We start from the raw sequence: 45,838 nt of genomic DNA, 5'->3' as shown, positions 1-45,838 counted from the left end.
CCGCGGACCGCTCGCCGCCGCGCTCGGGCCGCGGGTGGCGGGGCGGATGGTGCGCCTGGCGCCGGGCGTGGACGCCGCCGCGTTCCGCCCCGGGCCCGGCCGGGACCAGGGCGGCGGCCCCCGATCATCCTCTGCGCCGCCCGTCTCGTTCCGCGCAAGGGGCAGGACGCGCTCATCCGGGCGCTGCCGGGGGCCGTGCTGCGCCTGGTCGGTGACGGGCCGTACGCGCCCGGCCTGCGGGAACTGGCCGCCGCTCACGGCGTCGCCGACGCCGTCCTGATGGAAGGCGGGGTGGCGCACGCCGACATGCCCGGCGTCTACGCCGACGCGGACGTGTTCGCGATGCCGTGCCGGACGCGGCGGCTGGGGCTGGAGGTGGAGGGGCTCGGCATCGTCTTCCTGGAGGCCGCCGCGGCCGGGTTGCCGGTCGTGGTGGGCGACTCGGGCGGGGCGCCCGACACCGTGCGGGACGGCGAGACCGGGTTCGTGGTGGACGGCCGCCGTCCCGAGGACGTCGCGCGGCGGCTGATCCAGTTGCTGCGCGACCCGGATGCCGCCCGCGAGATGGGCGCCAAGGGGCGCGCGTGGGTGCGGGACGCGTGGAGTTGGGAGCACGCCTACGACCGGTTGTCGGTGCTGCTCGGTCGCGCGGGCTGAACGCCGGTCGACATCAAACGGCGCGCGGACCGAGCAGCCGTCGACATCAAACGGCGCGCGGACCGAGCGGCCATCGGCGTCACACGGCCGCGCCGACCGAGCAGCCGTCCGCGTCACACGGCCGCGCCCACCGAGCAGCCGTCCGCGTCACACGGCCGCGCCCACCGAGCAGCCGTCCGCGTCACACGGCCGCGCCCACCGAGCAGCCATCGGCGTCACAGGCTGCACAGCCGGTGTATGAGGAACGACGGGCTCCGGTCTTGACAGGCGAGACGGCGGTGTGTCTCGGAAGATGAGACAGGCGGACGGTCGTGCCAGGTGGGGCGATGGACGGCTGTGGCGGGGCGGGCGGACCGGGCGCGGGAAGGGCGGTGCGAGGGGCCCGGGTTTTCGCGGCGGGGTGGCTGGGGTGTGCGGGGTGAACTGGCACTTTGTGCTTGACAGACCCCCGGGAACCTAGATCTTCTGCGGTGCGGTCGCCGTGTTGCCGCGCGGCGCGAGAGGGAAGGGGGACGCGGCCCGGGACGGGCCCGTACGGGTCAGTGGCCGGGCGTGGCGTGCAACTGAGGAAACTCACCAGTCGCACAGCGGGGCACCCCATGGACTGTCAAGATTCTCGCTGCGTCGATGCTCGGCGACAGCTGTACGGGGAGGGACTCGACAAGATGGCTCTCAGCAGTGTCAGACAGCACGGCGGCGGTCGGCCGCGTACGGACGGGACCGGCGGCGCGAGCGTGCGGGGGGCCGTGGGGCTGTCCGAAGTGCACCGTCTGCCGGTCGCCGCGCTCCTTCCCTCCGACTCCCCCCGCCATCAGACGGAAAGCCCCGAGTACGCACGGCTGCTGGCGGACACCGGCGCGGAACTGCCGCCGATCATCGTCCACCGGGCCACGATGCGGATCGTCGACGGAACGCACCGTGTGCACGCCGCGCGGCTGCGCGGACAGGCGGAGATCGACGCCCGGTTCTTCGAAGGGGCCGCCGAGGACGCGTTCGTCCTCGCCGTCGAGAGCAACGTGCGGCACGGTCTGCCGCTGTCCCTGCCGGAGCGCACGGCGGCGGCGGTACGGATCCTGCGCTCGCACCCGCAGTGGTCGGACCGGGCGATCGCGTCGGCCACCGGTCTCTCCGCCAAGACCGTGGCGGCGCAGCGGCAGAAGACCGGGCGGGGTCCGGCGGGGATGAGCGCGCGGATCGGCCGGGACGGCCGGGCCCGGCCGCTGAGCAGCGCCGAAGGGCGGCGGCTCGCGGGCCGGTTGATCGTGGAGTTCCCCGAGGCGTCGCTGCGGGTGATCGCGCGGATGGCGGGCATCTCGCCGGGCACGGTCCGGGACGTGCGGGCCCGGCTCAGCCGCGGTGAGGACATCGTGCCGCCGCGGCAGCGGGCGGGCGAGCTGGTCGCGGTCGCGCGGTCGGCGGTCTCCCCGGCCTCCTCCGGGGGGCGGCGGACCGCCGCGGCCCGGGCGTCCGTTCCGGAATCGAGCCTGGAGCCGGAGGCGGACCCGGCGGCCGGTACGGGCGCCTCCGGTGCGGCGGTGGCCCCGGCGGCCTCCGTCCGGGCCGCAGGCGGGGACGGGTTCGACGCGTCGGCCGCCTTCCGCAGCCTGTGCCGCGATCCGTCGATACGGCTCACGGAGGCCGGGCGGACGCTGCTGCGCATGATGGACCCGCACGTCACGGACCGGGGACGGTGGGAGCGGGCAGCCCGGTCGGTGCCCGCGCACCGCGCGCGGGCGGTCGCGGCGCTGGCCCGCGAATGCGCCCGGCAGTGGGAACGCTTCGCCGCCCACGTGGAGAGCACCGCACCGGCCCCGGCCACCGCCACGAACACGGGACACTCCTGGGAACGGTGCGCGACGGGGGCCCGGCGCGCGCCCTGCCGTCCGCCGTGGACCGAGCCCGTCCCGTCCTCCTCGTCCTGCGCCTGCCTCACCGTCGGCGGCGCCGGACCGGCCGCCGCGCGCGGGCGGGGAGCGGCGTCGTGATGACCGCCGGCACGCACACCCGGACCACCGCGGAACCTCATGCGCCGATGGCCTCCCACCCGCCGATGGCCGCGGACCCGCGCACCCCCCAGGACCCGGTCCGGGCCCTGCTCTACCACGCCACCCGTCTCCGGGAGATCGCCCGCGCGCTGGACGGCGACGAACACGGTCCGGCCGCCGCGGCCCCGGGTACCGGTCCCGCCGTCCCGGAGGACGGCGGGGCGGCCGTGCGCCGGCTCGTCCCATGGGTCCGGCGGCGGTCGGTACGGGCCCGGATCAGCCTGTCGCCCCTCATGGCGGACGGCCGCCCGCCGGCGGTCGAGGCGCTGCACGCCGCGCTGCTGGACGGCCCCGGGCCCCTGCGGCTGGTCGTGCCCCGCGCGCTGCTCGCGGACGAGGAGGGGCGCGGGCTCCTCAAGCGCTGCACCGCGGCCGGGGCGGACGTGCGGGCCGCGTCGCTCGGGCTCCCCGAGGCCGTGGTGATCGACGGGACGGTGGCCGTGCTCTGCGCGCCCGGTGCGCGCGGCGCGCCGGCCGTCGTCCGGGACCGGATCCTCGTCCACAGCCTGGAAACGCTGATCGACGCCGTGTGGGCGCAGTCCCCGGACGCCGGATGGCTGGCGGAACTGGGCACCGACGCGCTGCGCGAGGCCGAGGAGGGCGGCGGCACGCTCCCCCGGGTGCTCGAACTCCTCGGCACCGGCTGGACGGACGAGGCCGCCGCCCGGGAACTGGGGTGCTCGGTGCGCACCTACCGGCGGCACGTGGCCGACCTCATGCGCATGCTGCGGGCTCGGTCGCGCTTCCAGGCGGGGTTGCGCGCGGCGCAGGGGCGGTTGGCGGTGCCGTGAGGCGGCGGGCGTAGCGGGTGGGGGCGCCGGGCGATCCGGGCGGCTGAGAGGGCGAGGGGCAGTCCGGGCGGACGGGTATGCCGGGCGGTCCCGGCAGGTGGGCGTGCCCACCCGTCCGCCCCCGCGTGCACGGCGGCCCTCCCCCGCGCGCCCGCCGGACACGTTCACACCACGTCGAAGTCGAGGCCCACCGTCTTCGTGACGGGGGTCGCCTGGCAGGTCAGGACGTAGTCGGCGGCGCGTTCCTCCTCGGTCAGGGTCCAGTTGCGGGTCATCTCGGCCCGGCCGTCCACGACGCGGGCCCGGCAGGTGGCGCACACGCCGTTGCGGCAGGAGAAGGGCAGCTCGGGGTGGTGGGACAGGGCGGCGTCCAGGAGCGTCTGGCCCGGTTCCGCGCGCAGGGTGGTGGACCGGCCGCCGTACCGGACCGTCACCTCGGCGCCCTCGCCGGACGAACCGGGGTGCGGGGCCGTCTCCGCGGTCCGTGCGCCGTCCCCCGGGTCGTCCTCGGCGCGGAACAGTTCGGTGTGCACGGCCGCGGCGGGCACGCCCCGTTCCGTCAGCAGGTCCCGGGCGCCGCGCACCATGGCGAGGGGGCCGCACAGGAACCACTCGTCGATCAGGTCGGCGGCCAGCGGTCCGGCGAGGAGGGTGCGCAGCGTCTCGGGGTCGGGCCGCTTCCCCGCCAGGCCGATCCGGTGCGTCTCGCGGGAGAAGAGGCGCAGGAGCTGGAGCCGCCGGCCGTACCGGTCCTTCAGGTCGGCGAGTTCCTCGGTGAACATCGCGGAGGCGGCGCAGCGGTTGCCGTACAGCACGGTGAACGCGGCGGCGGGCTCGGTGTCCAGCGCGGCGGCCACCAGGGACAGGACGGGCGTGATGCCGGAGCCCGCCGCGAGCGCGGCGTAGCGGCGACGGCGGAGCGGGTCCAGCCGGGTGGTGAAGCGGCCTTCTGGCGGGAGGACGTCGAGGGCGTCGCCGGCCGCGAGTTCGCGGGCCGCGTACGGGGAGAACCGCCCGCCCTCGACGGTGCGGACGCCGATCCGCAGCGTGCCGTCCGCGCGCAGCGCGCCGGGCGGGGAGCACACCGAGTAGGGGCGGCGGACCTCCGTGCCGTCGGGTCGGGCGCGCACGGTGACGTACTGGCCGGGTGAGAAGGCGAAGGTCTCCCGCAGCCGTTCGGGCACGTGGAAGGTGACGGTGACCGCGCTGCCGTCCTGGGCGGCCGGGGTGACGGCGGTGACCGGCAGCGGGTGGAAGCCGCGCCGGGCGGGCGCCTCGGCGGTGGCCGTGGGGGCGGTCATCCGTGCTCCTTGAAGTGGTCGAAGGGTTCGCCGCAGGCCCGGCAGCGCCACAGCGCCTTGCAGGCGGTGGAGCCGAAGCGGGTCAGCTCGGTGGTGTCGGCGGCGCCGCAGCGCGGACATCCGGGCCGGTCCACGGCCAGCGGAAGCAGGCGGGCGCCTTCGGGCGGGGCCGTCCCGGTGGGCCGGTGGGCGCCGCCCGGGGGCGCGATGCCCGCCGCGCGGAGCTTGGCGCGGGCGGCGTCGCCGATCCAGCCCGTGGTCCACGCCGGGGACCACACGGTGTCGATCCGCACGCCCGGATACCCGGCGTCCCGTACGGCGGTGCGGATGTCGGCGCGGATGGCGTCCATGGCGGGGCAGCCGACGTAGGTGGGGGTGATGGTGACGTGCGCCGCGCCGTCCGGTGCGACCCGGGCCGCGCGCAGGATGCCGAGCTCCTCAATGGACAGGACGCGGATCTCCGGGTCCCGGACGGCGGCGAGGACCTCGCGCAGGCGGACGTCACCGGTAACCCCGCCCTGGCTTCCGGCGCCGGGGGTGTCGCTCGCCTCCGGCGCGCTCACCAGCGGGCTCCGGGGTGGGCCCGGTGCAGCGACTGCATCTCGGCGAGCAGCGGGCCGAACGCCTCGGTGTGCAGGCCCTGGCGTCCGCCGGCGGGCGTCCAGTCGTCGTCGGGGAGGGTCAGCATCGCCTCCGCCAGGGTCCGTTGGACGCGCTGGAGCCAGGGGGCGCGCAGGGTGGCCGGGTCGGGGCCGGTGCCGCGCGCCGACGCGGCCTCGTCGATCGCGTCCGGGACGAACAGGGCGTGCGTGTAGGGCCAGACGAGGGCGACGGCGTCCCGCATGCGGCGGTGGGACTCCTCGGTGCCGTCGCCGAGGCGCACCACCCACGAGGCGGCGTGGTCGGCGTGGTAGACGCTCTCCTTGACCGCCTTGGCGGCGAGGGCGGCGAGGGTGCGGTCGCGGGAGGCGGTCAGTTCGCCGTAGAGGAGTTCCTGATAGGTGGCGAAGAAGAGGAGTTTGGCCATCGAGACGGCGAAGTCCCCGTTGTCCAGCTCCACGAGCTGGACGTTGCCGAACTCCCCCTCGTCGCGCAGGAACGCCAGCGCGTCCGCGTCGCGGCCCCGGCCCTCCAGCTCGCCGGCGTGCGCCAGCAGGGCGCGGGCCTGGCCGAGCAGGTCCAGGGCGATGTTGGCGAGGGCCACGTCCTCTTCGAGCTGGGGGGCGCGGGTGCACCACTGGATGGTGCGCTGGGCGGCGATCAGCGCGTCGTCGCCGAGCCGCAGGGGGTAGGCGAACGCCGCCTCCACGTCCACGGCCCCGGTCTCGGTGCGGAGCGTCGTCACAGGTGCTCGGCTCCTTCCGGGAGGGTGAAGAAGGTGGGGTGCCGGTAGGTCTTGTCGGCGGCGGGGTCGAAGAAGGGGTCCTTCTCGTCGGGGCTGGAGGCGGTGACCGCGTCGGCGGGCACCACCCACAGCGAGACGCCTTCGCCGCGCCGGGTGTAGAGGTCGCGGGCGTTGCGCAGCGCCATGTGCGCGTCCGGGGCGTGCAGGCTGCCGGCGTGGGTGTGCGCCAGGCCGCGCCGGGCCCGGACGAACACCTCCCACAGGGGCCAGTCCCGCCGCGCGTCCGGTCCGGGTGCGTCGCTCATGCCGCCTGCTCCTCTTTCTGTTTTTGGTGGCTCTCTTGTTCTTTTTGTTTCTTTGGTTCCTTGTGCGTCTCCTGCTCCTCGTTGTGTGACGTCCGGTGTGAGGTTCCGTGTGACGCGGCGTGCGCCGCCTGCCGTTTGGCCGCGTGGGCCGCCGCGGCCTCGCGGACCCAGGCGCCCTCCTCGTGGGCGCGGCGGCGGTGCGCGACGCGCTGCCGGTTGCAGGGCCCGTTGCCCTTGATCACCTGGGCGAGTTCGTCGAAGTCCGGCGGGGTGAAGTCGTGGTGGCCGCGTTCCTCGTTCCAGCGCAGGGCGGGGTCGGGCAGGGTGACGCCCAGGATCTCGGCCTGGGGGACGCAGATGTCCACGAAGCGCTGGCGCAGCTCGTCATTGGTGAACCGCTTGACGCGCCAGGCCATCGACTGTTCGGAGTGGACGGACACGTGGTGCGGCGGCCCGAACATCGCCAGGGCCGGGTACCACCAGCGGTCCACCGCCTCCTGGGCCATGCGGCGCTGGGCGTCGGTGCCGTGGGTCAGGGCCCACAGGGCGTCGAAGCCCTGCCGGTGGTGGAAGGACTCCTCCTTGCACACCCGCACCATCGCCCGCGCGTAGGGGCCGTAGGAGGAACGGCACAGCGGGACCTGGTTGACGATGGCCGCGCCGTCCGTCAGCCAGGCCAGCGCTCCGGTGTCGGCCCAGGTCAGCGTCGGGTAGTTGATGAAGGACAGGTAGCGCTGGCGGCCCTCGTGCAGGGCGTCCAGCAGGTCGGCGCGGTGGACGCCGAGCGTCTCGGCGGCGGCGTAGAGGTACAGGCCGTGCCCGGCCTCGTCCTGGACCTTGGCCAGCAGGTAGGACTTGCGGGCCAGAGAGGGGGCACGGGTGAGCCAGTTCGCCTCGGGCTGCATGCCGACGATCTCGGAGTGCGCGTGCTGGGCGAGCTGCCGGATCAGCGTCTTGCGGTAGGCGTCGGGCATCCAGTCGCGGGGTTCGATCTTCTGGTCGGCGGCGATGACGGCCTCGAAGTGGGCGAGCAGGCGGGCCTGTTCCCCGGCTTCCCCGCCGTCCCCGGCCCCCTCGCGGTCGGCGGCCCCTCCCCCGTGCGGGCCGCCGTACGCGCCCGGGTCCCCCGTGCGGGCCGCAGGCGCCTCCGGGCCGCGGGCCGCCGCGTCGAGCGCGGCCTCCGCCGCCTCCACCTCGGCCAGCAGCTCGCCTCCTCCGGGCGGCAGGGGCGCCCGCGGCTGGTCCTCCACCGGTGTTCTCCTTCGCTGTCGCTTCGGTTCGTTCGCCGGCATACCTGGTTCCACTGGTGTGACTGGTTGCGCCGGCGCACCCGGTCTCGCCGGACCGTTGTCCGGTCTCGTCCGGTCTCGTCCGGTCCCGTCCGGTCCCGTCCGGTCTCCGATGCCCTGTGTCCGTTTCCGCGACGACCGTAGGCAAGCCCCTCCCGCCCCACCGGCCCCCTGGCAACCACCTGTCACCGCGAACGGAGATCGCGTCAGCAAGCTGCCAGCGGGCCCGGTCGGCGCCCGGATCCGGCCAAGACTCGGTGGTCCATGGCGCAGGACCCGAGGGGAGCTGGCGACGTGCCCAGGGACAAGGGCTTCTACATCGGCTTGATGTTTGACAGGGCGGCAGCCGCGCACGGCTCCGCGCCGGTCGTGCTGGACGTGCCCCTCCAGGTGGCGCCGGACGGCGGCACCCGCTGGACGGTGGCCGGCCTCGCCGGGCTGGTGCGCGAACTGGCCGGGCGGCTGCGGGCGGCCGGGGTGCGCCGCGGCGAACGGGTGGCGGTCTACAAGACGAACAACTTCGACATCGCCCTGCTGGCCGCCGCCGCGCAGCGGATCGGCGCGGTGCCCGCGCTGCTGTCCCCGACGCTGGACGGGGTGACGGCGACGCGGCTGCTGGAACGCCTGGAGCGGCCCTGGCTGCTGATCGACGCCGATCACCTCACCACCTCGGGCGTCGATCCGTCGGCGGCCCGCCGGGTCCTGCTGACCGCGGGCGTTCCGGGCCCGGGGCACGAGGGACCGGACGTGGAGGCGCTGCGGGACCACGCGCCGGTGCCGCTGAACGGCGTGAAGGTGGTGGGCCCGCACGAGCCGGCGTTCATCAGCCACACCTCGGGCACCACCGGCCTGCCGAAACTGGTCGTGCAGACGCCGAGCGCGCTGTGGCAGCGGCTGCGGTTGCAGAAGGTGGTGGCGTCGCGGACGTGGAAGCGGGAGTCGGTGGCGCTGTGCGTCAGCTTCGTGCACGCCCGCTTCTACAGCGCCCTCAACCTCGGGATCTCCTACGGCAATCCGCTGCTGGTCGCCGTGGACGCGGACCCGGCGGTGATCGGCCCGCTGTTCGCCCGGCACCGCCCGGGTGTGGTGGAGACCCAGCCGAACACCTTCGTGGACTGGGAGGTGCTGGCGCGGGCCGACGGCCGTCCGCTGGCCAACGTCCGGTACTACAACGCCACCTTCGACGCGCTGCACCCGCGCACCGTCCAGACGCTGCTGGGCGCCTCGGTCCGCCGCTCCCCCAAGTTCTTCCAGCTCTACGGGCAGTCGGAGACCGGTCCGGTGGCGGGCGGCTGGGTGTCGGCGCGCGGCGCGGCCGACGGCGGGCGCAGTGTGGGGTGGCCGCTGCCCGGCATCGTGCGGATGCGGATCGTCGACGACCGCGGCAGGCCGGTGAAGGCCGGCACGGTCGGCCACATCGAGGTCAGGAGCCGCACCCGGGCGGTGACCTACCTCGGGGAGGACGAGCGTTTCCGGCGGCAGTTGCGCGACGGCTGGTGGGACATGGGCGACCTGGGGTTCAAGGACGCCCTGGGGCGACTGCACCTGCTGGACCGGGAGGTCGACCGGATCGACGCCGTGGACAGCAACCTGGAGGTCGAGGACACGCTGATGGACCGGCTCCCGGAGTTGCGGGAGATCGTCGTCGTGCCGTCGGAGAGCGGCCGGCCGCTGCCCGTGGTGTGCACCCGCGACGACGCTCCGCTGGACCCTCAGCGGTGGCGGGCCGCGATCGCGGGGCTGCCCGCCATGGAGGACGTGCGGCAGATCCCCTTCGACCAGGTGCCGCGCACCGCCACGTGGAAGGTCCGGCGGCCGGAACTGGTGCGGATGCTGGCGGGGGGCGGGGTCCATGGCTGAGCGGACGGACGTGGAGGAGACCACCGTGGGAGGCGCGTCCGGCCCCATGGAAGCACGGCCCGCGCCCCCCGTCGGCGCCGGCGAACTGGGCGCGCGGGTCGGTGTCGAGCTGCTGGAGGCCACGCCGGAGCGGGTGACCGGGCGGATACCCGTCATCGGCAACCGGCAGCCCTTCGGGGCGCTGCACGGCGGCGCCTCCTGTGTGCTGGCCGAGTCGCTGGCCTCCATCGCGGCGTGCCTGCACTTCGCCGCGCGGGGTGGCGTCGGCGTCGGCACGGAGATCAACGCCACCCACCACCGGCCCGTCACCGATGGCTGGGTGACCGGCACCGCCACCGCCGTGCGACTGGGCCGCACCCACGCCACGTACGAGATCGCCATCGCGGACGAGCTCGGCCGCCGGGTGTGCAGCGCCCGGATGACCTGTGTGTACGCGAGCGCCCCGCCGCCCGCCCGGGCGAGCGCCTAGCCATCGAGGAGCCATGGAGTCGCTGACCGCCACCGCGCCCGCGCCACGCGCCGCGGGCCCGCTGTCCCCGTCCGCGTACCGGGACACCTTCGCCCGGGACGGGCTGCCGCCGCCGGACCAGTGGCCCGAGTTCGTCACCGACCTGCCGGAACTGGCCTACCCGGAGCGGCTGAACTGCGCCGGGGAGCTGCTGGACGGCACCATCGTGCGGTTCGGCGCCGCGCGGCCCTGCCTGTACGACGCGGCGGGCCGGATGTGGACGTACGGGGACCTGCGCGAGCGGGTGGACCGGATCGCGCGGGTGCTGGTGGAGGACTTCGGGCTGGTGCCCGGCAACCGGGTGCTGCTGCGCGGCCCCAACGCCCCGTGGCTGGCGGCGTGCTGGCTCGCGGCGCTGAAGGCCGGCGCGGTCCTCGTCACCACGATGCCGCTGCTGCGCGCCGCCGAACTGCGCACCATCGTCCGCACGGCGCGGGTGGACCTGGCGCTGTGCGAGGAGCGGTTCACCGACGAGCTGGAGCGGGTGCGGGAGGACGGCGCGCCGGAGCTGCGCGTAGTCACGTACGGCGGCGCGGGCTCCGAGCTGGCGCGGCGGGTGGCCGCGGCGGCGTCCGGCGCCTTCCCGGCCGTGCCGACCGCCGCCGACGACGTCGCCCTGATCGCCTTCACCTCCGGCACCAGCGGCGAGCCCAAGGCCACGCTGCACTTCCATCGCGACGTGCTGGCCATCGCCGACACCTTCTCGGCGCACGTGCTGCGGCCCCGCCCCGACGACCTGTTCACCGGCAGCCCGCCGCTGGCGTTCACCTTCGGGCTCGGCGGGCTGCTGGTCTTCCCGCTGCGGGCGGGGGCCGCGGCGCTGCTGCTGGAGAAGGCCGCGCCGCGCGAGCTGTTCGCGGCGGTCGCGGAGCACCGGGCGACCGTGCTGTTCACCGCGCCGACCGCCTACCGGGCCGCGCTGCGCGAGATCGACGCGTTCGACCTGTCGTCGTTGCGGCGCTGCGTGTCGGCGGGCGAGGCGCTGCCGGCGGACACCTGGCGGGCGTTCGAGGCGGCCACCGGGCACCGCGTCATCGACGGCATCGGCTCGACGGAGATGCTGCACGTGTTCATCTCGGCCGCGGACGACGAGATCCGGCCGGGGGCGACGGGGAAGCCGGTGCCGGGATTCCGGGCCAGGGTCGTGGACGAGGCGGGGCGGCCGGTGCCGGACGGGGTGCCGGGCCGGCTGGCCGTCAAGGGCCCGACGGGCTGCCGCTACCTCGCCGACGACCGCCAGCGCGCCTACGTGGTGGACGGCTGGAACCTGACCGGCGACACCTATGTCCGGGACGCCGACGGCTACTTCTGGTACCAGGCGCGCTCCGACGACATGATCGTGACGGCCGGCTACAACGTGGCCGCCCCCGAGGTCGAGCAGGCCGTCGGCCGGCACCCGGCGGTCGCCGACTGCGCGGTCATCGGGGTGCCCGACGCCGCCCGGGGCAGCGTCGTCAAGGCCGTCGTCATCCCCGCCGACGGCTTCGCGCCCGACGGTCCGGAGGCCGCCGAGCGGCTGACGCGGGAGATCCAGACGTTCGTGAAAGCGGAAATAGCCCCGTACAAGTACCCGCGGCTGGTGGAATTCGTCACCGAACTCCCGTGCAGCAGCACGGGGAAGTTGCAGCGCGGTGTGCTGCGCGCGGCGCACACGCTCCAGCCCGCGCGCCCGCCGCGCGCCTCACACCCGAGGGGACACGCATGATCAGGAGAAGAGCGCTGCTCACCGCGGGCGCGGCCACCGGCCTCGCCGCGTCGGGGCTGCTCGCCGGGGCCGCCGCCGCGTCCGGCGTCCGGGCCCGCGCCGGGAGCCGGACGCCGTGGGAGCAGTTACGGGCGGCCGTCCGCGGTGACGTGGTGCTGCCGGGCGACGCCTCCTACGAACGGGCCCGGCAGCTCGCCAGCGCCCAGTTCGACCACATCCGCCCGCGGGCGGTCGTCCGCTGCGAGAGCGCCCAGGACGTGCGGACCGCCCTGCTGTTCGCCCAGGACCACGACCTGCACACCGCCGTGCGCAGCGGCGGGCACAGCTTCGCCGGGTGGTCGACGACGGAGGGGCTGGTCATCGACCTGACCCGGATGCACCGGATACGGGCCTCCGGCTCCACCGTGCGGGTGGGGCCCGCCGCGCAGGCGGTGGACATCGTGGCGGCGCTGTCGCCGCTGGGCCTGACCGTGCCCGGCGGGTTCTGTCCGACGGTGGCGCCCGGCGGCTTCGTGACCGGTGGCGGGATGGGCTGGCAGTTCCGCAAGTACGGGCCCGCCTCCGACCGGCTGGTCTCCGCCCAGGTCGTACTGCCGAGCGGTCGCATCGTCACCGCCTCCACGAAGCAGCACGGCGACCTGCTGTGGGCGCTGCGCGGGGGCGGCGGCGGCAACTTCGGCGTCGTCACCGACTTCGAGCTCGCCCCCAACCGGGAGACCCGGGTGGTGACCTTCGACCTGTCCTGGCCGTGGGCACAGGCCGAGCGCGTGCTGACGAGCTGGCAGGAGTGGGCCGCGCACACCCCGGCCGACCTGGCGCCGCGCGCCGGGGTCCTGCTCAACGACGCCAAGCCCGGCGCGGAGCCCACTGTGCTGGTCACCGGCGTGCACTTCGGCACCGAGGAGGAGCTGCGGGAGCTGCTGGCGGAGCTGGTCTCCGACATCGGCGCACAGCCGCGGACGAGCGTGGTCGCCGAGCGCCCGTACGACAAGGCCATGATGCGGCTGTTCGGCTGCGAGGACGCCTCCGCCGCGCAGTGCCACGTCACCGGGAGCAACCCGGAGGCGCTGCTGCCGCGCACCGCGTTCGTCCGGCACCGCAGCCGCATGTTCGACCGCGGGGTGCCGGCGTCGGGGCTCGCGGACATGCTGGCCGCGTTCGACGCGGACCGCCGGGCCGGGCAGTACCGCTACCTGGGCTTCCTGTCGCTGGGCAAGAACGCCAACCGGCCCGGCGCGGGGGACACCGCCTACGTCCACCGCGACGCGGAGCTGTTCATCCTCTACACCGTCGGGCTGAGCGGCCCGCAGCCCGGCGAGGAGGCCACGGCCGCCGCCCTGGACTGGGTGAACCACGGCTTCCGCACCATGGACCCCTTCTCCAACGGCCGCACCTACGTCAACTACCCCGACCCGGACCTGCCGGACTGGCAGCGCGCCTACTACGGGGAGAACCTGCCGCGGCTGACGGCGGTGAAGAAGCGCTACGACCCGCACGGGTTCTTCCGGTTCCCGCACGGCATTCCGGCCTGACGGCGGCGCCCGCACGATCGACGGCCGGCTCCCGGACACGGGGGCCGGCCCTCCGGCCGGGCGAGGGCAGCGGCCTTGAGCCCGGGTCCCCGGCCGCGCCCGTCGCGTCGCGGTCCCGGCCTTCGTCGGCGCGATGCCCGGTGGCGCCCCTTCCGACCGGCGCTCCCCCCGTGCCGCCTGCCGGCCGTCCCTTCCGGCGGACGATCCCGTACCGCCTCCCCGGCGAACGCTCCGTACCGCCCTCTCGGCGCACGCCCCCCGCACCCCCTCCCCCGGCCCCGCACCCGAAGGTGGATCCCGCATGTCCTTGTTGGAGTCGGCACCCGGCACCCCCGCGCCCGACCGGTGGTCCACGGCCTCCGGTGTGACGGTGCACCGCCACACCACGCGCTCCGGGGACGCCGCCGGCGTGCGGGCCCTCCTGGAGAGCGCGCTCGACGAGCGGCGCGGCATGGTCCTGTGTCGCGGCCGGCACCGGGCCGTGGGCTACGTCGATCCGCCGGTCGAGATCAGCGTGCGGGCCGGGCGGGTGACGCTGCGCGCGCTCAACGCCCGCGGCTCCCTGCTGCTGCCCGCGCTGCGCGCCGCGCTGGATGGGGTGCTCGTCGTGGAGCGGGCGGACGCGTCCCGGGTCACCGGCCGCGTCCCCGCCTCGGAGGAGCCGTTCGCCGAGGAGGACCGCACCCGCCACGCCGGGGCCTTCCGCGCCGTGCGGGCCCTGGTGGCGGCGCTGGCCGCGCCGCACGACCGGCTGCTGGGCCTGTACGGGGCGTTCGGTTACGACCTGCTCTTCCAGGTCGACCCGGTCCCGCTGCGGCAGCGGCGCGACCCGGACGACCGCGATCTGGTGCTGCATCTGCCGGACGAGATCCACGAGTTCGACCTCGACCACGACCAGGTGGTCTCCCACCGCTACGAGTTCACCGCCCGGGGCCGCTCCACCGCCGGGCTGCCCCGCGAGACGCCCGCCGAGCCCTTCGTCCCCGGGACCGCCGTCCACCCGCGCGACCACGCGCCGGGCGCGTACGCGCGGGTCGTCGAGCGCGCCCGGGCGCTGTTCCGCTCGGGCGACCTGTTCGAGGTGGTCCCGGGCCAGGTGTTCCGGCGCGGTTGCGCGCAGCTCCCCTCGGTCCTCTTCCGGCGGCTGTGCGCGGCCAACCCCGCGCCGCACAACCTGCTGGCGAACCTGGGCGAGGGCGAGTACCTGGTGGGCGCGTCCCCGGAGATGTTCGTCCGGGTCCGCCGCGACGCGCGGGACACCGAGCGGCTGCTCGTGGAGTCCTCGCCCATCAGCGGCACCATCGCGCGGGGCCGGGACGCCCTGGAGGACGCCGACCGGGTGCGCGAACTGCTCGGCTCCCTCAAGGAGGAGTCCGAGCTGACGATGTGCACGGACGTGGACCGCAACGACAAGGCGCGGGTGTGCGTACCGGGCAGCGTGCGGGTCACCGTGCGCCGCCGCATCGAGACCTACGCGACGCTGATCCACACCGTGGACCATGTGGAGGGCGTGCTCTCCCCCGGGCGGGACGCGCTGGACGGGTTCCTGGCGCACCTGTGGGCCGTCACCGTGACCGGCGCGCCCAAGCTGGCGGCCGTGGAGTTCATCGAGCGGGAGGAGCGGTCGCCGCGCCGCTGGTACGGCGGGGCCGCCGGCGTCCTGGCGTTCGACGGGAGCCTGGACACCGTCCTGACCCTGCGCACCATCCAGTTGCGGGACGGGGTGGCCACCGTGCGGGCCGGGGCGACGCTGCTGTACGACTCGGTGCCGGCGGCGGAGGAGGCCGAGACCGAGCTGAAGGCGAAGGCGCTGCTGCGGGTGCTGGAGCCGCCGGTGCCGGCCGCCGCGCCGGAGCCGGTCCGCCGGGACGGGGCGGGTTCGGGGCTGCGCGTCCTGATGGTGGACCACCGGGACTCGTTCGCCCACTGCCTGGCCTCCTACCTGCGGCAGACCGGCGCTCAGGTGACGACGTACCGCAGCGGCGGCCACCTGCCGGTGATCACCCGGGAGCGCCCGGACCTGCTGGTGCTCTCACCGGGTCCCGGCCGCCCCGCCGACTTCGACGTGGCCGCGACGCTCAAGGAGGCCGAGCGCCTGGGGGTGCCGGTGTTCGGGGTGTGCCTGGGGCTTCAGGGGATCGTCGAGTACGCCGGCGGCGAGTTGGACGTGCTGCCCACGCCCGTGCACGGCAAGCCGTCGCCCGTCCGGGTCACCGCTCCCGACAGCCGCCTGCTGGCCGGGCTGCCCGAGCGGTTCGCCGTCGGCCGCTACCACTCGCTATACGCCACGGCGGCCGGGGTGCCGGACGAGCTGCGGGTCACGGCCACCACGGACGACGGGGTGGTGATGGCCGTGGAGCACCGCCATCTCCCCTTCGCCGCCGTGCAGTTCCACCCCGAGTCGATCATGACGGCGGGCGGCGGGGCCGGGCACCTCGTCGTCGCCAACGCCGTCTCCGCGCTGGCCCGCGCGGGGGCCGCCGCGTGAGCGGGCTCCGCGTCGCCCTCGTCGGCGCCGGCCCGCGGGGACTGTCCGTACTGGAGCGGCTGTGCGCCAACGCCCGGGTCCCGCGGGGCGGCCCGGGCGTCACCGTGCACGTCGTCGACCCGTACCCGCCCGGCGCCGGACGGGTCTGGCGCACCGCCCAGTCCCGGCACCTGCTGATGAACACGGTCGCCTCGCAGATCACCGTGCACACCGACGACAGCGTGCGTATCGAGGGGCCCATCGAGCCCGGACCGAGCCTTTACGAGTGGGCGGCGGCCCTGGCGGACGAGGCGCCCGCCGGGTGCGACGCGGAGACGCTCGCCGAGGCGCGGCGGCTGACCCCGGACGCCTACCCCACCCGCGCCTTCTACGGCCACTATCTGGAGGACGCCTACCGGCGGATCGTGGCCGGCGCGCCCGGACGCGTCACCGTCGTCGCGCACCGCCGCCGGGTGGTGGCCCTGGACGAGGACGGGCGCGGCGGGCAACTCCTCACCCTCGACGACCGCACCCGGCTCGGCGGCCTGGACGCCGTCGTCCTCGCCCAGGGCCACCTCGGCACCGCGCCCGGCCCGCGCGCGCGGGAACTCGCCGAGCAGGCGCGCGGGGCGGGGCTGACGTACGTGCCTCCCGCCAATCCGGCGGACGTGGACCTGCGCGGGATCGCGCCGGGCGTCCCCGTGCTGCTGCGCGGGCTGGGCCTGAACTTCTTCGACCACATGGCGCTGTTCACGCTCGGCCGCGGCGGCGCGTTCGTCCGCGCCGGGGAGCGCCTGGTGTACCGGCCCTCAGGCCGTGAGCCACGGCTGTACGCGGGGTCGCGGCGCGGCATCCCCTACCACGCCCGCGGCGAGAACGAGAAGGGCGCCCACGGCCGCCACCTCCCCCTGCTGCTGACGCCCGACGTGATCGCGCGGCTGCGCAAGCGCGCGGAGAGCGGGGACCCGCCACGCTTCGACACCGACCTGTGGCCGCTGATCGACACCGAGGTGACCTGCGTCTACTACTCCACCCTGCTCGCCTCCCGGGGGCGCGGCGCCGAACGGGAGCGGTTCACCAAGGAGTTCCTGGACGCCCCGGACGCCGCCCGGCGCCGCCTGCTGAACACGTACGGCATCCCGGAGGCGGACCGCTGGGACTGGGACCGCCTGGCCCGGCCCTGGAACCCGCCCCGCCCGGCCGACCGGCCCGCCTTCCGCCACTGGCTGCTCGGCTACCTGCGCGCGGACGTCGCCGCCGCCCGCGCGGGCAACGTCAGCGGCCCGCTCAAGGCGGCCCTGGACGTGCTGCGCGACCTGCGCAACGAGATCCGGCTCGCGGTGGACCACGGTGGTCTTGAGGGCGGTTCCCACCGGGAGCACCTCCAGGGCTGGTACACGCCGCTGAACGCCTTCCTGTCCATCGGGCCGCCCGTCTCCCGCATCGAGGAGATGGCGGCGCTCGTCGAGGCGGGCGTCCTGGAGGTGCTGGGCCCGGACACCCGCGTCCGGCTCGACCGCGACCGGCCCGCCTTCGTCGCCACCTCCTCCGTGCCCGGCCCCGAGGTCCGGGCGGACGTCCTGATCGAGGCGCGGCTGCCCGAACCGGACCTGCCACGCACCACCGACCCACTGCTGCGCCACCTGCTGGCCGCCGGACAGTGCGCGCCGTACCGCATCCCCACCGCCGACGGCGGCGCGTACGTCACGGGCGGACTCGCCGTCACCGAGCGTCCCTTCCGCCTGATCGCCGCGGACGGCCGCGCCCACCCTCGGCGGTTCGCGTACGGGGTGCCCACCGAGGCCGTGCACTGGGTCACCGCCGCGGGCGTCCGGCCGGGCGTGGACTCGGTGACCCTCGGCGACTCGGACGCCATCGCCCGCGCCGTCCTGGCCCTGGCCCCCCTGCCCGGCGGCACACGCCCCGGCACCGACCTCAGCGAGGTTCCCGCATGACCCTCCCGGACGACGGCCGCGTCTCTCCGCCCCTTCCGCCGTCTCTGTCTCCTGCGTCTCCTCCATCTCCTCTGTCCCTTTCGACTCCTCCATCTTCTTCGCCCCCTCTGTCCCCTCCAACCTCTCTGCCTTCTCTGCCTCCTCCACCCTCTCCGTCTCCTCCCTCCCCCCTTTCCTGCCTGGACGCGGGCCTGTTGTCCCCGGTACGGGCCGGCACGCCCGCCGAGGAGGCCACCGGCGACCGGGCCTGGCTCCAGGCGATGCTGGACGCGGAGGCCGCGCTGGCCCGCGCGCAGGCCCGGCTGGGCACCGTGCCGCCCGCCGCGGCCTCCGTCATCACGGCCACGGCCTCGGTGGACGCCCTGGACGCCCGCGCGCTGGCGGTCGGCGCCCGGGAGCACGCCAATCCGGTGGTGGGCCTGGCACGGGCGCTGACGGCGGCCGTCGCCACACGGGACGCGGACGCCGCCGGGTACGTCCATCGCGGCTCCACCAGCCAGGACGTCTTCGACACCGGCGCCATGCTGGTCGCCGCCCGGGTCCTGCCCCTGATCCGCGCCGACCTGGCGCGCACCGCGGCGGCGCTGGGCGCCCTGGCCGCCGCGCACCGCGACACGCCCATGGCCGGGCGCACGTTGGCCCTGCACGCCGTGCCCACCACGTTCGGCCTCAAGGCGGCCGGATGGCGCCACCTCGTCCTGGACGCCGACGCGCGACTGGCCCGGCTGCTGGACGGCGGGCTGCCGGTCGCACTCGGCGGCGCCGCCGGCACGCTGGCCGGGTACCTGGAGTACGCCCGGCTGGAGGGGGTGGCGGGGGCGGACGGGGACGGGCGGTACGCCGAGCCGACCCAAGAGCCGGACGGACACGGGCGGTACGCCGAGCGGACCCAGGGACCGGACGGACACGGACGGTACGCCGAGCGGACCCAAGAGCCGGACGGACACGGACGGCACACCGAGCCGACCCAAGGACCGGACGGGGACGACGGCCCCGGAGGCTACCTCGACCGGCTCACCGCCGCGTACGCCGAAGAAACCGGGCTGGCCCGGCCCGCCCTGCCGTGGCACGTGCTGCGCACGCCGGTCGCCGACCTCGGGGCCGCGCTCGCCTTCACGGCCGGCGCGCTCGGCAAGTTCGCCGTGGACGTGCAGTCGCTGGCCCGCACCGAGGTCGCGGAGGTCGCCGAACCCGGCCCGGCCGGGCGGGGCGCCTCCTCGGCCATGCCGCACAAGCGCAACCCGGTGCTCGCCACCATGATCCGCGCCGCCGCGCTGCAAGTCCCGGCGCTCGCCTCCGTGCTGACGCAGGCGATGCCGTCCGAGGACGAGCGCTCGGCCGGGGCCTGGCACGCCGAGTGGCTGCCGCTGCGGGAGTGCCTGCGGCTCGCGGGCGGCGCCGCGCACACCGCCGCGGAACTCGCCGAAGGGCTGACGGTGCGGCCGGAACGGATGCGTGCCAACTTGGCGCTGACCGGCGGCCGGCTCGTCTCGGAACGGATCGCGGCGGCGCTGACCCCGGTGCTCGGCCGGGCCGCGGCCCGAGCGCTGCTCACCGACGCGTCGGCGCGGGCCACCCGGGAGGACCGCCCCCTGGCCGAGGTGCTGGGCGAGGCGCCCGAGGTGCGGGGTGCGTTCGCACCCGGGGAACTGGCCGGTCTGTGCGATCCGGCCGCGTATACGGGGGCCGCGGGACCCTTGGTGGACCGGGCCCTGCGGCGCTGAGCACCGGGCGCCGTCCCGCGCACCGGCCGGTCGGCGCCCCGGTCGGCGCTCGGCCCTCGGGCGGACCCCGCGCGGCCGTACCCCCGCGCGGGGTTCCCCGGACCCGGCGCCGGCCCCGCCCGGGGGCCGTCACCGGCCCCCCGTTCCGGAGCCGTACCGGCCTGCGGCTCCGGCGGACACGGACACCTGCCCCTTCCGGAGAGGAGAGCGGTGGCAGGCCGGACACCGCGCCCCCCACCATGACCGTCACCAGCCTCGTACCGCCCGCCCCACCGCCCACCGCCCCCGTGGACGCCTGGCGTGACCGCCCCGCCGCCCAGCAACCCCCATGGCCCGACGCCGACGCGCTGCGCGCCGCGCTCGACGGCCTCGCGGCCCGCCCGCCGCTGACCTCGCCCGAGGAGTGCGACCTGCTGCGCGTCCGGCTGGCGGCCGTCGCCCGCAGTGAGGCGTTCCTCCTCCAGGGAGGCGACTGCGCCGAGACCTTCGCCGAGGTCACCTCCGACCGGGTGCGCGCCAAGGCGCAGGTCCTCCAGCAGATGTCCGTCGTCCTCGGGTACGCCGGTTCCCTCCCGGTGGTCACCGTGGGGCGCGTCGCCGGCCAGTACGCCAAGCCCCGTTCCCGCCCCACCGAGACGCGCGACGGCGAGACCCTGCCCGTCTACCGGGGGGACGCCGTCAACGGCCCGGAGTTCACCGCCCGGGCCAGGACCCCCGACCCCGACCGGCTGCTGCGCGTCTACGACGCCTCGGTGACGACGCTGAACCTCCTGCGCGCGTACGCCCAGGGCGGCGTCGGCGACCTGCTGCACCTGCGCGACTGGAGCCCCGACTTCACCGACCTCGCGCCGCCCGCCCCCGGCCCCCGGCGGCTGGCCCGGGACATCGACGCGGCCCTGCGCTTCCTGCGCGCCCGCGGGACCGTCACCGCGCCGACCGAGCTGTTCACCAGCCACGAGGCGCTCCTGCTGGACTACGAGAGCGCCCTGACCCGGCCCGACCCGCGCACCGGCGACCCCTACGACCTGTCCGGCCACCTGCTCTGGATCGGCGAGCGCACCCGCCAGCTGGACGGCGCCCACATCGCCTTCGCCGCGAGCGTCCGCAACCCGCTCGGCGTCAAGCTCGGCCCCACCGCCACCGCGGACGAGGCGCTGGCACTCGTCGACCGGCTCGACCCGCGGCGCGAACCGGGACGGCTCACCTTCATCACCCGCATGGGCGCCGACCGCGTCCGCGACCGGCTGCCCGAGCTGATCGAGAAGACGACGGCCGCCGGCGCGCGGGTGGGGTGGGTGTGCGACCCCATGCACGGCAACACCTTCGCGGCGGCCGGCGGCCTCAAGACCCGCCGGTTCGACCGGATCATGGACGAGATCACCGGCTTCTTCGAGGTGCACCGCGCGCTGGGCACCCACCCCGGCGGCCTGCACCTCGAACTCACCGGCACACACGTCACCGAGTGCCTGGGCGGCGCGGACCGCCTGACCGAGGCCGACCTGCCGGACCGCTACGAGACCGCGTGCGATCCGCGCCTGAACCGCAGTCAGGCCCTGGAGCTGGCCTTCGCGGTCGCCGAACTCCTCCGGCGGCCCTGAACGCCCGGCCCCCGACGGCCGGAGGGAGACCCGTCGCGGGGTCTCCCTCCGGTGCGCGGCGGGGCGTCGGGCCCCGGCCCGCTCAGCCCTGCCGGAAGCCCTGCCGGAATGAGCCCGTCCGCTCAGCCCTGCTGCAAGAAGCCCGTCCGCTCAGTCCTGCCGGAAGAAGCCCGTCCGCCAGGTGGCGTGCTCGGGCTCCCAGCCCAGCTCACGGGCGCGCGCGTTGCGGGCGCCGCGCTCCCAGCCCGCCCCGCCGGAGGTGGCCTCCGGAGCCGGCCCGCCCACCGCCTCGGCGAACACCGGGACCCAGTCGCGTGCCGGGGCGGGCTCGTCGTCCACGATGTTGACCGCGCCGCTCGGCCACCCCAGCGCCAGTTCGGCGGCGCGCGCCGCGTCTCGGACGTGGACGAAGGACGACACGCCGTCGTTCGCGGGCAGCCCGCCCCCGGCCAGCTTGTCCGCCATGAAGCCGCCGGGCGCGAACCACGTGCCCGGCCCGTAGAACGTGCCGTACCGCAGCACCACGTGCTCGTCGAGCTCGGCGACCGCCTCCTCCAGCGCCGTGACGCCGCCGACGCTGACGGACCGGGGCTCGGGCGCCGTGGTGTCCAGCGGCGTGGCCTCGTCGGCGGGGGTGTCCCCGGGCTCGTACGCCCACGAGATGGACTGGGCGACGATCCGGCGCACCCCGGCCCGCTTCGCCGCGTCGACGACGTTGCGGGTGCCTTCCCTGCGGATGCGGGCGTTCTCGACGGGGCTGCCGCCGGAGAGGGACGTGAGCTGGTGCACGATCGCCTCGGGCCGCGCCGCGGCCACGGCGTCCGCCACCGCGTCCCGGTCGAAGACGTCGAGCAGCACGCCCCGCGCCCCTTGGGCGCGCAGCTGCTCCACGCCCTCGGACGTGCGGGACCCGCCGGTCACCTCGTGTCCGGACGCCACCAGCATCGGCACGAGCTGACGGCCGATGGCCCCGGTGCCACCCACGACGAAGATGCGCATGAGATCGGTACTCCTGTGATCGGTGAGGACGGAAAGGTGAAGAAGTGAGGAGGGAGGAAGCGTGCGGGGGCCGGGGAGCGGCGCCGCTCAGCAGTGATCAGTATCCGCGTCCAGGCGAACTGCCACTCAGGCCCGGGGCGCCGCCCCCGCGGGATCGCCGCCCTGCCCCGCGGCCGGGGCCTCCGGCCGCTGCGGCGCCGGGGGCCCCGGCGGTTCCTGCCCCGCCGGAGTCCGGACGCGTTCGGTGGCCCACAGCGCCAGCCCCACCACGGCCAGCGCCCCGCCGGCCGCGCACACTCCCGGCCAGCCCAGCGCCGGGTACAGCGTGATCGCCAGCGCGCCGCCCGCCGAGCCGCCCAGGAAGTACGCGGACATGTAGGCGGTGGTGACCCGCGAGCGGATCTGCGGCCGGTAGCCGTAGATGCGCGCCTGGTTGAGGACGTGCACGCCCTGCACCCCGACGTCCAGGACGAGGATGCCGGCGATGACCAGCGCCAGGGTCCGTTCGCCGAGCAGCAGCGCCCAGGAGATCGCGATGGCGCCCAGCAGCAGCCCGGTCGCGACGTGCGCCAGCCCCCGGTCCTGGAGGCGGCCCGCCGGCTGTGCGCACAGCGCCCCGGCCGCGCCGAGCAGCCCGAACAGGCCGATGGCCGCGGGCGAGTAGCCGTAGGGCTCGTCGGCGAGCATGAACGGCAGGGCGGTCCACAGGAGCTGGAAGCTCGCGAAGCCGATCGCCCCCAGCGCCATCCGGCGCCGCAGGAACGGCTCGCTCCGTACGAGCGACCCGACCGAGGCGAGCAGCTTGGGGTAGCTCGATCCGGGGGCCGCGGGCAGGTCCGGCAGCTTCGCGTACAGCAGGACGGCCAGCCCCGCGATGAGCACCGCGGCCGTGCCGTACACCAGCCGCCAGCCCGCGAGTTCGTCCAGCGCACCGGCCACCGTGCGGGCGAGCAGCACGCCGAGCAGGAGCCCGGTCATGAGGGTGCCCACGACCCGGCCGCGCTGTTCCTCCTTGGCCAGGGTCGCGGTCAGCGGGATCAGGATGTTGATCGCCGAGCCGGTGACGCCGACCAGCGTCAGCGCGGCGATCAGCGCCCAGGCGCCGGGGGCCGCGGTGGCCGCGGCGAGCGCCAGCGCGTCGACCGCGAGCATGAGGGTGATCAGCCGCCGCCGGGCCAGCAGGTCGCCCAGCGGCACCAGGAACACCAGGCCCGCCGCGTACCCGAGCTGGTTGAGCGTCACGCACAGCCCCACCACGCCGGAGGAGACCCCGAAACTCTCCTGGAGGTCGGGCAGGAGCGGCTGCGCGTAGTAGTTGTTGGCGACGATCAGCCCGCAGGCGAGCGCCAGCAGCAGCACCATCGACCGCGCGATCCCGCTCCCGGGGAGCACGGCACGCCCCCCTGGGCCCGCCGGCCTTGATTGCCCAGTAGTCATGCCAGCAGGCTAGAAGCCCCGAGGCCCTGATCACTGGGCCAAAAGCGGTGCGGAAGATTGGACCAAAGAGCGGCGATGGCGGCGGACGGAACGGGACCGGGCCAAAGAGCGGTGCGGGCTACGGACGGAACAGGACCGGACCTCGGAGCCGCGAGGGCGGCGGACGGAACGGGCTTGGACCTCTTCATCGAGATGGCCCCGCGCGGCGGCCGGGGCCGGGCCGTGGAGGAGGCGCTGCGCGCGGCCATCGTGGAGGGCCGCCTCGCGGCGGGGACCCGCCTGCCGCCCACCCGCGGCCTGGCCGACGAGCTCGGCCTCGCCCGCGGCACGGTCAACCAGGCGTACGCGCAGCTCGTCGCCGAGGGGTGGCTGACCACGGCGGGCCGGGCCGGGACGTACGTGGCCGCGCAGCCCTCGCCCGAGCCGCCGTCCCGCCACCCGCACGGCTCGGCCGCGCCCGCGCCGCGCCACGACCTCGGTCCCGGCCGCCCCGACGTGTCCGCGTTCCCGCGCCAGGCGTGGCTGCGGGCGCTGCGGCACGCGCTGCGGGAGGCGCCGGCCGAGGTCTTCGGCTACGGCGACCCGCGCGGCCGGCCGGAGTTGCGGGCGGCGCTGGCCGGTTACCTGGGCCGGGTGCGCGGGGTGCGGGTCGATCCGGGGCACGTGGTGGTGTGCTCGGGCTACACGCAGGCGCTGGGGCTGCTCGCCGACGTCTTCGCCGGGGTGGGGGTGCGCCGGGTCGGCATGGAGGACCCGGCGCTGGCCGACCACGCCACCGTGGTCGGGAGGCGGCTGACGGTCGTGGACGCCGGGGTGGACGCCGAGGGCATGAGCGTGACGGCCCTGGAGGAGGGGGACGCGGGGGCGGCGGTGTGCACGCCGGCCCATCAGTTCCCGCTCGGCGTCAGCATGAGCCCGGCGCGCCGGGCCCGCCTGCTGGCCTGGGCGCAGGAGCGGGACGGCTGGATCGTGGAGGACGACTACGACGGCGAGTTCCGCTACGACAAGCGGCCGGTCGGCGCCCTCCAGGGCCGCCATCCGGGGCGCGTCGTCTACGTGGGTTCCACCAGCAAGTCCCTGGGACCGGGCGTGCGGCTGGGCTGGATCGCCTGCCCGCCGCCGCTGCTGGACGCGCTGGTGGAGGCCAAGCGCCTGGCCGACCGGGCGACCAGTCCGCTGGACCAGCTCGCCCTGGCCACGATGCTCACCACGGGCGCGTACGACCGGCACCTGCGCACCATGCGCCGGGCCTACCGGTACCGACGCGACGCCCTCGCGGCACGGGCCGCCGCACGGCTGCCGCACGCCCGCATCACGGGCATCGCCGCCGGGCTGCACGCCATCCTCGAACTCCCGCCCACCGCCCCGCCGGAGGACCGGCTCGTCGCCGCCCTGGACGCCGCCTCCGTCCGCGTCCATCCGCTCGGCGCCTACCTCCGCTCCCGGCCACCCGCCCCGGCCGCCCCCCGCCTCGTCGTCGGGTACGCGGCGCCGCCCTCGCACGCCTACTCACTGGCCCTGGAGGCGCTGTTCGGCGCGCTTGAGCGGGCGTGCTGACGGGGCGAGAACGGGGGGAGCAGGCGAAGGGCTACGCGGGGCGGGGCCGCTGATCCAAGGGGGAGACGCAAGAGCAGGGCCAGAGCCCCGGGAGGGCAGGGAGGCCACGCGGAAGACGCCTCCCCGCCCCGCCCCGTATCAGAGCATTTCCAGCGACCGCTTCCGGGTCGGCGGCGGGAAGGCGGCGTCGAGGGCGCGCAGGTCCTCGTCGGTCAGGCGCAGGGACAGGGCCGCGTGGTTGTCCTCCACGTGCGCCACCGAGGACGCCTGGGGGATGGCGATGACGTCGGGGTGGCGCAGCACCCAGGCGAGCGCCACCTGCGCGGGCGTGCAACCGTGCGCGGCGGCCACGTCGCCCAGTGCCCCGTGACCCAGTACCCGGGCCTGTTCGAGCGGCGAATAGGCCATGATCGGCACCCCGCGCTCCCGGAGGTGGGGGAAAAGGTCGTACTCGGGGCCGCGCCGGGTCAGGTTGTAGAGCACCTGGTCGGTGTCGGGACGGGCGCGTCCGGGGAGTTCGTTCAGGTCCGCGACGTCCAGGTTGCTGACGCCCCACGCTCCGACGCTGCCGTCGGCGACCAGGGACTCCAGGGCCTCGACCGTCTCGGCGAGCGGCACGGAGCCCCGCCAGTGCAGCAGGTACAGGTCGATGCGGTCGGTGCCCAGCCGGCGCAGGCTCTCCTGGCAGGCGCGGACGGTGCCGCGCCGGTCGGCGTGGTACGGCAGCACCTTGCTGACGAGGAACACCTCGTCCCACCGGCCGCGGATGGCCTCGCCGACCAGGTCCTCGGCGGCGCCGTCGCCGTACATCTCCGCCGTGTCGATCAGCGTCATGCCCAGGTCGAGTCCCCGGCGGAGGGCGGCGAGTTCTTGTGCGCGCCGCGCGGGGTCGTCCCCCATGTGCCAGGTGCCCTGTCCCAGGGCCGGCACCTTGGCGCCGGAGGGGAACCTCACGGTGGAACCCGTCGTCATCTCTGTCCTGCCTTTCAAGACATGGGTCTGTTCCGGTCATTCGCGAGATCGGAGGGCCCGGGGGCTCCGGGACGGCGGTCGTCTCCCCTTCACATCCGATGATCAAGCGCCGACATGATCGCAGGCAGTCGAACAAGCCGCCACCGGTCGCCCCCGCCGCCCGCGCGCCGCGCCCACCAGCGCGCCAATCCGGCGGGCCGCGGGTGTCCACCCGCTGAGATGGCCGTACGAGATCCGCTCCCGGCGCCCGTCGCCACGGCGCGAAAGAGTCACCATGCCCGACCACTCCGGCACCTCACTGGACGCCCACTTCATCGGCAACGCGACCGTCCTGCTCCGCTACGGCGACGTCACTCTGCTCACCGACCCCAACTTCCTCCACCGGGGCCAGCACGCCTACCTCGGCTACGGCCTCGTCAGCAAGCGGCTCACCGAACCGGCCCTCGACGTGCGGGAACTGCCCGCCGACCTGGACGCGGTGCTCCTCTCCCACCTGCACGGCGACCACTGGGACCGAGTCGCCCGCCGCCACCTGGGCCGGTCGCTGCCGCTGATCACCACCCCGCACGCCGCGCGCCGCCTCCAGGGCCTGCACGGCTTCCACCGCGCGACGGGCCTGCGCACCTGGCAGGAGCACACCCTCATCCGCGGCGACACGCAGGTCCGCGTCACCGCGCTGCCCGGCCGCCACGCGTGCGGCCCGCTGCTGCGGCGCCTGCTCCCGCCGGTGATGGGCAGCCTGCTGGAGTTCGGCCCCGTCGGCGGACCGGCCCGGCTGCGCCTGTACGTCTCCGGGGACACCCTCCTGTTCGACGGCATCGACGAGATCGCCCGCCGCTACCCCGACACCGACCTCGCCGTGCTGCACCTCGGCGGGACCCGCCTGCCCGGTGGCTTCCTGGTGACGATGGACGGCGCCCAGGGCACGGAACTCGTCCGCCGGCTGCGCCCGCGCCTGGTCCTGCCGGTCCATTACGGCGACTACCCGGTGATGACCTCGCCCCTGTCCGCCTTCCTCGCCGAGGCCGAGCGCGGCGGCCTGGGCGACCGGATCGTGCGGTGCGGCCACGGCGGACGGATGACCTTGACGGACGGGCAGGTGCGGGTGACGGCGGCGGGCCGGGATGCCTGGTGACGCGTGGGGAGGCGGGTCGGGAGACCGCGTGACGTGTCGGGAAGCAGGCTGGGAGACCACGCATCAGGAAGCCGGGTGACGCGTGGGGAGCACGGGGCGTGCCGCCAGGGTGTGGCGGGTCCGCGGCCGATCCCCCTCGCCCGGCCCCTGTCACACTGACCGCATGATCATCAGGCTCGCGCAGCAGCAGGACTTCCCCGGCTTCCTCTCCCTGGCCGCCGAGGTCGAGCACTGGTTCGGCCCCATGGTGGACGAACCCGGGTTCCACGACGCCCTGCACGAACACCTCGCACGGTCCACCGCGCTCCTCGCCGTGTCCCCGGACCGGGACATCCTCGGCGGGCTGCTGTTCGGCGCCGAGCCCCCGACCTACCACGTCCACTGGCTCGTCGTCTCGGAGCGCGCCCGGGGACGGGGCGTCGGCCGCGCGCTGCTGGACGACGCGACGCGCAGATTCGTCCGGGGCCCCGGCACCCTCGAAGTCGTCACCTTCGGGGCCGACCACCCCGGAGCCGTCACCAGCGGCGCCCGGGTCTTCTACGAGCGCCTCGGCTTCGCCCCCGCCGAAGCCACCGACCCGGGCCCGGAGGGCGGCTCTCGGCAGATCTACCGCCGTCCGGTCGTCGCCACGTCGACGACATAGGAGATCGCGGCGGCGACGTCCCCGGTGACATGGGTGGGCTGGTGAGGGGCCTGGCCCCACGGGCGCCCGTTCGCGACCCAGACGCTGCGCAGGCCGAGCGCGCCCGCGCCGGCGATGTCGGCCTGCGGCGAATCGCCGATGACCCACGCGCCGGTGAGGGGCGCTGCGACGTCATCGGCGGCAACGTGGAAGATCTCCGGCTCGGGCTTCCGGTGGCCGACCTGCTCGGAGATCGCCCAGCCCTGCACGAGGTGGTCGAGTCCGGTGTGGCGGATCTTGGCTTCCTGCTGGGCGGTGCGGCCATTGGTGACGATTACACAGGTCCAGCCGTCGGCCCGGGCTTTGCCCAGCGCCTCGCGGGTGGAGTCCGCCAGCGTCACGTGATCGACGCCGCCTTGGTCCAGCAGGGCATGGATCGCGGCGGCGGGCACCGTGTTCCCGTACCGGTCGGCCATGGCCGCGGCGACCTTGTGGCGGGCGGCCAGACCACTCGCGTCGGTGGTCATCACCCAGAGGAGATCGGCGGCGGGCAGGTCGTGCCTGGCGAGAAACGCGGTGACGGCGCCGCGGAAGGCCGCGTCGCGGTCGATCAGCGTGTTGTCGAGATCCAGCATCAGTAAGGGCATGGCCGGCAGTAGATCACGGGCGGTGATCACGGGTCAGGGAAGTCTCCCGTCCGGGACCGGCATGGCCGGCCGGAGCCGAAAGGGACGGCCCGGGTGTTCCCGCCGTCGACGGAACGCATGCCACCGCGATCCTCCGGCCGTTGTCAGACCCCGGCACTACTCTCCCGAAGTAGTGCGCACGAGTGGGCGAACCGTCGGTTCGGCCGGTCGGCCACGACAGCGTTCATCGGGAGGTGCCCGCCCTGGGCACCGCCGCCGGAGCAGCAGAGCTGGGAGAGCACGTTGAGCGACGTCAGCAGCACCATCACGCCTCCGCCATCGGCCGGATACGCGCGGGTCGGCGCACTGGAGATGTACTACCAGACGTACGGCGAGGGCCGGCCGCTGGTCTTGTTGCACGGCGGCCTGCTCACCATCGAGTCGTTCGGCGGCCTGATCCCAGCGCTGGCGGCGCGCCGGCAGGTGATCGCCGTGGAGTTGCAGGGCCACGGCCGTACCGCCGACATCGACCGGACACCGAGCCCGGAGCACTTCGCCGACGACGTCGCCGCCCTGCTGGATCACCTCGGGATAGCGCGCGCCGACGTGTTCGGGTACAGCCTGGGCGGGCTCGTGGCGCTCCAGTTGGCGATCGCCCGGCCGGAGCGGGTGGACCGGCTCGTCCTGGGGTCCACGCACTACCGGCACGACGGCTATCACGCCGAGATCTTCGATGCCCGGACGCCTCCCGGTTCCCGGCGGATGCCGACCGAGCAGGACTTCCAGGACATGCACGACGCCTACGTACGCGTCGCCCCCGACCCCGGTCACTTCCAGGTCTTCGCCGACAAACTGTCCTCCGTCGTCGGCACTTTCGAGGGCTGGCCCGCCGAGGCGCTGGCCGCCGTCACCGCGCCGACGCTCCTCCTGGTCGGCGACACCGACTTCGTCCGGCTGGAGCACGCGGCGGAGATGCACGGCCTCATCCCCGACGCACGGCTCGGCGTGCTCCCCGCGACGACCCACATGGAACTGCTGCGCCGGACCGACCTCCTCCTGCCGATGCTCGAAGCGTTCCTCGACCCGGCGGCGGTGCGGGGCGCCGAGGCGTAAGGCCCGCGAAGGCACGGCTGACGAGGGCGAGGTCGTCCCTGGACGGCGGGGCCGGGGAGCGGCCGCCCCGCCCGCTTGTCACGGTCGTTCGCCACGCCCCGGCCCGGCCCCGGCGGGCCGTGCCACGCCGTCCTCCGGCGTCACCGGGCCCCGCCGTACCGCGCTCCGGTCACCCCGAAGGCCGTCACGCCCTCCAGACCGGGTCAGCAGGTGACGACCTTGCCGTACGAGCCGAAGGGCCACTTCCACGTCCACGCCTCGCCGGGCTGGTAGGTCAGGCACCTGGAGTCGGGGCCGTGCTTGATGACGACCTTCAAGTGCATGGTCACCCGGCAGTTGTTGCCGACCGTCACCGTGTTCCGGTGCTTGATGACGTCCCGGCGGACGCACGCCGGAGCGGTGCCCCGCATCTCCACCTTGGCCACGGCCGACGTGTGAACGGGGGCGGTCGCCGGCGCGGCCATCGCGGGTACGGCCGGGAGGGCCAGCCCGCCACTGACGGCTGCCACGACGGCGGCCGAGGCGAGGCGCTTGCGTGTCGCGTTCATCATGACCCGAGGTCCTTTCCCAAGGTGCGGACGAGGGGGCGGTGCGGAGCTCGGCACCGCCCGGCTTCCGCCATCGACACTGCGGGGCACACGGCCCACAGGGCCAGGGCTGCCGTCACAATGACGCACTCATGGGACGTCCCGCGCGCTGACCAGCACACATCCCATCCGCCCTGACGGTTTCCCGGGACACCGACGGGCCCGGCCGCCCCTGTCCCCCTCGCCCGCGAACGCGTCGCGTCTCCCGCACGGCAGCGGGACGACGGCACCATTCGTCTCCCCCACCCCGCCGAAATCCGTTCGCGCGGCCGTCCGGTCGGCCGATAGCACGATCCGCGAACCAGAAGAGACGACGAAGTGACGAAACCGGAGACGCAAGACGCAAGACGCCGCAGTGCGGCGAAAACGAGTAACGCGTAACGAGCCAGCGGGAACTCGTTCTCGCCGTGGACGACCTCGACGCCCTCGCCGCTCGTGTCCGCACGCGCGGCGAGGGTCTTACCACCCGGTCGACGGACGCGGGTCGCCGCTCGTTGCTGCTGAGCAGCCCGGAGGGGCTGACGTCCCGGGTCGGTGCGCCGGGCGGGCGGTGAGGAACGGGGCCCACCGGCCGGGGAGCGATCGTGGTCACCGCGCGTCGGTGCAGCCCCAGAACCGCGCCGGGGGCGGTACGGCGGCGTGCACCACCGCACCGCCCCTGTCGCACGAAACACCGACTCCAGGTCAGCGGACGTCGATCCAGTCGGTCGCGCTGGTGGTGCTGTAGTGGGTGCCGTCGCCCACGTGGACGGCCTTCCACCAGCCGTCCTTCCCCGCGGTGAACGTCTTGCGGTAGGTGCCGCGGCTGTCGGTGGTGACCACGGCCTTGCGTGCCCAGGTCCTGCTGCCCGCCGGCCGGTACCAGATTTCCACCGGGCGGCGGGCGTAGGTCTTCCAGCCGCTGTTCAGGTGCTGCTGGAGGGTGCCGGTGAGGACCAGCGAGCGTCCCTCGCGCGGGCGTTGCGGGGTGCCGTGGAAGCCGGGCAGCCGGGTCTCGGTGCGGTGCACGGCCGCGGTGGCCGAGGCGGCTTCCGAGCAGTGGTCGGTCTCCGCGTGCTTCCACTGGTAGCGGCCGTTGCCGCCCTGGTGGCGGGCCTTGAGCCAACCACCGGCCGTCGGGGTGACGGTGGCGACGGTGCGCCAGGCGCGGCTGCCCTCCTTGGCGAACCGCAGGGCCACCCGACGCGGGCGCGGGCTCGGGCAGTCGGTCATGTGCCCGGTGACCGTGGCCTGGCGGTTCCGGTCCGTCGTGGCGGTGATGGCGTCGATCCACTCCGGCACGGGGACCTCGGTGGGCACCGGCTTGCTGTCCCCCGCCAGGTAGAGGTCACGGGGGGCGGTGAATGCGACGAAACCACCGTCACCGGCTTTGACCTTGTACTTCAGCTTGAAGTAGCCGTCGTCGTCCGCGGTGGTTCGCGCGGTGTGGATGTTCTCGTAGTAGAAGCGGAACAGCACCGGTGTGCCGGTCGGCGGACCGAATCCGGCGGGGACGCTCACCTTCCCGGTGATGGTGAAGGAGTCGCCGACGTGCACCCGGGGGCGGTCCGTCTCGACGGTGAGGTGGGTCTGTTCCCGCTTGGTCCGGAGGGTCAGTGCGCTCCGGGCGTCCGGTGCGGTCTGTTCGTCGTCGTCCGCGTCGTAGACGGCGCTCAGTTCGACGGTGCCGGTGAACAGGTAGAGGTCGTCGCTGGTCAGGCCCTTGTGGTCGATGACCGCGCGGGGCAGGGCGAACCGGCCGTGGGCATCGGTCCGCACGGTGCCCAGGCCGACCCGACGGGACCAGTCGGGCGGCAGGTGATCGCCCCACGGGTTCCAGGTCGAGAAGACGAAGTCCGCGAAGAGATCGACCTCGGCGTCGGCCACCGGCTCGTTGGTGCCGGCGTGGACGAGCACCCCGGCGAGGTCCACCGCGCGGTGGGCGTAGTCGGTGGTGCGGGAACTGGTGGTGAACGACTCGAAGGCGAACTTCTCGTGGGGTTCGCGGGTTTCGCCGACGGTCCGGGAGGCGGCCTGGGCGGGCAGCGCTCCGGCGACTGTGGTGAGGGCGAGGGCGGCGGCTGCGGCGATCCGTGCCGCGCGTGGGCGTGTGCGCACCTGGACTCCATGACTGGTCAAGGTCGGCGCAGGCGGATCCGGACGTGGCTGCCGGTGCGCCGAACGCCTGGTTGGACACGGGAATCCGGTGGTGAGTTGTGTGCCCGGAGGGAAGATTCCGTACTTTTCCCGAGATGGTGAACGGAGGGAAAAGCGATGGTGAAGCGGGGTTTCCGGGCGGGTTTCGAGGGGCTTGTGTGCGCCACTCGAAGCGCTCCGGGGGCCGGTGGGAATTCGAGTCCGTCCTGGGCACCGGTCCGGAAAAAGGAACCGGGCCCGGCCGCGGGAGCGGACCGGGCCCGTGGAGAACGGCACGGCAGGGAGCGCGGGTCACCCGAGACGGCAGGGAGCAGCCCGGCAGTCACGGTCCCCCTGCGCTATCGGATGCCCGCCCCCGCCGTCCCGCTGCCGGCTCAGCTCTCCTCGTCCTCGTCCCCCTCGAAGAAGTCTCCGACCTCGTCGACGACCTCCGCCGCGACCATGCCGCCGACGACGCCCACGGCCAGGCCCGCCGCGCCCGCGGCGATCGCGGTCCCCATGCCGGGGCCCGAGCGGCGGCCCTCGTGGTGGTGGTCGTCGTGGTGCGGCGCGTGACCGCCGTGCCCGTACCCCGGGGCGTGGGGGTCGCCGTACGCGGGAGCGGGGGCGTACGGAGCTCCGTGCGGCTGACCTGCGTAGTGCGGGTCCCCGTGCCCGTAGGGGGCGGGGCTTCCGTGGGGAATGTGGCCCGCGTGGGAGGTGTGGCGCTCGACGAGCTGGTACAGCCAGCCGTCCACCTCCGCGTTCCAGTCGAGCCGCTGGGCGTCCTGGTGGCTGACGGTGTGGCGGCTGAGGACGTCCTGTCCGGCGGAGAACATCCCGCCGCGCTTGTCGGCCTCCAGGACGACCTCCATGCCGCCGGGGTGGGCGAGGAAGGACACCTCGATCTCGTTGACCGCGTGGGCGTACTTCGGTGCGGGAGTGAGTTCGATCTCCTGGTAGAAGGGCAGCTGCTGGCCCGTACCGGCGATCCGGCCGTATTCGAGGTCGGCGGACTTGAAGCCGAAGCCGAGCTGGCCGAAGGCTTCGAGGACGGCCTCCTGGACGGGCAGCGGGCGCACCGCGAGCGGGTCGAGGTCGCCCTTGTCCTTGGCACCGGACACCGCGAGTTCGGTCCGCACGCCCAGGACGATGCCCAGCCCCTGCCCGTACAGCTCGGTGATGGGCGTCTCCCACGGCAGCGCGATCCGGAACGGGACGCTGCGCCGCTCGCCCTCGCCCAGGCGGAATCCGCCGCCGACGACGAACCGTTCGAAGACGACGGTGCCTTCGCTCTCCCCGTGCTCGTGCTCGGCCTCGACGCGGGCGACCAGTTCGAGGCCGATGTGCTCGATGTCGAAGGCCGCGCCGCCGCCCTGGAGGTGCACCTGTCCCGACAGGCTCCCGCCCGGCTGTACCGCGCCGGGGTCCAGAACCGTGTCCACCGTGGGCCCGCCCACGCCGAGGGAGCCGAGCAGCCGTTTGAACACCATCGTGGCGTTCACTCCTTCATGTACGAGTGTTCCGGTGCGGGTGCCGCGGCTCTGCCGGGCTCCCGAAGGCGCCCGGAACGTCCGGACGCCCTCGCGCATGTTTCTACTACATGCTTGTAGAAGCATAGAGGGGGATCTTGAAGGCGTATCCGGGGTCCCCGGGCGGGGAGTTCGGCGACGGGTGACGTGCTCCGCCAAAGGTCCGGCCTCCCGCGTCGCGATGCGACTTCGAGACGCCCGGTGCCATGCCCGTAAACCCTTGGCGTACACCGGCGCGTGCCCCTGGAAAGCCCCGGCTTGCCGCCCCCTCCTCCCCCATGTGCGTCCCCCGTGTCCGATGCCGCCCGGCCGCGACCGGGGCCACGGGCCCGCCGGTCGCCCTTGTGTGAGCATCGGCGCCATCCCCTCCCTCACCCGGCTCTGGAGGTCAGCGGCATGACGAAGGGACGTCGGGCGGAACACGTCGGCGCAGGGGCGGCCGTGGGACTGCTCTGGTCCGCCTCGCGGCCCCTCACGCTCGCGCTCGCCGTGACGGTGGCCGGGGGCGCGGTCACGGCGACGGGGCTCGTGGTGACGACGGGGCTGGTGGTGGGGGCGTTGCCGGCGGCGGTGGACGCGGGGCTCGGTTCCGGTGCCGGGCGGCACCTGCTGCTGACGCTCGTGGCGTTCGGCGCGGTGGCCGTGGCCCAGACGGTGCTGGCGGCGCTGGAGAGGGGCCTGACGGCCGCGCTGCGGCTGCGCGCCGCGCGGCGGGCCGACGAACGCGTGATGGCCGCCGCGCTGGCGCCCTCGGGGATCGGGCACCTGGAAGACCCGGGGTACGCGGACACCCTGCGCCTGGCCACCGATCCCGAGACCCGCCCGGACGCGCTCGCGGACCTGCTGCCCGACGTGGTCCGGCCCCGGCTCCAGGCGGTGGGCCTGGCCTGCCTGCTGGCGTCGTTCGCCTGGTGGGCGCCGGTCCTGCTGGGCCTGTCCGCGGTGCTGACCTACCGCGCGTACCTGGGCATGGCGCACAGCGTGCACGGCACCATGGCCGAGGCCGGCGGGGTGATCCGGCGGGCGGGCTACTACCGGAGCCTGGCGATCGACCCGGAACCGGCCAAGGAGGTGCGGCTGTTCGGGCTCGGCACCTGGTTGGCCGACCGGATGAGCGGCACCTGGCACGCGGGGATGCGGGGCGTGTGGGCGGCCCGGCGGCGGGCGACGGGCCGCGCGTACGGCACGGTGTCCGTCGTGCTCCTGGCCGAGGCGGCGGTGCTGGGCTGGGCCGCGCTGACCGCCGCCCGCGGCGCACTGGACCTGTCCCACCTGGTGGTCGTCGTCCAGGCGGCGATCGCCCTCCCCGCACTGGCCTGGGTCGGGGACGCGGACTACCTGACGCGCAGCGCCCTGCTGGGCCTGCGGTCCCTCACCGGCCTGGAGCGACGCAGCCGCACGGCACTCGCCGGCGAGACGGGGCCCGTTGTGGAGAGCGGCACCGATGCGGGGCCCCGTGCGGAGAACGGTGCCGAGACGCGGCTCCTTGAGAAGAACGACGCCGACGCGGACGGTGCCGCCCAAGCGCCGCCCATACGCCGGGAGATCTTCGTCGATTCGCTGACTTTCACCTACCCGGGGACCGGCCGGAAGGTGGTGGACGGCCTGAGCCTGCGCATTCCGGCGGGGTCCTCCGTCGCCCTGGTGGGGGCCAACGGCGCGGGGAAGACCACCCTGGTCAAGCTGCTGGCCCGGCTGTACGAGCCCGACGGCGGGCGGATCACCGCGGACGGGACCGACGTCCGCGCCTACGAGCCCACGTCATGGCGACGTCAATTGGCACCGCTGTTGCAGGATTTCATCAAATATCCGCTCTCCCTGCGCGAGAACATCGCACCGGACGCGCCGTCCACGGCGCACGACCATGACGATCGGGACGACCAGCACGCCCGGACGGCGCGCGAGCGGGCCTTGTCCCTGGCGGGTGCCGAGGCGCTGCCTGGGCTGCTCGGGCGGGGCTGGGAGACGGTGCTGTCGCGCCAGTACGAGGGCGGGACGGACCTGTCCGGCGGCCAGTGGCAGAAGGTGGCGCTCGCCCGGGCGCTGCACGCGGCCCGCGACGGCGCGGTGCTCGTCCTGGACGAGCCGACCGCGCACCTGGACGCGCGTGCCGAGGCGGAGTTCTTCGAACGGTTCCTGGGTGTGACGCGCGGCAGCACGACGCTGCTGGTCTCGCACCGCTTCTCGGGTGTGCGCCGGGCGGACCTCATCTACGTCCTGGACCGCGGGCGCGTCGTCGAGGCCGGTTCGCACGCGCGGTTGATGGCCCAGGGCGGTCGGTACGCGCGGATGTACCGGCTTCAGGCCGCACGGTTCCAGGACGATGAGGACGACGCGGCGGACCACCTCGCCGGGGTGGACGCCTTCGGTGAGGGCACGCCTCGTACGGCCGGAGCCCGCGGCGCCCCCGAGCGCGACGAGGACGACGCGGACGACGAAGCGGGCGGAGCGAGCAGCGAAGGCGATGTGTCCGAGGAGGACGAGCCGCGGGCCCGGCGCGTCGGTGGGGTGCTGGCGGCGCTCGGTACCGTCCTGGCGGGTTCCTTCCGGGAGTCGAAGGGGCTGGCGGTCCTGGGGCTGCTGCTGGTCCCGGCCGCCGCCGGGCTCGGGGCGCTCCAGGCGCTGTGGCTGCGGTCGATGACCGACGGCGCCGCGCACCAGGCGCTCGGGACGACGTTGACCGCCGCGCTGCTGCTGGTCGCGACCCTGGGAGTGGGGCAGGCGGTGCAGCTCGCCGGCGTGACCGCGCGGATCGGCCTCAGCGAGCGGGTGGGCTTCGCCTTCGACCGGCGGCTGGCCCGGCTTTCGGCGGGGATCCACGGGCTGACGCACCACGAGTCGCCCGCGTTCCAGGACCGGCTGCACCTGCTGCGGGCCCGGATCCTGGCCATGGGCGGGCTGCTGAACTGGCTGCTGAACCTGCTGGAGGACCTCGGCGGCTTCCTGGTGACCGCCGTCCTGCTGTCCTTGGTGCACCCCGCGCTGCTCGCGCTGCCGCTGGTCGGCGTGGTGGCCCTGCGCCTCCAGGTGGCCGCGCGCAAGGTCACCGCCCGGGCCCAGGAGGAGTCGGCCGCGGACCACCGGCTCGCCGGTCACCTCGCCCGGCTGGCCGCCTCTCCCGCCGCCGGCATGGAACTGCGGCTGTTCGGCGCCGGGCCCGCGCTGCGGCGGCGGCACCGGGCGGCGCGCGACCGGGCCGACACGGTGCTGACCCGGGCCGAGTGGCGGGTCGCGGCCATCGGCGGCGCCGCCGGGATGCTGAACACCGCGAGCCTGCTCGGGGCCGTCGGCGTCGCGGCCGTGCTCGCCGCCCGGGGGTCGGTGAGCCTGGGCTCCGTCCTGCTCGCGGTGCTGCTCGCGGGCCGGTTCGTGGGCCATGTGGCGGGGCTGGTGGCGACCACGGGCGTGGTCGCGGACCTGCTGCGCGGCGCGGAGCGGTTCCGCTGGCTGCGCGCGTACGCCCGGCGGGCCCGCCCGGCCGCCGCGACGGCACGGGTCCCGGACGCGCTGCGCCACGGGATCAGCCTCGACGGCCTCTCCTTCCGCTACCCCGGCACGTCCTCCCCGGTGCTGCGCGACGTCACGTTGCGGCTGCCCGCCGGGGGCGTGGTGGCGCTGGTCGGCGAGAACGGTTCGGGCAAGACCACGCTCGTCAAGCTGCTGTGCCGGATGTACGAGCCGACGCGGGGCCGCGTCCTGGCCGACGGCGTCGGGCTGGCGGCCTTCGATCCGGCGCTGTGGCGGGCCCGGCTCAGCGCCGGGTTCCAGGACTTCGTCCGATTCGAACTGCCGGCGGGCGAGACGGTCGGGGTGGGCGACGTGCCCCGCCTCGACGACCGCGCGGCGGTGCGGTCCGCGCTGGCGCGGGCGGGCGCGGCCGACCTGCCCGCCGGTCTGCCGGGCGGCCTGGCGACCCAGTTGGGCCGGCAGTGGCCGGACGGCGTCGACCTGTCCGGTGGGCAGTGGCAGAAACTCGCGCTGGCGCGGGCGTTGATGCGCACCCGGCCGCTGCTGCTGGTACTGGACGAGCCGACGGCGTCCCTGGACGCGGAGACCGAGCACGCCCTGTTCGAGCGGCTGACCGCGGCGGCCCACCGGGCGAACGGCGCGGCCTCCGGCGCGATCACCCTGCTGGTCTCGCACCGCTTCTCGACCGTCCGGGCCGCCGACCTCATCGTCGTCCTGGACCGGGGCAGGGTGGCGGAGCTGGGCAGCCACCGCGAACTGATGGCACGGGGCGGGCTGTACGCCTCGATGTACGGGGTGCAGGCGCGGGCTTATCGGTGAGGGGCGGGCGGGGTCTGGGCCGGTCCGAAAACCCCAACGGGCGGAGTCTGGGCCGGTCCGAGCACTCCAACGGGCGGAGTCGGACCTGCCCGAGCACTCCGACAGGCGGGATCTGAACCGCTCCGAGCACTCCAACAGGCGGAGTCTGAACCTGCCCGAGCGCTCCAGAAACCAGCCCCGCCGAGGGGGACGCCCTTGCGGGCCTCCCCTCCGTACCGGACCTACCGGCCCACGCCCCCGGCCGACGCGCTCGTCACCCCGGGCCGCCCCTCCCGCGCCGGGATCCTCCCGCAGAACTCCGCCTCGATCACGTTCGTGTAGACCGACGGGTCCGGCAGCCAGTCGCCGTTGATGTTGAACGTCAGCTGGTGGTCGCCGTCCACCGTGCCGGCCACCGCGGACAGCGAGCCGTTGGTGCGGCCGGTCTTGCCCACCACCGTCTTCCCGCACGACAGCTCGACGGTTTCGACCCCGAGGCCGTACCCGGGCCCGTCGCCGGTGGGCACCGCGTCCAGCATCTTGGCGACCTGGGGACGGGAGAGCAGTTCGCCCTTGAGCAGGGCGCGGTGGAAGCGGTTGATGTCGCCGAGGGTGGAGATCATGTCGCCCGCCGCGCTCAGCCAGGTCATGTTCTGCTCGGTGGCGTCGTGGACCGGCGCGCCGGGAGTCTTGTCGTTGAGGGTGGAGTAGCCGACGGGGTGCGGGGCGGGCATCCACGGCGAGGTGCCCGGGAACGATGTCCCGCGCAGTCGCAGCGGCTTGATGACGCGGCGGGTGACCTCCTGGGCGTAGGAGCGTCCCGTCACCTTCTCGACGACCATGCCGGCGAGGACGAAGTTGGTGTTGGAGTAGTACGGCGGTTCCTCTTCCGGGTCGGGCTTCGGCGAGCGCGTCATCGCGAGGGCCACCAGCTCTTCGGGCGTGTGGGTGTCGTAGCGGTGCTCCAGGAAGCCGATGCCCGAGGCGTTGCGCCGGAAGGCCTCGTCCTCGGTGTGGTTGTACAGGCCGCTGGTGTGGTTCAGCAGGCTCCGCAGGGTGACCTTGCGGCCGTCGTTGCCGTTGCCCCGCACCACGCCGGGCAGCCATTTCTCGACGGTGTCGGCCAGGCTGAGCCTGCCCTCCTCCTCCAGTTGGAGCAGGACGGTCGCGAGGAAGGGCTTGGTGATGCTGGCCGCCCGGAAGTGCTCGCCGGCCGAGCGCCGGCGCCCGGTGGCGGTGTCCGCGAAACCGGCGGACGCGAACCACTGCTCCTTGCCGTGCCGCACCTCGGCCGCCACGCCGGGCAGCCGCCCGGCCTCCACGACCTGCCGCAGCGCGGTCAGCGTGGCCGCGTGCCCGGCCGCGCGGTCGTGCGCGGGGGCCATCGCCGCGCTCCGGGTGCCGCTCCCGGCGGGGACGGCGGACGCGTGGGCGGCGGGGACGGTGGCGGTCCCCACCACGGCGGTCACCGCCAGGGCGAGTATCGCGGTGCGGGTGGCGCGCTGGGTCATCGGTGCTGCCTCCGGTCACTCACGGGGCGCGGTCGGCCCCTGTGGGGTGAGTGACGCGGCGGTGGGACGCGGGGGTTGATCCCCGGCGTGAACGGGGAGGGTGTGTGCCCGCCGGTTGCCGGGGCCGCCGTGCCGAAGGGCCCGCGCAGCACGAGAGCGCCGACCGAGGTCGGCGCTCTCGTCCCCCGGCCGACAGTCGCCGAGCGGTCGCTCGGCCGGGGGCAGGGGTTCTTACGCGGCGTCGCCGGCGGGTGCCGGGCGCAGCCAGTGGGCGTCCAGCGGCTCCACGTCGTTGACGTAACCGACGTACCGCGCGAAGGCGGTCAGGTCGGAGACGGCCGTGACCAGGCGCAGGAGGCCGGGCGCCGAACCGGCGTCGGACGCCGTGCCCAGCCACTCGCTCGCCAGGTCGGCGGTGTACGCGACGCGGGCGCGGAACTCCTCGGTGAGGGCCAGCGGGCCCGACTGCGCCAGGACGCCGGTGATCTCCTGCCAGACCTCCGAGCCGTGCGGCAGGGCGCCCTGCTCGACACCGGTGCGGTACAGCCGGTCGTAGTCCAGGTTCCGGTACCAGGCGGGCAGGCCCGCGCGGAGGGTGCCGGTGGCCAGGATGGCGAGGACGTCCTCCAGCAGGCCGCGGGCGCCGCCCAGCTTGGCCTGGGCGGAGACGACGTACACCCGTGCGGCGGCGGCGCCGTCGCCGCGTTCGGCGAGTTCCAGCGCCTTGTACAGATCACTTCCGGCGCCGAGCAGCGCCAGGCCCGCGTTCCGCGAGAGCCTCTTCTTGTCGCGCAGCGACTCAAGGCTCAGCTGGAATGCCTTGTTGCAGTTCGCGCTCATTCTTCTGTCCTCCTTTACGCCTGGACGGCGACGGTCACGTGGGCCGTGCCGAGAATGTTGACGATGGCGATGGCCTGGCCCTGGACCCGGATGCGGTCGAAGTGCGTGATCGCCTTCCAGGGGAATTCCCGCCAGGTGCTGTCGTCCACGGTGGTGGTGGCGCGGGCGAAATTGTCGATTTCCGTGGAGAAAACGCGCAGTTCCGCGATGAATTCGGTGAACACCTTCTCGTCGCCGCCGGTGACGTACCGCTCGCCGAGCGCTGCCACGGACGCCTCGTCGAGGTCGACGAGGCCCTTCTCGTGGGCCTCGTCGAGGATGGCGCGCACCTGGAAGGAGCCGCCGCCCGCGGTCTTCAGCAGCGTGTCGTGGACGGAGTAGAAGCCCAGCTCGCCCGCGACGCGGTGGGACTCCTCGTACTCCGCCAGGGCCGCGTGCACGGCGGCGGACACGCTGGTCACCCGCATCGCGGCCTGGGCCGGGTCGTTCATCTCCAGGTCGGCCAGGATGAGGTGGAGTTCGGCGCCGGCCCGCATGAGGTGGGCGGAGCCGGTGGCGATCGGCGCGTCCACCCGCTCGTACATGTCGCGGACGGAGTTGGTGCCGTTGCCCGGCTGCCGCGGCTGATTGCAGATCAAGCTCATCGTGAAATACCTCCTGCGAGGATTTCCCGCGACCGGCATCCATCGTCCCGGCGGCATACGAATACCGGGGAAGTCTGCCGAGGGGAAACCGTCTGATCGGTGAGGTCGTTGACCGAACCGATATTCGCAGCCGCCTTTCCGTGCGACCGCGCGGAACGGCCTCGACCGGACGGCTCCGGATCGGCCCGGACAGAGGGACACGGGGGCATGGAACGGGGAATGCGGAAATCCGTCGACGACGCGGCCCGAAAGGGCGCGAACGGGATTGACAGCCTGGCGGAACTGGCCGCCGCGCTACGCCATCTGCGCCGGCGGCAGGCCCGGCAGAAAGGGGACGCGCCGCTCACCTACCGGGAGCTGGCGGCCACGACGGGATGGGCGCACGGGGTGATCGGTGACTACTTCGCGGGCAAGACGCTGCCGCCGACCGACCGGTTCGACGTGCTGGTGCGCCTGCTCGGGGCGTCCGGCGTGGAGCAGGGCGCGCTGGCCACGGCGCGCGACCGCGTGGAGGAGCGGCGCCGGGGCCGGGGCCCGGTCGGCGGTGACCGGCCGGTCCGTCCGCCGGTGCCGCGCGAGCTGCCGCCGGACGTCCCCGTCCTCATCGGGCGCGAGCGGCAGTTGGCCCGTCTGCTGTCGCCTCGTCCGTCGGCGCCGTCCGGAAGGGCCGTGATCGTGGCGCTGGACGGGCCGGCCGGCGTCGGCACGTCGGCGCTGGCCGTGCACGCCGCGCACCGGCTGGCCGACCGCTTCCCCGACGGGCAGTTGTACGCGGACCTGCGCGGGCCCGGCGGGCGGCCGATGCCGCCGGCCGTGGTGCTCGCGCGGTTCCTGCGGGCTCTGGGCGGACCGGCCGTGCCGCCCGGGAGCGCGGCGGAGGCCGGGGCGTGTTACCGCGCCCTGGCCGCGGGCCGCCGGCTGCTGGTGGTGCTGGACAACGCGCACGACGCCGCGCAGGTGCGGCCGTTGCTGCCGGCGGCGCCGGGCAGCGTCGTCCTGGTCGCCAGCCGCCGGGTCCTGGCCACCGTCGACGGCGTGGAGCACGTGCGCGTCGGCACGCTGCCGGACCCCGACGCCTTGGAGCTGCTCGGTGCGTTCGGCGGCACGGACCGGCTGTCCGGGGAGCGGCGGGCGGCCGAGGCGATCGTCCGGCACTGCGGCGGGCTCCCCTTGGCGCTGCGGGTCGCGGGCGCCCGGCTGGCGGCCCGCCCGGGGTGGCCGGTCCGGGCGCTCGCGGACCGGCTGGCCGACGCCCGGCAGCGGCTGGACGAACTCGCCTGCGACGACCTGCGCGTGCGCGACGCCTTCCGGCAGGCGTACGACGCGGCGCTGCACGGCGCTGCCGCCGACGACCACGCCGCGGCGTCCGCGCTGCCGCTGCTCGCGCGGCACGACGGCGGCGGCCTGACCCTGCGGCAGGCGGCCGGGGTGCTGGACCTGCCCGAGGCCCGCGCCGAACGGGTCCTGGAACGGCTGGTGGACGCCCGGCTCCTGGACTCCCCCGCGCCCCGGGAGTACCGCTTCCACGCGCTGCTCCGGCTGTTCGCCCTCGAACAGGGGGTGTGTGAGGGCCGGGTGGGACGTGGGGACGGGTGCGGCACCGGGTGCGGAGGCGGTGACGACCGGGCGATGGCCGACGGGGCGGCCGGGGCGGTCCCCCGGCCCGCCATGCCCCCGGCCCCGCCCCCTCTCCTTCACCCGCCGCCGACGTCCCGCAGCGGCACCACCAACGGGGTGCCCGTCCGCGGATGGGCGAGCACTTCGACGGGCTGGCGGTAGACCCGGCTGAGGAGATCGGCCGTCAGGACGTCGGCGGGTGGGCCGTGGGCGGCCCGGCGTCCGGCGTGCAGGACGGCCACCCGGTCCGCGTACGCCGCGGCCAGACCGAGGTCGTGCAGGACGATCACGACGGCGGTGCCGGCCGCCGCGCGCTCGCGGCAGATACGCAGGACGAGTTCCTGGTGGCGCAGGTCGAGTGCGGCGGTGGGCTCGTCGAGCAGGAGCAGGGCGGTCTCCTGGGCGAGGACGCGGGCGAGCGCGACGCGGGCCCGCTCGCCGCCGGAGAGCGCCGGGAAGGGCCGGCCGGCGAAGCGTGTGACATCGGTGGCCCGCATCGCGGCGGCCACCGCCTGATCGTCCCGCGCCTCGGCCGGGGTGCCGGCCCAGGGGGCGCGGCCCATCCGGACCACCTCCTCGACCGCGAAGGGGAAGGCGAGGGCGGCGCTCTGCGGCAGCACGGCCCGGCGCCGCGCCAGCTCGGCGGCGGACCAGGCGGTGGACGGGCGGCCGGCCACGCGGACGCCGCCCGCCGCGAGGGCGAGGTCGCCGGCGAGCGCCGCCAACAGGGTCGACTTCCCGGCCCCGTTGGGCCCCACCAGCGCGAGCACCTCTCCCGCCGGGGCCGTCAGGCTCACCCCGTCCAGTACGGTCGCGGGTCCGTACCGGACGGTGACGCCGTCGGCTTCGGCGTACGCCTGGCCCGGGACGGGCGGGGCGGGTACCTCGCGGGCGCGCCGGGCGAGCAGCTTGCCGAGCATGGTTGGCCTCCTGGGGTGGGGTGGTGCGGGGGCGTGCCTCCTGGGGTGGGGCGGCACCGAGGCACGCCCCCTGGTGCCCGACGGTGCCAGGGCACGCCTCCTGGCGCGCGGCGGTGCCTAGTCGGCAGGAGGGCGGGAACTGACGGGGCGTTCGGTGTCCCGGGGCCGCGTCCGCACGCCGTCTCCCCGCTAGGGGCGCTCACGCCCACCCCCCTGACCGCCGCCGGGACCGGCGCAGCAGCCAGAAGAAGAGGGGGCTACCCGCGAGGGCGGTGAGGACGCCGAGGGGGAGTTCGGCGGGCTGTGCGAGGGTGCGGGCCGCGAGGTCGGCGGTGACCAGGATCAGGGCGCCGCCGAGCGCGCCGGCGGGCACGAGGAAGCGGTGGCCGGGCCCGGCCACGATGCGCAGCAGGTGGGGGACGAGGAGGCCGACGAAGCCGATGACGCCGGCGACCGCCACCGCGGCGGCGGTGAGCAGGGCGACGAGCAGGATCAGGCGCATCCGGAGGCGCTCGACGTCCACGCCGAGGTGGCGGGCGGACCGCTCGCCCAAGGAGAGCAGGTCCAGTGAGCGCGCGGACAGCGGGGCCAGGGCGAGCCCGGCGAGGGCGCAGGGCAGGACGGCGAGCACCTTGGGCCAGGTGGCCTGGGAGAGCGAACCGAGCTGCCAGAAGGTGATCTGGCTGATCTGGGCGTTGTCGGCGAGGAAGACGAACAGGCCGATGAGGGCGCCGGCGAGGGCGTTGACGGCGATGCCGGTGAGGAGCAACGTCACCGGTTCGCTGCGGCCGTCGGCGCGGGAGAGCACGTAGACGGTGGCCACGGTCAGCAGTCCGGTGACGAAGGCGCAGGCGGTGACCGTCCAGGTGCCCAGGAAGGTGAGGTTGAGGCTGATCGCGCCGACCGCGCCGACCGCCGCGCCCGGGGACAGGCCGATGACGGCGGGTTCGGCGAGCGGGTTGCCGAAGACTCCCTGCATCAGCGTGCCCGCGCACCCGAGGGAGGCGCCGACCAGCAGGGCGAGCACGACGCGCGGCAGCCGCACGTTCCACAGCACGCTCTCGCCCACCCGGTCCAGCGCGGCGCCGCCGAGGCCCAGCCGGTGCAGCACGGAGCCGAGGACGTCGGACAGCGGGATGTCGTAGGCACCGAGCCCGGCGGACAGGAGGCAGGCCAGGAGCAGGGCGGCGGTCAGCGCCGCGGTGAGCGGGACGGTCCGGCGGCGCCGGGCCGGACCGTGCGGCGTAAGGGGGGCTTCGTCGGCCCTCGCGTCGGAAGCCGGTTCGGCGGCGGGCAGCGGTGACACGTCACTTCCCCCCGGCGTGGATGCCGTCCGCGAGCGTGCGGAGCGCCCGGTCGGTGCGCGGGCCGTAGCTGAGCAGGACGCCGTCGTCGACGGCGACCACCCGGCGGTCCATTCCGGCGGGGGTCTCGGCGACGCCGGGGAGTTTCACCAGTCCGTCCACGCCGCCGACGGATGCGAGCCCCTTGGTCATGACCAGGAGGACGTCCGGCGCCGCCTTGACCAGCGCCTCGCTGGTGAGGGGCGTGAAGTCCTTCGTCAGGCCGGACGCCTTGCCGGCGTCCACGCCACCGGCCGCCTCGATGAGCGAACCGGCTCCCGACTTGGCGCCGCCGAGGAGGTAGACGGAGGCCGAGCCGCGCAGGTAGAGGAAGGCCACCCGGGGCCGGTCGCCGCGCCTCGGGACGCCGGAGCGCGCCGCCTTCACGCGCTGCTCGGTACGGGAGGCGAGCGCGTCCCCGGCCTGGCGGACACCGAGCGCCGCGGCGACCGCGGTGATCCGCTCCCCCACCGACGCGAGGGAGGTGGCGGGGGCGACGACCACGACCGGGACTCCCGCGTCCCGGATCCGGTCGACGGCCTCAGCCGGGCCGGTGGTCGTCTCGGCGAGCACCACGTCGGGCTTCAGGGAGAGCACGCTCTCCGCCGAGACGTCGTGCGCGCGGGTCACGACCGGGAGTTTCCGGGCCTGTTCGAAGGTGGTGGTGATGTCGCGGGCGACGACCCGGTCGCCGAGTCCGAGGCTGAAGACGAGTTCCGCGAGGGAGCCGCTGAGCGGCACGATCCGCCGGGCCGCGCGGACCGTCGCGGACCGCCCGTCGGCGGACCGCACGGTCACGGGCAGCCGTGGGTCCGGGGCGGGGCCGGCCGGCGGAACGGAATAGCACACGACAGAACACCAGACACCTGTATGCCAATAGCGGATTCCGTCATCTGGTTGCAAACTCGGGAGCGCCGGGT

33 protein-coding genes and 2 pseudogenes are annotated in these 45,838 nt (G+C 75.0%); 17 read left to right on the top strand and 18 right to left on the bottom strand.

Annotated features, from left to right (window positions below):
- From ABZX96_RS31505 to ABZX96_RS31495, 3 genes and pseudogenes are all read left to right on the top strand, one after another.
- A pseudogene (locus ABZX96_RS31505) lies at nucleotides 1-657 on the top strand (glycosyltransferase family 4 protein); the annotation flags it as partial.
- Nucleotides 658-1,322: 665 nt separating this feature from the next.
- Nucleotides 1,323-2,642, top strand: a complete 1,320-nt coding sequence (locus ABZX96_RS31500) for a ParB/RepB/Spo0J family partition protein (RefSeq protein WP_355550966.1) — start codon at nucleotides 1,323-1,325, stop codon at nucleotides 2,640-2,642.
- On the top strand, nucleotides 2,642-3,493 hold the full coding sequence (locus ABZX96_RS31495; protein ID WP_355550964.1) for a helix-turn-helix transcriptional regulator: 852 nt from the start codon (nucleotides 2,642-2,644) through the stop codon (nucleotides 3,491-3,493). The genes ABZX96_RS31500 and ABZX96_RS31495 overlap by 1 nt, the downstream gene beginning before the upstream one ends.
- Before the next feature lie 164 nt (nucleotides 3,494-3,657).
- On the opposite strand, the gene ABZX96_RS31490 is transcribed toward ABZX96_RS31495, so the two are convergent.
- Genes ABZX96_RS31490 through paaA form a run of 5 tightly spaced genes read right to left on the bottom strand, consistent with a single transcriptional unit; the run spans nucleotide 3,658 to nucleotide 7,478 of the window.
- Complete coding sequence (locus tag ABZX96_RS31490) at nucleotides 3,658-4,794, bottom strand: 2Fe-2S iron-sulfur cluster-binding protein (protein ID WP_355550962.1); 1,137 nt, start codon at nucleotides 4,792-4,794, stop codon at nucleotides 3,658-3,660.
- Nucleotides 4,791-5,357, bottom strand: a complete 567-nt coding sequence (paaD, locus tag ABZX96_RS31485; RefSeq protein WP_355550960.1) for a 1,2-phenylacetyl-CoA epoxidase subunit PaaD — start codon at nucleotides 5,355-5,357, stop codon at nucleotides 4,791-4,793. The genes ABZX96_RS31490 and paaD overlap by 4 nt, the downstream gene beginning before the upstream one ends.
- Entirely contained in the window at nucleotides 5,354-6,139 is a 786-nt protein-coding gene (gene paaC / locus ABZX96_RS31480; RefSeq protein ID WP_355550959.1) for a 1,2-phenylacetyl-CoA epoxidase subunit PaaC, read from the bottom strand. The genes paaD and paaC overlap by 4 nt, the downstream gene beginning before the upstream one ends.
- Complete coding sequence (gene paaB, locus ABZX96_RS31475; RefSeq protein ID WP_355550957.1) at nucleotides 6,136-6,444, bottom strand: 1,2-phenylacetyl-CoA epoxidase subunit PaaB; 309 nt, start codon at nucleotides 6,442-6,444, stop codon at nucleotides 6,136-6,138. Before paaB ends, paaC begins: the two co-directional genes overlap by 4 nt.
- Entirely contained in the window at nucleotides 6,441-7,478 is a 1,038-nt protein-coding gene (gene paaA / locus ABZX96_RS31470; protein WP_355550970.1) for a 1,2-phenylacetyl-CoA epoxidase subunit PaaA, read from the bottom strand. The genes paaB and paaA overlap by 4 nt, the downstream gene beginning before the upstream one ends.
- Before the next feature lie 549 nt (nucleotides 7,479-8,027).
- On the opposite strand from paaA, the gene ABZX96_RS31465 reads away from it, so the two are divergent.
- The 8 genes from ABZX96_RS31465 (at nucleotide 8,028) to ABZX96_RS31430 (ending at nucleotide 21,082) form a co-directional block, all read left to right on the top strand.
- Nucleotides 8,028-9,593 (top strand): class I adenylate-forming enzyme family protein, encoded by a 1,566-nt coding sequence (locus ABZX96_RS31465; protein WP_355550955.1) that lies wholly within the window; start codon nucleotides 8,028-8,030, stop codon nucleotides 9,591-9,593.
- Complete coding sequence (locus ABZX96_RS31460) at nucleotides 9,586-10,062, top strand: hotdog fold thioesterase (RefSeq protein WP_355550954.1); 477 nt, start codon at nucleotides 9,586-9,588, stop codon at nucleotides 10,060-10,062. Before ABZX96_RS31465 ends, ABZX96_RS31460 begins: the two co-directional genes overlap by 8 nt.
- 13 nt (nucleotides 10,063-10,075) lie before the next feature.
- Nucleotides 10,076-11,806 carry an AMP-binding protein gene (locus ABZX96_RS31455; protein WP_355550952.1) on the top strand — a complete coding sequence of 577 codons (1,731 nt, stop codon included), beginning with the start codon at nucleotides 10,076-10,078 and terminating at the stop codon, nucleotides 11,804-11,806.
- Nucleotides 11,803-13,338, top strand: a complete 1,536-nt coding sequence (locus ABZX96_RS31450; protein ID WP_355550951.1) for an FAD-binding oxidoreductase — start codon at nucleotides 11,803-11,805, stop codon at nucleotides 13,336-13,338. The genes ABZX96_RS31455 and ABZX96_RS31450 overlap by 4 nt, the downstream gene beginning before the upstream one ends.
- A 301-nt stretch (nucleotides 13,339-13,639) precedes the next feature.
- Nucleotides 13,640-15,826: an anthranilate synthase component I gene (locus ABZX96_RS31445; protein ID WP_355550949.1), complete on the top strand. Its 2,187-nt coding sequence runs from the start codon at nucleotides 13,640-13,642 to the stop codon at nucleotides 15,824-15,826.
- Nucleotides 15,823-17,760: an FAD/NAD(P)-binding protein gene (locus ABZX96_RS31440; protein WP_355550947.1), complete on the top strand. Its 1,938-nt coding sequence runs from the start codon at nucleotides 15,823-15,825 to the stop codon at nucleotides 17,758-17,760. The genes ABZX96_RS31445 and ABZX96_RS31440 overlap by 4 nt, the downstream gene beginning before the upstream one ends.
- A 134-nt stretch (nucleotides 17,761-17,894) precedes the next feature.
- Nucleotides 17,895-19,484, top strand: a complete 1,590-nt coding sequence (locus tag ABZX96_RS31435) for a lyase family protein (RefSeq protein ID WP_355550968.1) — start codon at nucleotides 17,895-17,897, stop codon at nucleotides 19,482-19,484.
- A 239-nt stretch (nucleotides 19,485-19,723) separates the two neighbouring features.
- Nucleotides 19,724-21,082, top strand: coding sequence for a class II 3-deoxy-7-phosphoheptulonate synthase (locus tag ABZX96_RS31430; RefSeq protein ID WP_355550946.1), 1,359 nt, complete (start codon nucleotides 19,724-19,726; stop codon nucleotides 21,080-21,082).
- Nucleotides 21,083-21,232: 150 nt separating this feature from the next.
- Here ABZX96_RS31430 and ABZX96_RS31425 read toward each other — a convergent pair whose 3' ends face one another.
- Together ABZX96_RS31425 and ABZX96_RS31420 are read right to left on the bottom strand one after the other, a co-directional pair.
- Nucleotides 21,233-22,081: an NAD(P)-dependent oxidoreductase gene (locus ABZX96_RS31425; protein WP_355550945.1), complete on the bottom strand. Its 849-nt coding sequence runs from the start codon at nucleotides 22,079-22,081 to the stop codon at nucleotides 21,233-21,235.
- A 126-nt stretch (nucleotides 22,082-22,207) separates the two neighbouring features.
- Nucleotides 22,208-23,473, bottom strand: a complete 1,266-nt coding sequence (locus ABZX96_RS31420; protein WP_355550943.1) for an MFS transporter — start codon at nucleotides 23,471-23,473, stop codon at nucleotides 22,208-22,210.
- Nucleotides 23,474-23,692: 219 nt separating this feature from the next.
- On the opposite strand from ABZX96_RS31420, the gene ABZX96_RS31415 reads away from it, so the two are divergent.
- The gene (locus tag ABZX96_RS31415; protein WP_355550941.1) at nucleotides 23,693-25,075 is read left to right on the top strand and encodes a PLP-dependent aminotransferase family protein; all 1,383 of its coding nucleotides are present in this window, start codon (nucleotides 23,693-23,695) and stop codon (nucleotides 25,073-25,075) included.
- Nucleotides 25,076-25,213: 138 nt separating this feature from the next.
- Here ABZX96_RS31415 and ABZX96_RS31410 read toward each other — a convergent pair whose 3' ends face one another.
- Nucleotides 25,214-26,047 (bottom strand): aldo/keto reductase, encoded by an 834-nt coding sequence (locus ABZX96_RS31410; protein ID WP_355550939.1) that lies wholly within the window; start codon nucleotides 26,045-26,047, stop codon nucleotides 25,214-25,216.
- A 274-nt stretch (nucleotides 26,048-26,321) separates the two neighbouring features.
- On the opposite strand from ABZX96_RS31410, the gene ABZX96_RS31405 reads away from it, so the two are divergent.
- Together ABZX96_RS31405 and ABZX96_RS31400 are read left to right on the top strand one after the other, a co-directional pair.
- A complete protein-coding gene (locus ABZX96_RS31405; RefSeq protein ID WP_355550937.1) occupies nucleotides 26,322-27,182 on the top strand; it encodes an MBL fold metallo-hydrolase in 861 nt (286 codons plus the stop codon).
- Between the two features lie 163 nt (nucleotides 27,183-27,345).
- Nucleotides 27,346-27,825, top strand: coding sequence for a GNAT family N-acetyltransferase (locus tag ABZX96_RS31400; RefSeq protein ID WP_355550935.1), 480 nt, complete (start codon nucleotides 27,346-27,348; stop codon nucleotides 27,823-27,825).
- On the opposite strand, the gene ABZX96_RS31395 is transcribed toward ABZX96_RS31400, so the two are convergent.
- Nucleotides 27,789-28,481 (bottom strand): HAD family hydrolase, encoded by a 693-nt coding sequence (locus ABZX96_RS31395; protein ID WP_355550934.1) that lies wholly within the window; start codon nucleotides 28,479-28,481, stop codon nucleotides 27,789-27,791. The two genes, ABZX96_RS31400 and ABZX96_RS31395, sit on opposite strands and share 37 nt — an antisense overlap.
- A 252-nt stretch (nucleotides 28,482-28,733) precedes the next feature.
- On the opposite strand from ABZX96_RS31395, the gene ABZX96_RS31390 reads away from it, so the two are divergent.
- Nucleotides 28,734-29,543 carry an alpha/beta fold hydrolase gene (locus ABZX96_RS31390; RefSeq protein WP_355550932.1) on the top strand — a complete coding sequence of 270 codons (810 nt, stop codon included), beginning with the start codon at nucleotides 28,734-28,736 and terminating at the stop codon, nucleotides 29,541-29,543.
- 203 nt (nucleotides 29,544-29,746) lie between these two features.
- Here the strand turns inward: ABZX96_RS31390 and ABZX96_RS31385 are convergent, their stop codons facing one another.
- The 3 genes from ABZX96_RS31385 to ABZX96_RS31375 all read right to left on the bottom strand — a co-directional run bounded on the left by ABZX96_RS31385 (nucleotide 29,747) and on the right by ABZX96_RS31375 (nucleotide 33,738).
- Nucleotides 29,747-30,094, bottom strand: a complete 348-nt coding sequence (locus ABZX96_RS31385; RefSeq protein WP_355550930.1) for a hypothetical protein — start codon at nucleotides 30,092-30,094, stop codon at nucleotides 29,747-29,749.
- A gap of 720 nt (nucleotides 30,095-30,814) precedes the next feature.
- Entirely contained in the window at nucleotides 30,815-32,227 is a 1,413-nt protein-coding gene (locus tag ABZX96_RS31380; protein WP_355550928.1) for a hypothetical protein, read from the bottom strand.
- Between the two features lie 413 nt (nucleotides 32,228-32,640).
- Nucleotides 32,641-33,738 carry a sporulation protein gene (locus tag ABZX96_RS31375; RefSeq protein ID WP_355550926.1) on the bottom strand — a complete coding sequence of 366 codons (1,098 nt, stop codon included), beginning with the start codon at nucleotides 33,736-33,738 and terminating at the stop codon, nucleotides 32,641-32,643.
- Between the two features lie 435 nt (nucleotides 33,739-34,173).
- Between ABZX96_RS31375 and ABZX96_RS31370 the strand changes: the two genes are divergently transcribed.
- Nucleotides 34,174-38,064 (top strand): ABC transporter ATP-binding protein, encoded by a 3,891-nt coding sequence (locus ABZX96_RS31370; RefSeq protein WP_355550924.1) that lies wholly within the window; start codon nucleotides 34,174-34,176, stop codon nucleotides 38,062-38,064.
- A 221-nt stretch (nucleotides 38,065-38,285) separates the two neighbouring features.
- On the opposite strand, the gene ABZX96_RS31365 is transcribed toward ABZX96_RS31370, so the two are convergent.
- The 3 genes from ABZX96_RS31365 to ABZX96_RS31355 form a co-directional block, all read right to left on the bottom strand.
- Complete coding sequence (locus tag ABZX96_RS31365) at nucleotides 38,286-39,554, bottom strand: serine hydrolase domain-containing protein (protein ID WP_355550923.1); 1,269 nt, start codon at nucleotides 39,552-39,554, stop codon at nucleotides 38,286-38,288.
- Between the two features lie 231 nt (nucleotides 39,555-39,785).
- Nucleotides 39,786-40,394 (bottom strand): hypothetical protein, encoded by a 609-nt coding sequence (locus tag ABZX96_RS31360; RefSeq protein ID WP_355550922.1) that lies wholly within the window; start codon nucleotides 40,392-40,394, stop codon nucleotides 39,786-39,788.
- 14 nt (nucleotides 40,395-40,408) lie between these two features.
- Nucleotides 40,409-41,038, bottom strand: coding sequence for a hypothetical protein (locus tag ABZX96_RS31355; RefSeq protein ID WP_355550920.1), 630 nt, complete (start codon nucleotides 41,036-41,038; stop codon nucleotides 40,409-40,411).
- Between the two features lie 219 nt (nucleotides 41,039-41,257).
- Here ABZX96_RS31355 and ABZX96_RS31350 point away from each other — a divergent pair, with 219 nt between their 5' ends.
- Nucleotides 41,258-42,817 (top strand): NB-ARC domain-containing protein, encoded by a 1,560-nt coding sequence (locus ABZX96_RS31350; protein ID WP_355550918.1) that lies wholly within the window; start codon nucleotides 41,258-41,260, stop codon nucleotides 42,815-42,817.
- On the opposite strand, the gene ABZX96_RS31345 is transcribed toward ABZX96_RS31350, so the two are convergent.
- The 3 genes and pseudogenes from ABZX96_RS31345 to ABZX96_RS31335 form a co-directional block, all read right to left on the bottom strand.
- Nucleotides 42,733-43,575 (bottom strand): heme ABC transporter ATP-binding protein, encoded by an 843-nt coding sequence (locus ABZX96_RS31345; protein ID WP_355550917.1) that lies wholly within the window; start codon nucleotides 43,573-43,575, stop codon nucleotides 42,733-42,735. The genes ABZX96_RS31350 and ABZX96_RS31345 overlap by 85 nt on opposite strands.
- A gap of 199 nt (nucleotides 43,576-43,774) precedes the next feature.
- Nucleotides 43,775-44,881: an iron ABC transporter permease gene (locus tag ABZX96_RS31340; protein WP_355550915.1), complete on the bottom strand. Its 1,107-nt coding sequence runs from the start codon at nucleotides 44,879-44,881 to the stop codon at nucleotides 43,775-43,777.
- 1 nt (nucleotide 44,882) lies between these two features.
- Nucleotides 44,883-45,728 (bottom strand): annotated as a pseudogene (locus ABZX96_RS31335) (ABC transporter substrate-binding protein); the annotation flags it as partial.
- Nucleotides 45,729-45,838 lie beyond the last annotated feature (110 nt).

Source organism: Streptomyces sp. NPDC003077, assembly GCF_040611095.1.
Classification (GTDB): domain Bacteria; phylum Actinomycetota; class Actinomycetes; order Streptomycetales; family Streptomycetaceae; genus Streptomyces.
The sequence above is the reverse complement of the archived record's forward strand: the minus strand, read 5'-3'. Positions and strand labels throughout refer to the sequence as shown.

Excerpts from the sequence above, each read along its gene's own strand:
- ABZX96_RS31370 (WP_355550924.1), top strand. The coding sequence starts at position 34,174 with ATGACGAAGGGACGTCGGGCGGAACACGTCGGCGCAGGGGCGGCCGTG.
- ABZX96_RS31490 (WP_355550962.1), bottom strand. The coding sequence starts at position 4,794 with ATGACCGCCCCCACGGCCACCGCCGAGGCGCCCGCCCGGCGCGGCTTC.
- ABZX96_RS31355 (WP_355550920.1), bottom strand. The coding sequence starts at position 41,038 with ATGAGCTTGATCTGCAATCAGCCGCGGCAGCCGGGCAACGGCACCAAC.
- ABZX96_RS31365 (WP_355550923.1), bottom strand. The coding sequence starts at position 39,554 with ATGACCCAGCGCGCCACCCGCACCGCGATACTCGCCCTGGCGGTGACC.
- ABZX96_RS31385 (WP_355550930.1), bottom strand. The coding sequence starts at position 30,094 with ATGATGAACGCGACACGCAAGCGCCTCGCCTCGGCCGCCGTCGTGGCA.
- ABZX96_RS31410 (WP_355550939.1), bottom strand. The coding sequence starts at position 26,047 with ATGACGACGGGTTCCACCGTGAGGTTCCCCTCCGGCGCCAAGGTGCCG.
- paaB (WP_355550957.1), bottom strand. The coding sequence starts at position 6,444 with ATGAGCGACGCACCCGGACCGGACGCGCGGCGGGACTGGCCCCTGTGG.
- ABZX96_RS31345 (WP_355550917.1), bottom strand. The coding sequence starts at position 43,575 with ATGCTCGGCAAGCTGCTCGCCCGGCGCGCCCGCGAGGTACCCGCCCCG.
- ABZX96_RS31375 (WP_355550926.1), bottom strand. The coding sequence starts at position 33,738 with ATGGTGTTCAAACGGCTGCTCGGCTCCCTCGGCGTGGGCGGGCCCACG.
- ABZX96_RS31425 (WP_355550945.1), bottom strand. The coding sequence starts at position 22,081 with ATGCGCATCTTCGTCGTGGGTGGCACCGGGGCCATCGGCCGTCAGCTC.
- ABZX96_RS31460 (WP_355550954.1), top strand. The coding sequence starts at position 9,586 with ATGGCTGAGCGGACGGACGTGGAGGAGACCACCGTGGGAGGCGCGTCC.
- ABZX96_RS31400 (WP_355550935.1), top strand. The coding sequence starts at position 27,346 with ATGATCATCAGGCTCGCGCAGCAGCAGGACTTCCCCGGCTTCCTCTCC.
- ABZX96_RS31450 (WP_355550951.1), top strand. The coding sequence starts at position 11,803 with ATGATCAGGAGAAGAGCGCTGCTCACCGCGGGCGCGGCCACCGGCCTC.
- ABZX96_RS31360 (WP_355550922.1), bottom strand. The coding sequence starts at position 40,394 with ATGAGCGCGAACTGCAACAAGGCATTCCAGCTGAGCCTTGAGTCGCTG.
- ABZX96_RS31455 (WP_355550952.1), top strand. The coding sequence starts at position 10,076 with ATGGAGTCGCTGACCGCCACCGCGCCCGCGCCACGCGCCGCGGGCCCG.
- ABZX96_RS31405 (WP_355550937.1), top strand. The coding sequence starts at position 26,322 with ATGCCCGACCACTCCGGCACCTCACTGGACGCCCACTTCATCGGCAAC.
- ABZX96_RS31500 (WP_355550966.1), top strand. The coding sequence starts at position 1,323 with ATGGCTCTCAGCAGTGTCAGACAGCACGGCGGCGGTCGGCCGCGTACG.
- ABZX96_RS31350 (WP_355550918.1), top strand. The coding sequence starts at position 41,258 with ATGCGGAAATCCGTCGACGACGCGGCCCGAAAGGGCGCGAACGGGATT.
- ABZX96_RS31445 (WP_355550949.1), top strand. The coding sequence starts at position 13,640 with ATGTCCTTGTTGGAGTCGGCACCCGGCACCCCCGCGCCCGACCGGTGG.
- ABZX96_RS31430 (WP_355550946.1), top strand. The coding sequence starts at position 19,724 with ATGACCGTCACCAGCCTCGTACCGCCCGCCCCACCGCCCACCGCCCCC.
- ABZX96_RS31495 (WP_355550964.1), top strand. The coding sequence starts at position 2,642 with ATGACCGCCGGCACGCACACCCGGACCACCGCGGAACCTCATGCGCCG.